The 56768-nt window shown below is 37.5% G+C and carries 64 protein-coding genes, 3 pseudogenes and 1 riboswitch (1 of these 68 running past the window's edge); of the genes and pseudogenes, 14 read left to right on the top strand and 53 right to left on the bottom strand.

From position 1 onward, the window contains the following. The 6 genes and pseudogenes from def to B0186_RS00310 form a co-directional block, all read right to left on the bottom strand. On the bottom strand, positions 1-356 hold the 5' portion of the coding sequence (gene def / locus B0186_RS00335; RefSeq protein WP_078217401.1) for a peptide deformylase. 157 nt of this gene lie to the left of the window's left edge; only the first 356 of its 513 coding nucleotides appear in the window; the start codon lies at positions 354-356; its stop codon lies beyond the left edge, outside the window. Positions 357-717: 361 nt separating this feature from the next. Next, on the bottom strand, positions 718-1047 hold the full coding sequence (locus B0186_RS00330) for a hypothetical protein (RefSeq protein WP_078217400.1): 330 nt from the start codon (positions 1045-1047) through the stop codon (positions 718-720). 125 nt (positions 1048-1172) lie between these two features. Next, a pseudogene (locus B0186_RS00325) lies at positions 1173-2137 on the bottom strand (phage portal protein family protein); the annotation flags it as partial. 229 nt (positions 2138-2366) lie between these two features. Beyond that, complete coding sequence (gene cas1c / locus B0186_RS00320; RefSeq protein ID WP_078217399.1) at positions 2367-3380, bottom strand: type I-C CRISPR-associated endonuclease Cas1c; 1014 nt, start codon at positions 3378-3380, stop codon at positions 2367-2369. Between the two features lie 82 nt (positions 3381-3462). After that, complete coding sequence (locus B0186_RS00315; RefSeq protein ID WP_078217398.1) at positions 3463-4257, bottom strand: SMODS domain-containing nucleotidyltransferase; 795 nt, start codon at positions 4255-4257, stop codon at positions 3463-3465. Between the two features lie 9 nt (positions 4258-4266). Further along, positions 4267-4566, bottom strand: coding sequence for an SLATT domain-containing protein (locus B0186_RS00310; protein WP_115073427.1), 300 nt, complete (start codon positions 4564-4566; stop codon positions 4267-4269). 175 nt (positions 4567-4741) lie between these two features. Between B0186_RS00310 and B0186_RS00305 the strand changes: the two genes are divergently transcribed. From B0186_RS00305 to proS, 4 genes are all read left to right on the top strand, one after another. Further along, on the top strand, positions 4742-6661 hold the full coding sequence (locus B0186_RS00305) for an ABC transporter ATP-binding protein (protein WP_078217396.1): 1920 nt from the start codon (positions 4742-4744) through the stop codon (positions 6659-6661). Between the two features lie 123 nt (positions 6662-6784). Next, the gene (recA, locus tag B0186_RS00300) at positions 6785-7852 is read left to right on the top strand and encodes a recombinase RecA (RefSeq protein WP_078217395.1); all 1068 of its coding nucleotides are present in this window, start codon (positions 6785-6787) and stop codon (positions 7850-7852) included. Positions 7853-7960: 108 nt separating this feature from the next. Continuing rightward, positions 7961-8425, top strand: coding sequence for a recombination regulator RecX (gene recX, locus B0186_RS00295; protein ID WP_078217394.1), 465 nt, complete (start codon positions 7961-7963; stop codon positions 8423-8425). Between the two features lie 100 nt (positions 8426-8525). Then, positions 8526-10241, top strand: a complete 1716-nt coding sequence (gene proS / locus B0186_RS00290) for a proline--tRNA ligase (RefSeq protein WP_078217393.1) — start codon at positions 8526-8528, stop codon at positions 10239-10241. A 56-nt stretch (positions 10242-10297) separates the two neighbouring features. Here proS and B0186_RS00285 read toward each other — a convergent pair whose 3' ends face one another. Both B0186_RS00285 and ribB read right to left on the bottom strand, forming a co-directional pair. Beyond that, the gene (locus tag B0186_RS00285) at positions 10298-11020 is read right to left on the bottom strand and encodes an MgtC/SapB family protein (RefSeq protein ID WP_078217392.1); all 723 of its coding nucleotides are present in this window, start codon (positions 11018-11020) and stop codon (positions 10298-10300) included. 130 nt (positions 11021-11150) lie between these two features. Next, positions 11151-11789, bottom strand: coding sequence for a 3,4-dihydroxy-2-butanone-4-phosphate synthase (gene ribB / locus B0186_RS00280; protein ID WP_078217391.1), 639 nt, complete (start codon positions 11787-11789; stop codon positions 11151-11153). Between the two features lie 109 nt (positions 11790-11898). Beyond that, a riboswitch (FMN riboswitch) is annotated at positions 11899-12041 on the bottom strand. A gap of 96 nt (positions 12042-12137) precedes the next feature. On the opposite strand from ribB, the gene ubiK reads away from it, so the two are divergent. The 3 genes from ubiK to B0186_RS00265 all read left to right on the top strand — a co-directional run bounded on the left by ubiK (position 12138) and on the right by B0186_RS00265 (position 14432). Next, positions 12138-12377, top strand: a complete 240-nt coding sequence (gene ubiK / locus B0186_RS00275; protein WP_078217390.1) for a ubiquinone biosynthesis accessory factor UbiK — start codon at positions 12138-12140, stop codon at positions 12375-12377. Between the two features lie 77 nt (positions 12378-12454). Next, complete coding sequence (gene nadR, locus B0186_RS00270) at positions 12455-13735, top strand: multifunctional transcriptional regulator/nicotinamide-nucleotide adenylyltransferase/ribosylnicotinamide kinase NadR (RefSeq protein WP_078217389.1); 1281 nt, start codon at positions 12455-12457, stop codon at positions 13733-13735. A gap of 4 nt (positions 13736-13739) precedes the next feature. Continuing rightward, on the top strand, positions 13740-14432 hold the full coding sequence (locus B0186_RS00265) for a metallophosphoesterase family protein (protein WP_078217388.1): 693 nt from the start codon (positions 13740-13742) through the stop codon (positions 14430-14432). A gap of 56 nt (positions 14433-14488) precedes the next feature. Here the strand turns inward: B0186_RS00265 and rplQ are convergent, their stop codons facing one another. From rplQ to rplN, 17 genes are all read right to left on the bottom strand, one after another. Beyond that, positions 14489-14875 carry a 50S ribosomal protein L17 gene (gene rplQ, locus B0186_RS00260; RefSeq protein ID WP_078217387.1) on the bottom strand — a complete coding sequence of 129 codons (387 nt, stop codon included), beginning with the start codon at positions 14873-14875 and terminating at the stop codon, positions 14489-14491. 41 nt (positions 14876-14916) lie between these two features. Continuing rightward, on the bottom strand, positions 14917-15906 hold the full coding sequence (locus tag B0186_RS00255; protein ID WP_078217386.1) for a DNA-directed RNA polymerase subunit alpha: 990 nt from the start codon (positions 15904-15906) through the stop codon (positions 14917-14919). A 32-nt stretch (positions 15907-15938) separates the two neighbouring features. Then, positions 15939-16559: a 30S ribosomal protein S4 gene (gene rpsD, locus B0186_RS00250; protein ID WP_078217385.1), complete on the bottom strand. Its 621-nt coding sequence runs from the start codon at positions 16557-16559 to the stop codon at positions 15939-15941. A gap of 29 nt (positions 16560-16588) precedes the next feature. After that, on the bottom strand, positions 16589-16978 hold the full coding sequence (gene rpsK, locus B0186_RS00245; protein ID WP_005701868.1) for a 30S ribosomal protein S11: 390 nt from the start codon (positions 16976-16978) through the stop codon (positions 16589-16591). Between the two features lie 14 nt (positions 16979-16992). Further along, positions 16993-17349, bottom strand: a complete 357-nt coding sequence (rpsM, locus tag B0186_RS00240) for a 30S ribosomal protein S13 (protein ID WP_078217384.1) — start codon at positions 17347-17349, stop codon at positions 16993-16995. Positions 17350-17490: 141 nt separating this feature from the next. Continuing rightward, entirely contained in the window at positions 17491-17604 is a 114-nt protein-coding gene (gene rpmJ / locus B0186_RS00235; RefSeq protein WP_005625868.1) for a 50S ribosomal protein L36, read from the bottom strand. A gap of 29 nt (positions 17605-17633) precedes the next feature. Then, entirely contained in the window at positions 17634-18959 is a 1326-nt protein-coding gene (gene secY, locus B0186_RS00230) for a preprotein translocase subunit SecY (protein ID WP_078217383.1), read from the bottom strand. 7 nt (positions 18960-18966) lie between these two features. After that, complete coding sequence (gene rplO, locus B0186_RS00225) at positions 18967-19401, bottom strand: 50S ribosomal protein L15 (protein WP_078217382.1); 435 nt, start codon at positions 19399-19401, stop codon at positions 18967-18969. A gap of 4 nt (positions 19402-19405) precedes the next feature. Then, on the bottom strand, positions 19406-19585 hold the full coding sequence (gene rpmD, locus B0186_RS00220) for a 50S ribosomal protein L30 (RefSeq protein ID WP_005543631.1): 180 nt from the start codon (positions 19583-19585) through the stop codon (positions 19406-19408). A 6-nt stretch (positions 19586-19591) separates the two neighbouring features. Then, a complete protein-coding gene (rpsE, locus tag B0186_RS00215; RefSeq protein WP_078217381.1) occupies positions 19592-20092 on the bottom strand; it encodes a 30S ribosomal protein S5 in 501 nt (166 codons plus the stop codon). A 15-nt stretch (positions 20093-20107) separates the two neighbouring features. Further along, the gene (rplR, locus tag B0186_RS00210; protein WP_078217380.1) at positions 20108-20461 is read right to left on the bottom strand and encodes a 50S ribosomal protein L18; all 354 of its coding nucleotides are present in this window, start codon (positions 20459-20461) and stop codon (positions 20108-20110) included. A 13-nt stretch (positions 20462-20474) separates the two neighbouring features. Further along, positions 20475-21008 carry a 50S ribosomal protein L6 gene (gene rplF / locus B0186_RS00205; RefSeq protein WP_078217379.1) on the bottom strand — a complete coding sequence of 178 codons (534 nt, stop codon included), beginning with the start codon at positions 21006-21008 and terminating at the stop codon, positions 20475-20477. Between the two features lie 16 nt (positions 21009-21024). Continuing rightward, a complete protein-coding gene (gene rpsH / locus B0186_RS00200) occupies positions 21025-21417 on the bottom strand; it encodes a 30S ribosomal protein S8 (RefSeq protein WP_078217378.1) in 393 nt (130 codons plus the stop codon). A 36-nt stretch (positions 21418-21453) separates the two neighbouring features. Beyond that, complete coding sequence (rpsN, locus tag B0186_RS00195) at positions 21454-21759, bottom strand: 30S ribosomal protein S14 (RefSeq protein ID WP_078217377.1); 306 nt, start codon at positions 21757-21759, stop codon at positions 21454-21456. 12 nt (positions 21760-21771) lie between these two features. Further along, positions 21772-22311, bottom strand: a complete 540-nt coding sequence (gene rplE, locus B0186_RS00190; protein WP_078217376.1) for a 50S ribosomal protein L5 — start codon at positions 22309-22311, stop codon at positions 21772-21774. Between the two features lie 17 nt (positions 22312-22328). Beyond that, a complete protein-coding gene (rplX, locus tag B0186_RS00185) occupies positions 22329-22640 on the bottom strand; it encodes a 50S ribosomal protein L24 (RefSeq protein ID WP_078217375.1) in 312 nt (103 codons plus the stop codon). 13 nt (positions 22641-22653) lie between these two features. Then, on the bottom strand, positions 22654-23025 hold the full coding sequence (rplN, locus tag B0186_RS00180) for a 50S ribosomal protein L14 (RefSeq protein ID WP_078217374.1): 372 nt from the start codon (positions 23023-23025) through the stop codon (positions 22654-22656). Positions 23026-23302: 277 nt separating this feature from the next. On the opposite strand from rplN, the pseudogene B0186_RS00175 reads away from it, so the two are divergent. Further along, positions 23303-24204: pseudogene (locus tag B0186_RS00175) on the top strand (mechanosensitive ion channel family protein). Positions 24205-24362: 158 nt separating this feature from the next. Here B0186_RS00175 and B0186_RS00170 read toward each other — a convergent pair. The 13 genes from B0186_RS00170 to rpsJ all read right to left on the bottom strand — a co-directional run bounded on the left by B0186_RS00170 (position 24363) and on the right by rpsJ (position 31113). Beyond that, entirely contained in the window at positions 24363-25019 is a 657-nt protein-coding gene (locus B0186_RS00170) for a hypothetical protein (protein ID WP_078217373.1), read from the bottom strand. A gap of 13 nt (positions 25020-25032) precedes the next feature. After that, a complete protein-coding gene (locus B0186_RS00165; protein ID WP_078217372.1) occupies positions 25033-25812 on the bottom strand; it encodes a hypothetical protein in 780 nt (259 codons plus the stop codon). A 343-nt stretch (positions 25813-26155) separates the two neighbouring features. Continuing rightward, complete coding sequence (rpsQ, locus tag B0186_RS00160; protein ID WP_078217371.1) at positions 26156-26413, bottom strand: 30S ribosomal protein S17; 258 nt, start codon at positions 26411-26413, stop codon at positions 26156-26158. Then, the gene (rpmC, locus tag B0186_RS00155) at positions 26413-26604 is read right to left on the bottom strand and encodes a 50S ribosomal protein L29 (protein WP_017805230.1); all 192 of its coding nucleotides are present in this window, start codon (positions 26602-26604) and stop codon (positions 26413-26415) included. Before rpmC ends, rpsQ begins: the two co-directional genes overlap by 1 nt. Next, positions 26604-27014: a 50S ribosomal protein L16 gene (gene rplP / locus B0186_RS00150; protein WP_075321004.1), complete on the bottom strand. Its 411-nt coding sequence runs from the start codon at positions 27012-27014 to the stop codon at positions 26604-26606. The genes rpmC and rplP overlap by 1 nt, the downstream gene beginning before the upstream one ends. 13 nt (positions 27015-27027) lie before the next feature. Next, the gene (rpsC, locus tag B0186_RS00145) at positions 27028-27735 is read right to left on the bottom strand and encodes a 30S ribosomal protein S3 (RefSeq protein ID WP_078217370.1); all 708 of its coding nucleotides are present in this window, start codon (positions 27733-27735) and stop codon (positions 27028-27030) included. Between the two features lie 16 nt (positions 27736-27751). Further along, positions 27752-28084: a 50S ribosomal protein L22 gene (gene rplV / locus B0186_RS00140; protein ID WP_005625897.1), complete on the bottom strand. Its 333-nt coding sequence runs from the start codon at positions 28082-28084 to the stop codon at positions 27752-27754. Positions 28085-28094: 10 nt separating this feature from the next. Continuing rightward, positions 28095-28370 (bottom strand): 30S ribosomal protein S19, encoded by a 276-nt coding sequence (gene rpsS / locus B0186_RS00135; RefSeq protein ID WP_005539416.1) that lies wholly within the window; start codon positions 28368-28370, stop codon positions 28095-28097. A 26-nt stretch (positions 28371-28396) separates the two neighbouring features. Continuing rightward, on the bottom strand, positions 28397-29218 hold the full coding sequence (rplB, locus tag B0186_RS00130; protein WP_078217369.1) for a 50S ribosomal protein L2: 822 nt from the start codon (positions 29216-29218) through the stop codon (positions 28397-28399). Between the two features lie 20 nt (positions 29219-29238). Next, complete coding sequence (rplW, locus tag B0186_RS00125; protein ID WP_078217368.1) at positions 29239-29544, bottom strand: 50S ribosomal protein L23; 306 nt, start codon at positions 29542-29544, stop codon at positions 29239-29241. After that, positions 29541-30143: a 50S ribosomal protein L4 gene (gene rplD, locus B0186_RS00120; protein ID WP_078217367.1), complete on the bottom strand. Its 603-nt coding sequence runs from the start codon at positions 30141-30143 to the stop codon at positions 29541-29543. Before rplD ends, rplW begins: the two co-directional genes overlap by 4 nt. 15 nt (positions 30144-30158) lie before the next feature. Beyond that, the gene (gene rplC / locus B0186_RS00115; RefSeq protein WP_078217366.1) at positions 30159-30785 is read right to left on the bottom strand and encodes a 50S ribosomal protein L3; all 627 of its coding nucleotides are present in this window, start codon (positions 30783-30785) and stop codon (positions 30159-30161) included. Positions 30786-30801: 16 nt separating this feature from the next. Then, the gene (gene rpsJ, locus B0186_RS00110) at positions 30802-31113 is read right to left on the bottom strand and encodes a 30S ribosomal protein S10 (protein WP_001181005.1); all 312 of its coding nucleotides are present in this window, start codon (positions 31111-31113) and stop codon (positions 30802-30804) included. A gap of 296 nt (positions 31114-31409) precedes the next feature. On the opposite strand from rpsJ, the gene dusA reads away from it, so the two are divergent. After that, positions 31410-32432, top strand: coding sequence for a tRNA dihydrouridine(20/20a) synthase DusA (dusA, locus tag B0186_RS00105; RefSeq protein ID WP_078217365.1), 1023 nt, complete (start codon positions 31410-31412; stop codon positions 32430-32432). Between the two features lie 61 nt (positions 32433-32493). On the opposite strand, the gene B0186_RS00100 is transcribed toward dusA, so the two are convergent. The 4 genes and pseudogenes from B0186_RS00100 to B0186_RS00085 all read right to left on the bottom strand — a co-directional run. Further along, complete coding sequence (locus B0186_RS00100; protein WP_078217364.1) at positions 32494-33768, bottom strand: heme biosynthesis protein HemY; 1275 nt, start codon at positions 33766-33768, stop codon at positions 32494-32496. Between the two features lie 14 nt (positions 33769-33782). Next, complete coding sequence (locus tag B0186_RS00095) at positions 33783-35180, bottom strand: uroporphyrinogen-III C-methyltransferase (protein WP_078217363.1); 1398 nt, start codon at positions 35178-35180, stop codon at positions 33783-33785. A gap of 28 nt (positions 35181-35208) precedes the next feature. After that, positions 35209-35955 carry a uroporphyrinogen-III synthase gene (locus tag B0186_RS00090; protein ID WP_078217362.1) on the bottom strand — a complete coding sequence of 249 codons (747 nt, stop codon included), beginning with the start codon at positions 35953-35955 and terminating at the stop codon, positions 35209-35211. 160 nt (positions 35956-36115) lie between these two features. Continuing rightward, positions 36116-36307, bottom strand: a pseudogene (locus tag B0186_RS00085) (hydroxymethylbilane synthase); the annotation flags it as partial. A 154-nt stretch (positions 36308-36461) separates the two neighbouring features. On the opposite strand from B0186_RS00085, the gene B0186_RS00080 reads away from it, so the two are divergent. Next, positions 36462-38972, top strand: a complete 2511-nt coding sequence (locus B0186_RS00080) for a class I adenylate cyclase (RefSeq protein WP_078217361.1) — start codon at positions 36462-36464, stop codon at positions 38970-38972. Between the two features lie 16 nt (positions 38973-38988). After that, positions 38989-39618 (top strand): response regulator, encoded by a 630-nt coding sequence (locus B0186_RS00075; RefSeq protein WP_078217360.1) that lies wholly within the window; start codon positions 38989-38991, stop codon positions 39616-39618. Positions 39619-39685: 67 nt separating this feature from the next. Here the strand turns inward: B0186_RS00075 and iolG are convergent, their stop codons facing one another. From iolG to iolD, 3 genes are all read right to left on the bottom strand, one after another. Next, the gene (gene iolG / locus B0186_RS00070) at positions 39686-40696 is read right to left on the bottom strand and encodes an inositol 2-dehydrogenase (RefSeq protein ID WP_078217359.1); all 1011 of its coding nucleotides are present in this window, start codon (positions 40694-40696) and stop codon (positions 39686-39688) included. 1 nt (position 40697) lies between these two features. Then, entirely contained in the window at positions 40698-41594 is an 897-nt protein-coding gene (gene iolE, locus B0186_RS00065) for a myo-inosose-2 dehydratase (RefSeq protein ID WP_078217358.1), read from the bottom strand. A 79-nt stretch (positions 41595-41673) separates the two neighbouring features. Further along, on the bottom strand, positions 41674-43614 hold the full coding sequence (gene iolD / locus B0186_RS00060; RefSeq protein ID WP_078217357.1) for a 3D-(3,5/4)-trihydroxycyclohexane-1,2-dione acylhydrolase (decyclizing): 1941 nt from the start codon (positions 43612-43614) through the stop codon (positions 41674-41676). Between the two features lie 213 nt (positions 43615-43827). On the opposite strand from iolD, the gene B0186_RS00055 reads away from it, so the two are divergent. Next, positions 43828-44592: an SDR family NAD(P)-dependent oxidoreductase gene (locus B0186_RS00055; RefSeq protein WP_078217356.1), complete on the top strand. Its 765-nt coding sequence runs from the start codon at positions 43828-43830 to the stop codon at positions 44590-44592. A 165-nt stretch (positions 44593-44757) separates the two neighbouring features. On the opposite strand, the gene B0186_RS00050 is transcribed toward B0186_RS00055, so the two are convergent. From B0186_RS00050 to B0186_RS00015, 8 genes are all read right to left on the bottom strand, one after another. Continuing rightward, positions 44758-45714 carry an ABC transporter permease gene (locus B0186_RS00050; protein WP_078217355.1) on the bottom strand — a complete coding sequence of 319 codons (957 nt, stop codon included), beginning with the start codon at positions 45712-45714 and terminating at the stop codon, positions 44758-44760. A gap of 38 nt (positions 45715-45752) precedes the next feature. Continuing rightward, positions 45753-47270 (bottom strand): sugar ABC transporter ATP-binding protein, encoded by a 1518-nt coding sequence (locus tag B0186_RS00045; RefSeq protein ID WP_078217354.1) that lies wholly within the window; start codon positions 47268-47270, stop codon positions 45753-45755. Between the two features lie 107 nt (positions 47271-47377). Next, entirely contained in the window at positions 47378-48310 is a 933-nt protein-coding gene (locus tag B0186_RS00040; protein ID WP_078217353.1) for a sugar ABC transporter substrate-binding protein, read from the bottom strand. Positions 48311-48405: 95 nt separating this feature from the next. Next, positions 48406-49341, bottom strand: a complete 936-nt coding sequence (locus B0186_RS00035; RefSeq protein WP_078217352.1) for a substrate-binding domain-containing protein — start codon at positions 49339-49341, stop codon at positions 48406-48408. Between the two features lie 298 nt (positions 49342-49639). After that, on the bottom strand, positions 49640-50776 hold the full coding sequence (locus tag B0186_RS00030) for a Gfo/Idh/MocA family protein (RefSeq protein ID WP_078217351.1): 1137 nt from the start codon (positions 50774-50776) through the stop codon (positions 49640-49642). A gap of 84 nt (positions 50777-50860) precedes the next feature. Beyond that, complete coding sequence (locus B0186_RS00025; RefSeq protein WP_078217350.1) at positions 50861-52369, bottom strand: CoA-acylating methylmalonate-semialdehyde dehydrogenase; 1509 nt, start codon at positions 52367-52369, stop codon at positions 50861-50863. Positions 52370-52529: 160 nt separating this feature from the next. After that, positions 52530-53378 carry a PI-PLC domain-containing protein gene (locus B0186_RS00020; RefSeq protein WP_078217349.1) on the bottom strand — a complete coding sequence of 283 codons (849 nt, stop codon included), beginning with the start codon at positions 53376-53378 and terminating at the stop codon, positions 52530-52532. A 12-nt stretch (positions 53379-53390) separates the two neighbouring features. Then, the gene (locus tag B0186_RS00015; RefSeq protein ID WP_078217348.1) at positions 53391-54770 is read right to left on the bottom strand and encodes an MFS transporter; all 1380 of its coding nucleotides are present in this window, start codon (positions 54768-54770) and stop codon (positions 53391-53393) included. A 242-nt stretch (positions 54771-55012) separates the two neighbouring features. Here B0186_RS00015 and iolB point away from each other — a divergent pair, with 242 nt between their 5' ends. Then, the gene (gene iolB / locus B0186_RS00010) at positions 55013-55843 is read left to right on the top strand and encodes a 5-deoxy-glucuronate isomerase (protein ID WP_078217347.1); all 831 of its coding nucleotides are present in this window, start codon (positions 55013-55015) and stop codon (positions 55841-55843) included. Between the two features lie 284 nt (positions 55844-56127). After that, the gene (locus B0186_RS00005; protein ID WP_078217346.1) at positions 56128-56676 is read left to right on the top strand and encodes an REP-associated tyrosine transposase; all 549 of its coding nucleotides are present in this window, start codon (positions 56128-56130) and stop codon (positions 56674-56676) included. Positions 56677-56768: the final 92 nt, after the last annotated feature.

Here is a 56768-nt window from a genome sequence, read left to right as displayed (position 1 = left end):
AACTCTTCACCTTGGCGATTTAGCGCTTTCACTTTTACCGTTTCTTTACGAGGCACAAAACCACGCAAACCCGGTAAAGATAAACAACCTTCTTCGATACCGGTTTCGCCACAACCTTCAAGGATTTCAGGATTAATCAACACAATTTGATTTTCTTTCGTTCCTTCAATATCGATAGTAATCACACGTTTATGTACATCCACTTGTGTTGCTGCTAAACCAATACCTTCTTCGTGATACATAGTTTCAAACATATTATCAATAAAAGTCTGTAATTCCTCGTCAAAAACGCTTACCGGCTCTGCCACCGTTTTTAAACGCTCATCGGGATAAATTAATACATTTAATAATGCCATAAGTTCCTTTCATCTTTTTTATATAAGTTAAAAAGTGAGCTTATTCTACCCGTTTTTATGGGCTTTTTTAAGGGAATAATGCATAGGGAAGAAAAAAACACAAACGTACTAATTAAGAAACAAAAAATTAAAAGTCAATCTATGTGATAAAAAAACCAGCATCATATATAAGCAGCATAAATCTCAATTCACAGCAGCGCTAAGGCGGCTGCATTTGCATTTGACTTCCTGTAAAAACAAGAGTAGATTTTATTCAGGCAAGTATCGACTAACGGTAAGTCTACGTCATACAAGATTTGTATGGGGGAGCAATAGGTTCGACTCCTGTGGCTTGCGTAGGGGCTTACGCCCCTTTAATTTTTTATGGAGTCCCTTCAATAACCACATAATCGCCTTTCTTAATCTTGCCTAAAATATCCGAATAGTCTTTGATTTTGTAAGTGTTGATAAGCACATCAACATCTTTCTGTGGTTTCAATTTCTGCTGTTTAATAGGCAAATCCACGATCACTTTGATATTTTCCTCTCGGTTAATGTAAATCAGGTTGTGATGTTTATCTGATTTATCAAATAGCAACAAGTGTGGTTCGGCAATAATCATCGGCAGCTTGGCATATTCTTCTTGCGTAAGTGCAATGCCTTTTTGAATATGTTTAGGGCTATTTGCGTGCGTAAAATTACGCTCGCTCATCACTAACAACAATTCTGAACCACGTTTACCTGATAGATTTTTAACAGCCTCTGCAATTTTTGAGGTAATAATCCCCACCGACATATATTTATTATCGTGTTTATTTTTACTAAGCATTTGGCTAATCCAGTTGGCAATGCCTCAACAACAGGCTTTAATATAGGATCAATCACTTCTTGATATTGCTCTGGCGTTGGTTCTAACTCATCAAGCAAGTCATCAGGATCACGAGTGGCACTTAACACCGCTATTTTCTGATGAGGTTTGTGTTGAGCGGATAAAAGTGCAGTCATTTCTGGTGTCGTTTTACGTTCCAAGACAGGCTCATCATCGGCGGCAATTGGCACTTGTAATTTATCATGTGCCCACTGTGTAGGAATTTTAAAACCAATATCCACTAACTTATTTAATCCATCAGCAAAGCTATTAATGTCTTCACTCTCAGATACATCAAATTCTAAGCGAGGAATGCGGCGTGCATCATTAAAAGACTTACAGTTCAATCATACAGCGGATAGATCAAATCACGGGTTAGCGTTGCTTGTAGGCGTTTTAAATCGGCATCACGCAATTCTGACCGCACTTCGTTGTGTACATTGCCTAAAGCATTAGTTGAGGTTGCACCATCTGCTTGTGAGGTTAATGTCCCCCCTAAAATCGCCTTAGACATGGATTTTTCAGCCCATTCAATCATTGCCATAAATGATGAACTGTCACCATCAGCTGCATTCTGAAATTCAATCTCCATTCCTCGTGGAATAATCCCTCCTGCATTATGACCAATGCTCATTACTGCACGTAATAAGGTGTTTTTTTCTGTTGGCGTTGCCCCTTCAGGATATTTACCCAATCGCATAGGTAAGCCATAAATCTCCAAAAACTCAGCAAAATCTCGTGCTGAATAGTTTTTATAAAGAAACGGCCACACGAGAGTGCGAACTAGACCAATGCGAGAAAGATAACCAGTTTTTGCTTTCGCAATATGTGTAATCCAGCCAAATTTCTGTAACTCAATACCTGTAACTGAACCATCACGCAAACGTAAGCTGTTGCGTTGTTCAGTCGGTGTCATAAACCAAGCTGGATCACGCCGCTGTTTCAATTCACAGCCGTGCGAAGGCGGCTGCGTCATCCTTGGCCGACGTAACTAAAATATGATCGGTTTCAATTCACAGCCGCGCGAAGGCGGCTGCACAGGAAAGCGAGGGAGAACCCGAGCTTATCGAACCATCAAAGGAAATATCATAAGTAATTAACATCAGCATAATCTCGTTCCTTACAATAAAGAGCGGTCGGATTTTAGCAATTTTTTGCAAATTTTAACGCATTAAGAATGGTGGATATTCAGCTAAATCTCCCCGCAAATGGCGAGCGAGCAACATGGCTTGAATATAAGGTAACAAGCCGATTTCAACCTCTTCATCAAGAAAAGGATGCTTAATTTTTTCTTGTTTTTTCGCTTGTAAGGTTTGGAATAACAATTTGCGAGCATCAGGCTTGAGAGTCACTGCACCGCTTGCTTCTGTGACAAAATCATCAGGTTTAATTTGCCCGCGATTGATTAGTGACAACACCATTCTATCCACCCACCAAGCTCGAAACTCTTCCAAAATATCTTGTGCTAAGCTATCTCGCCCTGGACGATCGGCATGCAAAAAGCCAATTTGCGGATCTAGACCGACACCTTGCAACGCCCCACTAATATCTTTTCCGACAATGCTATAAAGGAAAGATAGCAAGGCATTCACCCCATCATGCGGTGGACGACGATTGCGTCCATCAAAATGAAAACCGCTATTTTGTTTAATCAAATGGGAAAATACCGCAAAATAACGTGAGGCAGCATCGCCTTCAATTCCTCTAATAAGCTCTAAATTATCTGCCGTTTTCAACTGTTGCAAACTGTAATTTAACGCATTAATTGCTTTTTCCAGCTCCGTATTTTCGCCATGATTACGAATTTGGCGTTGCAATACACGTTTAGAGGCTTGAATTTTGGCTGCGATAATATTGCGAGCTACAGGAATGGGATTTAACTCAGACATTTTATATTGGGCACGACGTAGCAAGACATTCCCACTTTGTCGCCCTTGCAAGCGCCCTAAATAACGTCCATTTTCAGTAAAAAATGTCAAATTGACGTTATTTTCGCCACAAAATCCCATCAAAAATGGCGACACTAGCACATTGCCAAAACAGAAAATATGCCCAATCGAATGAATGGGCAGCTGAGCGACCTTTTTACGATCCTGTTCCACCACCAAGGTTTCACGTTCTTTGTGTAAGTAAGTACCTTGGGTGGTAATGTAGAGAGTGTTTTGGAGTTTGCGCATGGTTAAAATTCCTAAAAATTTGATCGCACTTTTGGGTGAAATAATTAGTTATTCAGACTACCCTGAAAACTATTAGCAAACACTAATCAAAAAACTTTCTTAATTCACTCTCAGCCCAATTAGGATATTCTTTTTCATAACGCTGTATTTCTTTTATTTTAGCAACAAGTTTTTTAACCTCTTCTCGTTGATATTTATAGATCAAATCAGAAATATTCATATTTATGACAAAATCAAAAAAATAATCTTTTAGGCTATTATTCACATAAGAAAAGCCATAATTTACAATTTTTTCTTCTGACTTAAAAGAATCATAAATTTTTGAATATCTAGTATTGGTATTCCATCTTTTTATAACCCTAATCAAAGGCTTGATTTTATAGTCAAATTTTTTGTTTATTTTTATAAGCTCATCATGAAAATCAAATGGAGATGTTAATAACCACTCTTGATAATCACTGGCCTTGGATGGTATTTTATAATTACCATTTTCATACCATGAAGCATCAAGACACGGAACTAATTCAAACTTGATATGATTTAACTCTAAAACAATAGTAGGATTTGATTGATAAATTTCTGAACGTGAATACCAATACTCAGCAAATTCTCTTAGTTTATTTAGATATGTCTGAGGCTTATATAATCTATTCGTAAATTTAACCAATACATCAACATCAGAATTTGGATCATACTCTCTTGGTAATATAGTTTCTCTGTGAGATGAACCAAATGTTCTTACAAAGCCAATATCCTCCCCAAAATAGTTATTTAAACGATACACTAATACATCAAAAGATTTTCTAATAGAGTCTTTCTCATTATCTCTAATCATCAGATTGTCAGCTAAATTATTTAAATATGAACTTACTGTCATTTTGAATCCTTATTTCTTATCAATACTATAATCTGCGAACCCTTCCTCAATCTCAGCTTTTGCTTTCTTATATGCAAAATCAGGAATAGCCAAGCTAATTGAATTTAATTCATCTTTCTGCTCTAAAAGCTCACTTACTAGCCTCTCGTACTCATCATCAGTAATGCACTGGCTTTTTATATCTCTTAAGTACCTAGCTTTATTCTTGATTTTTAAGAAAGAATTACCTGACATTTTATGATTTTCTGCTTTTTTAGAGCATTCCAAAAATGTTGTTAGCCCCGTTATTGATACTTTCTCAAAAGCTATAAAGAATTACTTTTTTCTAACCGAAAAGCAGTAACCCCTTAATACGATTTATCACTAACTCATACTCAAACGTTAAGATCTGAAAAAGTGCAATGATTTTTTTCTCTAATTCAGTAAAATAGCCCATACTTTTGCTGAGATAACATCTAACCTCATTAATAATATTCAAAATCAAATGATCCTTTTTACAAATTTAACCTTAAAACGTGGGCAAACTTTGCTCTTAGAAAACGCCAGCGCAAGCATTAATCCCGGTCAAAAAGTCGGCTTAGTGGGGAAAAACGGCTGTGGTAAATCTTCTTTATTTGCCTTGCTCAAAAAAGAAATGAGTGCGGAGGGGGGAGAAGTTAGCTTTCCAAATAATTGGGCAATGGCTTGGGTAAATCAAGAAACTCCCGCTTTAGAAATCAGCGCTTTGGATTATGTTATCGAGGGCGATCGTGAATATTGTCAATTACAGCAAGCCTTAAAAGAGGCTAACGAAAATAATAATGGCAATGATATTGCACGTATTCATGCTCAATTAGATACTATTGACGCTTGGACAATTCAAGCAAGAGCGGCTTCTCTTTTACATGGTTTAGGTTTTAACCAAGAAGATTTAAGCAAAGCAGTAAAATCTTTCTCTGGTGGTTGGCGTATGCGCCTTAATCTTGCCCAAGCGTTACTTTGCCGTTCCGATTTGCTGTTATTAGATGAGCCAACCAACCATTTGGATTTAGATGCGGTAATTTGGTTAGAACTCTGGTTAGTGCAATATCAAGGCACCTTGATTTTAATTTCTCATGACCGTGATTTTCTTGATCCTATTGTGAATAAGATTATCCACATTGAACAACAGAAATTGCATGAATATAGCGGTGACTATTCTTCTTTTGAGGTGCAACGTGCCACAAAATTAGCACAACAAACCGCACTTTATCGCCAACAGCAACAAAAAATCAGTCATCTACAAAAATATATTGATCGTTTTAAAGCTAAAGCCAGCAAAGCAAAACAAGCGCAAAGTCGAGTGAAGGCATTAGAGCGCATGGAACTTATTGCACCAGCTTATGTGGACAATCCTTTTACTTTTGAATTTCGTGAGCCTTTAGCCTTGCCTAATCCTTTAGTATCTATTGAAAAAGCGAGCGCTGGCTATGGCGAGGGTGAAAGTGCGGTGGAAATTTTGCAAAAAATTAAGCTCAATTTAGTACCGGGCTCTCGTATCGGCTTGCTTGGGAAAAATGGTGCGGGAAAATCTACCTTAATTAAATTATTAGCGGGAGAATTGACCGCACTTTCAGGCAATATTCAATTAGCCAAAGGCGTGCAATTAGGCTATTTTGCTCAACATCAATTAGATACGTTGCGAGCAGAAGAAAGCGCCTTATGGCATATGCAAAAAATTGCCCCACAGCAGACGGAACAACAATTGCGTGATTATTTGGGGAGCTTTGCTTTCCATGGCGATAAAGTCAATCAAGCTGTATCTTCTTTTTCTGGAGGTGAGAAAGCACGTTTAGTGCTCGCCATTATTGTTTGGCAACGCCCAAATTTATTGTTGTTAGATGAACCGACTAACCATTTAGATTTAGATATGCGCCAAGCCTTAACCGAGGCATTAGTGGATTATCAAGGTTCGTTGGTAGTGGTTTCTCATGATCGCCATTTATTGCGCAATACCGTGGAAGAATTTTATTTGGTACATGATAAACAAGTGGAAGAGTTTAAAGGCGATTTGGAAGATTATCAAAAGTGGTTAAATGAAATTAATAGCACAGCAAAGAATAGTGAAAAAAGCACCAATAACAACGAAAACAGCAGTAATCATCGTAAAGAGCAAAAACGTAGAGAAGCGGAGCTACGCCAGCAAAGTGCACCATTGCGCAAAAAAATTGCTAACTTTGAAAGCAAAATGGAAAACTATCAGCAACAGTTACAAGATATTGAAATGCAACTTTCTGACACCGCACTTTATCAAGCAGAAAATAAGGCAAAACTGACCGCACTTTTAAATGAACAAGTGCAGCTTAAAAAAGACTTAGAAGAAGTGGAAATGTCATGGTTCACATTGCAAGAGGAACTAGAAAATTTAATCAATAATATGGAATAATTTTCTGTTTTTATGCATTGGATCGCAAAATTTCTAAAAAGATCAAATTTTAAATTGCACTGTATGTGAATACAGTATAATATTGTATATAAATTCTGATAAATAATTTATTTGAGGTATAAAATGGCAACCCCAGAAGAAAAAGCAAAAGCACTTGAAGCCGCACTTGGACAAATTGAAAAGCAATTTGGTAAAGGTGCAATTATGAAATTAGGGGAAACCCAAAAATTAGATATTGAATCCATTTCCACAGGTTCCCTTAGTCTAGATGTGGCGTTGGGAATTGGCGGTTTACCTATGGGACGTATCGTTGAAATTTTCGGACCTGAATCTTCTGGTAAAACAACATTAACTTTATCTGTTATTGCTCAAGCACAAAAAGCAGGCAAAGTCTGTGCTTTTATTGATGCAGAACATGCCTTAGATCCAATTTATGCCGCCAAGTTAGGCGTGGATGTTAAAGAATTATTAATTTCTCAACCAGATAATGGAGAACAAGCCTTAGAAATTTGTGATGCTTTAGTTCGTTCTGGCGCTGTTGATGTGGTTATCGTTGACTCTGTTGCTGCTTTAACGCCAAAAGCAGAAATTGAAGGGGAAATGGGAGATCCCCATGTGGGCTTACAAGCAAGATTAATGTCACAAGCCTTGCGTAAATTAACAGGTCAAATTAAAAACTCAAATTGTTTAGTAGTATTTATCAATCAAATTCGGATGAAAATAGGTGTATTATTTGGTAACCCAGAAACAACCACGGGAGGTAATGCACTAAAATTCTACGCATCTGTTCGTCTTGATATTCGTCGTGTTGGTAGCGTGAAAAGTGGCGACGAAGTGATTGGTAATGAAACTCGAGTGAAAGTGGTTAAAAACAAAGTTGCACCGCCATTCCGCCAAGTTGACTTCCAAATTTTATATGGCGAAGGCATTTCCAGAAATGGCGAGCTTATTGAACTTGGTGTGAAACACAAATTAGTAAATAAATCTGGTTCTTGGTTCTCTTATGAAGGAGAAAAAATCGGGCAAGGTAAAGCAAATGCAATGAAATGGCTAACTGAACATCCTGAACAAGCTGCTATTTTAGAACAAAAATTGCGTGCAGAATTATTAGCTAACCCAGAAAAAGCCTTATTAGCAGACATTGAGTCAGAAGCAGATCAAGATATTTCCGAAACTGAAAGCGACTTTTAATTAGTACCGAGAGTTTAACTCTCATCATCGAAAGTGCGGTAAAAACTACCGCACTTTTCTTTATCTCAATTTTCTTTATCGACATTTCTAGCTATTAAGGAAAAATATATGTCCTCACTTGCATTAGGCTATGTAATGAGTTTACTCGCACGGCGTGAATATAGCGAATTTGAACTTCGTTGCAAAATGCAGGAAAAAAATTTTACAGAGCAAGAAATTGAACAAACGCTTGCCCATTGCCAACAAAAAAATTGGCAAAATGATAAACGTTTTGCTGAAAACTATTTCTATCATCGTGCACAGCGTGGCTATGGTCTGATTCGCATTAAACAAGAGTTACAGCAATTAAAAGGCATTCAAGCAGAACTTATTTATGAAGTTGAACAGGAAAGCGAAATTGATTGGAGCGAAATCGCATTACAGGTTTTACGCAAAAAATTTCCACAATATCGGGAAAAACAAGACTTAAAAACAAAACAAAAAATCTGGCGCTACATGCTTTCACATGGTTTTAGTCATGATGAATTTACAAATTATATTGGTTGCGGAGATGATGATTATTTTCTTGACTAAAAAATCTTGCTTTCTTGCCCCTTTTACTTTGTTCTAACAGTACTCAGTGATACACTATCGCCAATTTTTTCATTCAAAATTATGAAATATAGGAATAAAAATGCGTACAAGTAAATATTTATTATCAACACTCAAAGAAACCCCAAATGATGCTCAAGTAGTCAGTCATCAATTGATGTTGCGAGCAGGCATTGTGCGCCCTTTGGCATCAGGCCTATATAACTGGTTGCCTACAGGTTTACGAGTGTTAAAGAAAGTTGAAAATATTGTTCGTGAAGAAATGAATAAGAGCGGTGCAATTGAGGTTGAAATGCCCGTTGTTCAACCAGCTGAACTCTGGCAAGAATCTCAACGTTGGGAGCAATACGGACCTGAGTTACTACGTTTCGTAGATCGTGGAAATCGTGATTTTGTATTAGGACCAACCCATGAAGAAGTTATCACTGACTTAGTACGCCGTGAGGTCAGTTCTTATAAACAGTTACCATTAAATTTATATCAAATCCAAACGAAATTCCGTGATGAAGTGCGCCCTCGTTTTGGCGTAATGCGTGGACGTGAGTTTTTAATGAAAGATGCTTATTCTTTCCACACTAGCAAAGAATGTTTACAAGATACTTATGATGTCATGTATCAAACTTACAGTAATATTTTTACTCGTTTAGGATTAGATTTCCGTGCAGTTCAAGCGGATACAGGATCTATCGGCGGTAGTGCATCTCATGAGTTTCAAGTGTTAGCACAAAGTGGCGAAGACGATATTGTATTTTCAACTCAGTCTGACTACGCTGCGAATATTGAATTAGCCGAAGCAATTGCTACTGGCGAGCGCCAAGCAGCAACCGCGACAATGGAATTAGTTGATACACCAAATGCGAAAACAATCAATGAGTTAGTCGAGCAATTTAATTTGCCAGTGGAAAAAACAGTTAAAACATTGATTGTCAAAGGTGCAACTGAGGAACAACCTCTTATTGCCTTGATTATTCGTGGTGACCATGAGCTAAATGAAGTAAAAGCACAGAAATTAGCTGAAGTTGCAGAACCGCTAGAATTTGCTAATGAAGATGAAATTAAAGCAAAAATTGGCGCAGGAGTAGGATCTTTAGGACCAGTAAATTTACCAATTCCTGCCATTATTGATCGCTCAGTGGCATTGATGAATGATTTTAGTACGGGAGCGAATATTGATGGTAAACATTACTTTAATGTTAACTGGGAGCGTGATGTTGCACTGCCTAAAGTGGCTGATTTGCGTAATGTAGTGGAAGGCGATCCAAGTCCAGATGGTCAAGGTACGTTACAAATTAAACGAGGCATCGAAGTTGGGCATATTTTCCAATTAGGTACAAAATATTCAGAAGCAATGAAAGCAACAGTACAAGGTGAAGATGGTCGTCCACAAACGATGATTATGGGTTGCTATGGTATCGGTGTGAGCCGTGTTGTTGCTGCGGCTATCGAACAACATCATGATGAACGTGGTATTATTTGGCCTTCAGATGCAATTGCACCTTTTACTGTCGCTATCGTACCAATGAATATGCATAAATCTGAAACAGTGCAACAATTCTCTGAAGATTTATACCGCACTTTATTGGCAAAAGGTGTGGATGTTATCTTTGATGATCGCAAAGAACGCCCAGGAGTGATGTTTGCTGATATGGAATTAATTGGAGTGCCTCACATGCTTGTGATTGGCGAGAAAAACTTGGAAAAAGGCGAAATTGAATATAAAAATCGTCGCACAGGTGAAAAACAAATGATTGCTAAAGAACAATTATTAGAGTTTCTTGCACAACAAGTAAAAGCATAATCTATTCAGAACATTTAAAAAGCTAGATGAAATTAACCATTTAGCTTTTTTATTGTTTAATGTGCCAAATCAATAGTTACTACACCTTCTTCATCTTTTAACAATAAATATACGCTTTGTACTTTTGATTTATCCGTGATTAACCCTCGAATAGTTAAACGCACTTCGCCATTTTGTAAATCCTTAACGGATAAACTATCAATTCGGTAATTATTATTTACTAAAATGTCCGTAATTCTACTAATCACTGTTGGCGAGCTAAGTTGAATATAAATTTTCGTTTTACGGGTTCTACGTGTGCTACGGCGAATAATTTGCTGTAAAGCAGGACCAACTCGAACAGCGATTAGAATCATAATTGTGGCAATTGATGCATCAAAAAAGAAACCTGCCCCCGTTGCAATACCAATTCCTGCCGCAGCCCAGATAATAGCTGCGGTGGTTAAACCAGAAATCGCATCATTATTTTTGCGTAAAATTACCCCAGCGCCAAGAAAATCGATACCACTGATGACCTGTGCAGCTAAACGCATGGGATCCGTTCTGATATTTTCCGATACTTGTGCATAATGTTCTGCTGCTTTAATCGACACAATAGTAAGAATACAAGTAGTTACTGCAATAATTACGCAAGTTTTTACTCCAACAGGCTTATGTTTTAACTCTCGCTCCAAACCAATTGCACCACCTAATAACATGGCAAAAGACATTTTAATCAAAATAGTAAAGTTCGGCGATTGGAGAAATTGTTCAAATAAAGCAGAAAATGAGTTGTACATAAATAGGATTTTATTGAGAAAAATGGACGACTATTCTATCAAAGAAGATTAGGGATTTAATATAAAAAAGTGCGGTAAATTTTTAGTTAGGTTAATCAGCACTGACTGTGCAGTGCTGATATATTATTAACTATTTTGTTGTAGCATAATGAACAAGATCTTCAATGGTTACCACTGGATAATTAAATTTTTTACCAAACTCTACAATTTCTGGTGTTCTTGCCATCGTGCCATCATCATTTGTTATTTCGCAGATAACTCCTGCAGGCTTATATCCAGACCAAGAAGCTAAATCAACTGCAGCTTCTGTATGCCCTCTACGCTCTAACACTCCACCTTTCTTTGCTCTTAGTGGGAATACATGACCAGGACGGCTAAGATCTTGTGGCTTAGCATTATCAGCTATTGCCGCTCTAATAGTGGTTACACGATCTTGTGCTGACACACCTGTAGATACACCTTGTGCGGCTTCAATCGTCACCGTAAACGCTGTTTGATTGACACTAGTATTATCTTTCACCATTGGTGCTAAATCGAGCTGTTGACAGCGTTCATCGGTAATGCACAAACAAACAATACCACTACCATAGCGGATTAATTTTGCCATTTGTTCAGGCGTGATTGTTTCTGCTGGGAAAATAAGATCGCCTTCATTTTCACGATCTTCATCATCAAGAACGAGCACTCCATTACCTTTCTTGAAGGCTGCAATGGCACGTTCAACACGTTCTTCTGATGTACCAAATTGGGATAATAATGACTGATTCATAGTAAATTCCTTTAAATAAATTAATAGATACCAGAACCAGGGCTGATGATAAAAAGACTATTTTCTATTAGATAAATAGAAAAACAACAACGATAAGCATAGCATTTCGCTCTATTCTCTTTCATCCAGACTATCACTGTCGGCTTTGGATTTTCACCAAATCTGCTGACTTTACTAAAAGTAAACGCTCGTGGGCTTATATTTAAAATACTTACCACCGGTAGGGAATTTCGCCCTGCCCTGAGAATGCCTATATAGTATATCTGAAAGTTTAATGAGAAAAAATGTTTTTATTTGTAGCAAGATTACATACAATAGGGGCAATTTATATCAAAATGGAGCTTAATTATGCTAAATCCAAAGAAAATAGAACAAATCATGCAACAAATTCAAGATGCTTTGCCACAAGGTGTAAAAGAGTTAGGGCAAGATGCAGAAATGAAGCTAAAACAAGTGTTACAAGCACAATTGTCTAAACTCGATATTGTTACAAGAGAAGAATTTGATGTGCAAACACAAGTTTTAATGAGAACGCGTGAAAAACTTGTTGAATTAGAAAAACGTTTAGAACAATTACAAGAAAAATAAAAATTTTCCAATTTATTACCGCACTTTTTAATGTTACTCGTAGCACCATTTTCCCTTAATATAAAAGGAGAGAAATAATGTCGAATTTCAGTTATTTGCAACAAAAACGTAAGCAATTAAATTTAAAAGTGAATGATATTTGCACTCAAGCAAATATCACTCGTGCTTATTTTAACCAATTGGTTAGTGGAAAAATCAAAAATCCAAGTGCAACAAAACTTTCCGCCTTACATAAAGTGTTGCAGATAACCGAGGACGATAACAAAAAAATAGGTGTTATTTTTGGTAAGTTTTACCCTGTGCATACGGGTCATATTAATATGATCTACGAGGCATTTAGTAAAGTAGATGAACTTCATGTGATTGTTTGTAGCGATACAGAGCGAGATTTGAAGTTATTTTACGATAGCAAAATGAAACGAATGCCAACAGTTCAAGATCGTTTACGTTGGATGCAACAGATTTTTAAATATCAGAAAAATCAAATATTTATTCATCACCTTGTAGAAGATGGATTACCAAGTTATCCAAATGGATGGGCTGCATGGGCGGAACAGGTCAAATATCTATTCAAGGAAAAAAATGTCAACCCTAGCATTGTTTTTAGTAGTGAAATTCAAGACAAAGCACCTTATGAGAAATATCTGAATTTGCAGGTTGAATTAGTTGATCCTGAACGACAATTCCTGAATGTGTCAGCAACAAAAATCCGTAACAATCCATTTCATTATTGGAAATTTATTCCTAAAGAAGTGCGTCCATTTTTTGCTAAGACAATTGCTATTTTGGGAGGAGAAAGCAGCGGTAAAACTACGCTTGTTAATAAATTAGCTACTGTATTTAATACAACATCAGCATGGGAATATGGGCGTGAGTTTGTGTTTGAGCAGTTAGGCGGTAATGAACAAGCTATGCAATATTCTGATTATCCACAAATGGCTTTAGGGCATCAGCGTTATATTGATTATGCAGTAAGACATGCGCATAAAATTGCAATTGTAGATACTGACTTCATTACAACTCAAGCATTTTGTATCCAGTATGAAGGAAAAGCGCATCCTTTTTTAGATTCAATGATCAAAGAGTATCCCTTTGATGTCACTATTTTATTAAATAATAATACTCAATGGGTTGACGATGGGCTACGCAGTTTAGGAAACAATAAGCAACGCCAACGGTTCCAGCAACTTTTAAAAAAATTACTAGATAAATATAATGTATCTTATATTGAAATTGACTCTCCAAGTTACTTAGAGCGATACAATCAAGTAAAAGCAATTATTGAGAAAGTACTCAATGATGAAGAAATTTCAGGCTTAACCACGGAAACAGGCAATCATTCAATTTTTGAGGAATAGTATTATGATTTTATTTGCAGGTGACCCACATGGTAGCTACTCTCACCTTTATCCTTTTGTACAAGAAAATGAAAATGTATCCTTGATCATTCTAGGTGATCTGCAATTAACCACAGCAGAGGAATTAGATAAATTAGCGAAATTTTGTGATATTTGGTTTATTCATGGAAATCATGATAGTAAAACAGTAGCTGCATTTGAATCTTTATGGGGAACAGAATGGAAATCCCGTAACCTACATGGAAAAGTTACTGATGTTCAAGGAGTTAAAATTGCAGGATTAGGAGGAGTTTTTCGTGGACAAATTTGGATGCCGCCAAATAAACCGCTCTTTTTTGATCCCATCCATTATTGCCAGTATGCTTTGCCAGAAAAAATCTGGAGAGGTGAAATTCCTTTACGTCATCGAACATCAATATTTCCTTCTGATATTGAAGAATTAGAAAAACAACATGCAGACATATTAATCTGCCACGAAGCACCAAAACCTCACCCCTCTGGCTTTGCTGTAATTAACCAATTAGCAAAATCTATGCAAGTCAAGCATATCTTCCATGGACATCATCATGATAATTTTGACTATAAGCAACAACATAGTCGAAATACATTTCAAATTACTAATGTTGGCTTTAGAAGTTTGTGTGATATAGAAGGAAATTATTTATTGATTGGTGTTGATGATAGAGATAAAAAATAGCAAATTCTTTTCATAAAAAAGCCCACAATCATGTGGGCTTTTCAATAAGTTATGAATTACTCTGCTTTAGCTTCTTCAGCTACTGCTGGACGATCTACTAACTCAATGTATGCCATTGGAGCGTTATCACCAGCACGGAAACCACATTTTAAAATACGAGTATAACCACCCGCACGTTGTGCAAAACGTGGACCTAATTCATTAAATAATTTTGCAACTGTTTCGATGTTGCGTGTACGAGCGAAAGCTAAGCGGCGATTTGCAACGCTATCTACTTTTGCTAATGTAATTAACGGTTCAACTACACGACGTAATTCTTTTGCTTTAGGCAAAGTAGTTTTGATAATTTCGTGACTAACTAATGCGCTAGCTAAATTACGGAATAGAGCCTGACGATGGCTGCTATTACGGTTTAGTTGACGTCCACTCTTACGATGGCGCATGACCTTATCCTTCTCAGAAAAATCTTTAACCTATGACCAAACTAGTCTTCAGCAATACTTGCTGGTGGCCAATTTTCAAGGCGCATACCAAGTGATAGACCGCGTGAAGCAAGCACGTCTTTAATCTCTGTAAGAGATTTTTTACCCAAGTTAGGGGTTTTCAATAACTCAACTTCTGTACGCTGTACTAAATCACCGATATAGTGAATTGTTTCTGCTTTCAAACAGTTAGCAGAACGAACTGTCAACTCTAAGTCATCAACAGGACGTAATAAAATCGGATCAAATTCCGGTTTTTCTTCCTTAACTTCTGGTTGACGAACATCTCGCAAATCAACGAATGCATCTAGTTGCTCTGCTAAAATTGTTGCTGCGCGACGAATCGCTTCTTCTGGCTCAATTGTACCATTTGTTTCTAGTTCAATAACTAACTTATCTAAGTCAGTACGTTGCTCAACACGTGCTGCTTGTACATTATAAGCAATACGATCAACTGGACTATAACATGCATCAACTAATAAACGACCAATTGGGCGCTCTTCATCTACGGAATGAACTCTAGACGATGCTGGTACATATCCTCTGCCACGTTGTACACGAATGCGCATATTAATTGATGCATTTTCGTCTGTTAAGTGACAGATGACGTGGTCAGGATTTACGATTTCAACATCACCATCATGTGTGATGTCAGCTGCAACAACAGGGCCAATTCCAGATTTGCTTAGAGTCAGAAAAACATTATCTTTATTCTGTACTTTAACCGCTAGACCTTTTAAGTTCAGAAGCACTTCGATAATGTCTTCTTGAACACCTTCTTTACTACTATACTCATGCAAAACGCCGTCTATTTCTACTTCTGTAACTGCACAACCTGGCATTGAAGATAGAAGAATTCGACGTAATGCATTACCTAGAGTATGACCAAAGCCACGCTCTAACGGTTCTAAGATCACTTTAGCATGAGTAGAACTAATTTGTTCAATATCAACTAAACGTGGTTTTAAAAATTCTGTAACAGAACCCTGCATTTTATCCTCTCTTTGCTACGAAGCTTTAACTATTATTTAGAGTAAAGCTCTACGATCAGATGTTCGTTAATGTCTGCTGATAAATCAGAACGTTCAGGAACACGTTTGAACACACCTTCCATTTTAGCTGCATCGATTTCTAACCAAGTTGGTTTTTCTCTTTGCTCTGCTAATTCTAATGATGCTTTAATACGTGCTTGTTTTTTAGATTTTTCACGAACAGCAATAACATCATCTACTGAAACTTGGAAAGATGGGATATTAACTACACGACCATTTACAACAATCGCTTTGTGACTCACTAATTGACGAGCCTCAGCACGAGTTGCAGCAAAGCCCATGCGATAAACAACGTTATCCAATCGACCTTCTAATAATACTAGTAAATTTTCCCCAGTATTACCTTTTAAGCGGTTTGCTTCTTTATAGTAGTTACGGAATTGACGCTCTAAAATACCGTAAATACGGCGAACTTTTTGTTTCTCACGTAATTGACTACCATAGTCTGACAAACGCAGTTTACGAGCACCATGTTGACCAGGCGCTGTATCAATTTTACATTTTGTATCAATCGCACGCACACCTGACTTAAGGAATAAGTCAGTGCCTTCACGACGGCTTAGCTTGAGTTTAGGACCCAAATATCTTGCCATTTTCTTTCTCCAACTATCCTATGACGCCATTAAACACGACGTTTTTTCGGTGGACGACAACCGTTATGTGGAATCGGAGTCACATCAGTAATATTCGTGATACGGAATCCTGCTGCATTTAATGCACGGATTGTAGATTCACGACCAGGACCCGGCCCTTTAACCATAACTTCCAAGTTCTTTAAGCCGAATTCTTTTACAACTTCAGCACAACGTTCTGCTGCAACTTGCGCAGCAAACGGGGTAGATTTACGAGAACCACGGAAACCTGAACCACCAGCGGTTGCCCACGCTAGAGCATTACCTTGACGGTCAGTAATTGTAACGATTGTATTATTGAAAGATGCGTGAATATGAGCTACGCCATCTACAACTTGTTTTTTTACACGTTTACGTGCACGAACTGGTGTTTTAGCCATTTAACTTACCCCGACTATTTTTTGATCGGCTTACGAGGACCCTTCCGGGTACGCGCATTAGTTTTAGTACGTTGACCACGTACCGGTAAACTACGACGATGACGCAAACCACGATAACAACCTAAATCTAATAGGCGTTTAATGTTAAGTGTTACTTCACGGCGTAAGTCACCTTCAACGGTAAATTTACCAACTTCGTCACGCAGTTTATCAATCTGCTCTTCAGACAATTCTCTGATCTTTACATCCTCAGCAATTCCCGTAGCAGCACAAATTGCTTTAGCTCGAGTTTTACCGATACCGTAAATTGCTGTTAAAGCGATTACAGTGTGTTTTTGATCAGGAATGTTAATGCCTGCAATACGGGCCACTATGCACTCCTATTTTATTGATTAAATTTGATATACTGATCTTGAAAAGCCCGTTTCAGGATACTCAAACAGCATATCAAGGACATAAATGAGCTGAGCATTATATATGCCCAGCCGGTTCTTTGCAAGAAAAAATATCAACTAACCTTGACGTTGTTTATGCTTAGGATCGCTACATAATACACGAACAACCCCTTCACGTTTAACAATTTTACAGTTACGACACATTTTCTTAACTGAAGCACGAACTTTCATTGCTTATCCCTTTCTACTATATGGACAACTTACTGTCCAAAACCTTTAAGGTTTGCTTTTTTCAGCGCAGATTCATATTTAGTTGACATTAAATGACTTTGAACCTGTACGATGAAATCCATAATTACCACTACAACAATCAGCAAGGAAGTTCCACCAAAATAAAACTGAACATTCCAAGCAGAAGTCATAATATAAGGAACCAAACATACAAACGTAATATATAAACCACCAATTAGTGTAAGGCGGGTCATAATTTTATCAATATAACGCGATGTTTGTTCACCTGGTCTAATTCCGGGTATAAATGCGCCAGATTTTTTCAAATTATCTGCTGTATCACGCGGATTATATTGCATTGCAGTATAAAAGAAACTAAAGAATATAATAGCCACTGCATAAACAATCAAATATAAAGGCTGCCCTGGATGTAATAATAGCGATAAATCAGTTAACCACTCCAAGCTAGAACTTTGACCAAACCAAGATGTTAATGTGGCCGGGAAAAGAATAATACTTGAAGCAAAAATTGCTGGGATAACACCCGCCATATTTACTTTCAATGGTAGATGAGTTGAATGACCACCTACTATTTGACGACCTTGTTGACGTTTTGCGTATTCAACTTTAATTCTTCTTTGACCTCTTTCAAAGAAAACAACAAAATAAGTTACTGCAAAAACAATTACTGCGATCAATAAAAGAACTAATAGATGCATTTGCCCTTGACGAGCCTGCTCAATAGTTTGACCTATTGCCGAAGGTAAACCTGCAACAATACCGGCAAAGATAATTAAAGAAATACCATTACCTATTCCACGCTCTGTAATTTGTTCTCCTAACCACATTAAGAACATTGTCCCTGTTACTAAGCTAATAACAGCTGTAAAGTAGAAACCAAAGCCTAAATTAGGGACTAAACCTGGTAGCATATTAGGCAATCCGGTAGAAATACCAATCGCCTGAATAGTTGCTAATACAAGGGTAGAATAACGCGTATATTTACTAATTTTACGACGTCCTGCCTCACCCTCTTTCTTTAACTCTGCCAAAGCAGGATGAACCGTGGTCAACAGTTGGATGATAATCGATGCCGAAATATAAGGCATAATACCTAATGCAAAAATTGACGCACGACTCAATGCACCACCAGAGAACATATTAAACATATCAATGATGGTACCTTTTTGCTGTTCAAGCAATTGAGCTAATACGGCCGCATCAATACCAGGAACCGGAATGAAAGAACCAATACGGAAAACAATCAGTGCACCTAGCACAAATAATAATCTGCTTTTTAGTTCACCAGTACCGCTTTGAGTACTTCTACTTTGATAACCTGGTTGCTTAGCCATTTGTTAATTATTCCTCAACTGAACCGCCAGCAGCTTCAATTGCTGCTTTTGCACCTTTAGTTACACGTAGACCACGAACAGTCACTGCTGCTTTAACTTCACCAGCAAGAATTACTTTTGCAAATTGGATATCTTTTGTTAAAACATTCGCAGCTTTCAATGTATCTAAAGTGATAACATTACCTTCTACTTTGGTTAAGTCATTTAAACGAACTTCTGCTGTTACAGCTGATTTCATTGAAGTAAAACCAAATTTTGGTAAACGACGATATAAAGGCATTTGACCACCCTCGAAACCACGACGAACACCGCCACCTGTACGAGATTTTTGACCTTTATGACCACGACCACCAGTTTTACCTAAACCAGAACCAATACCACGACCTAGGCGTTTTGCACTGTGCTTAGCACCTTCAGCCGGAGATAGAGTATTTAAACGCATTCTCTTACTCCTCCACTTTAACCATATATGAAACTTGGTTAATCATACCGCGTACAGCTGGAGTATCAATTAACTCAACAGTATGGTGCATATGGCGAAGACCAAGACCACGTAGTGTAGCTTTGTGTTTTGGTAAACGAGCAATAGAGCTACGCACTTGTGTTACTTTAATAGTTTTTGCCATTGTCAATTACCCCAAAATTTCATCAACGGTTTTGCCACGTTTAGCAGCAACCATTTCTGGTGATTTCATATTTGCTAATGCATCAATAGTTGCACGAACAACGTTAATTGGGTTAGTTGAACCGTATGCTTTAGAAAGAACGTTATGAACACCCGCAACTTCTAATACTGCACGCATAGCACCACCAGCGATGATACCCGTACCTTCACTTGCCGGTTGCATAAATACACGAGAACCAGTGTGAGAACCTTTGATCGGATGTTGTAATGTGCCTTCATTTAAAGCCACAGTAATCATATTGCGACGTGCTTTTTCCATCGCTTTTTGGATCGCTGCCGGAACTTCGCGCGCTTTACCATAACCAAAACCTACTCGGCCGTTACCATCACCTACTACGGTTAACGCAGTAAAGCTCATTATACGACCACCTTTTACAGTTTTTGATACACGGTTTACCGCGATTAGCTTCTCTTGCAGTTCACCAGCTTGTTTTTCGATGTTTGCCATCTAAAATTACCTCTATTAGAACTGTAGACCAGCTTCACGTGCAGCATCCGCTAAAGACTGGACACGACCATGATATTTAAAACCGGAACGATCGAAAGCAACGCTTTTAACGCCTTTCTCTAACGCACGCTCAGCAACAATTTTACCAACTACTGCTGCTGCATCTTTATTTCCGGTATATTTAACTTGCTCGCTGATAGCTTTCTCAACTGTGGAAGCTGCAGCAAGCACTTCTGAACCGTTTGGCGCAATAACTTGTGCATAAATATGACGTGGAGTGCGGTGAATAACTAAACGAGTTACACCTTGCTCTTTCATCATATGACGTGCACGAGCTGCACGACGGATACGAGCTGATTTCTTATCCATAGTGTTACCTTAATTATTTCTTCTTAGCCTCTTTCATACGTACAACTTCATCAGCATAACGTACACCTTTACCTTTGTAAGGTTCAGGACGGCGATAAGCACGAATATCAGCTGCAACTTGACCGATTAATTGCTTGTCCGCACTTTTCAGAACGATTTCTGTTTGTGATGGACATTCAGCAGTGACACCAGCTGGTAATACATGCTCAACAGGGTGTGAAAAACCTAAACTTAGTGCAACTGCATTGCCTTTCATTTGTGCTCTATAACCAACACCCACCAATTGTAACTTCTTAGTGAAGCCTTCAGTAACACCGATAACCATCGCATTAACTAATGCGCGTGCTGTACCTGCTTGTGCATCAGCACCAACAATACCCTCACGAGGAGAGAATGTTAATTCATTATTATCTTGTTTAACTTCAACTGAGTTATGAATGGTGCGAGATAACTCACCATTTTTACCTTTTACTGTTAGTAGCTGACCGTCAAGTTTAACCTCAACGCCGGCAGGAATACTAACAGGTGCTTTTGCAACACGAGACATTTTCCTACCTCTCTTATTAAGCTACGTAACAAATGATCTCACCGCCTAAACCCGCTTGGCGAGCTTTACGGTCAGTCATGATACCTTTAGATGTAGAGATAACAGCAACACCTAAACCACCCATTACTTTAGGTAATTCGTCTTTACGTTTATAAATACGAAGACCAGGACGGCTTACACGTTGGATACTTTCTACAACTGGTTTTTCTTGGAAATACTTTAATGTGATTTCCAATTCAGGCTTAGCGCCTTCTGAAACTTTAACGCTAGCAATATAACCTTCTTCCGCTAATACATTGGCAATAGCCACTTTTAGCTTGGATGAAGGCATACTGATCACAACTTTGTTCGCAGCTTGACCGTTACGAATACGAGTCAACATATCTGCGATTGGATCTTGCATACTCATTGTGCTTTTACTCCGATTCCAAAATAAAGTGGTAAATTACCAACTTGCTTTCTTAAGACCTGGGATTTCGCCACGCATTGCTGCTTCGCGAACCTTAATACGGCTTAAGCCAAACTTACTTAAAACGCCATGTGGACGACCAGTTTGACGGCAACGGTTACGTTGACGGCTTGGGCTTGAATCACGTGGCAAAGTTTGTAACTTTAACACAGCATTCCAGCGTTCTTCATCAGATGAATTCACATCAGAAATGATCTTTTTCAACTCTACGCGTTTTGCATAGAATTTTTCAGCCAATTTAATGCGTTTTACATCGCGTACTTTCATTGATTGTTTAGCCATTTGTAACCTGCCTTACTTACGGAATGGGAAATTAAAGGCAGCTAATAGTGCTTGACCTTCTTCATCACTCTTTGCCGTAGTTGTGATAGTAATATCTAAACCACGTACACGATCTACTTTATCGTAGTCGATTTCAGGGAAGATGATTTGCTCACGCACACCCATGCTGTAGTTACCACGACCATCAAATGACTTCGCACTTAAACCACGGAAGTCACGGATACGTGGAACAGCAATTGTAATTAAACGTTCAAAGAACTCCCACATACGCTCACCGCGTAGTGTTACTTTACAACCGATTGGATATCCCTGACGGATTTTAAAGCCTGCAACAGATTTGCGAGCTTTAGTAATTAAAGGTTTTTGACCGCTAATCGCTGCTAGATCTGCAACTGCATTGTCTAGCAATTTCTTATCGGTCAATGCTTCACCCACCCCCATATTCAGGGTAATCTTTTCGATTCGTGGGACTTGCATGACAGATGTGTAGTTGAATTTAGATTTTAATTCATTCACTACTTGATCTCTGTAGTAATCATGCAGTTTCGCCATCGCATTACTCCAGTTTGTTAGATAATTTCATTATTAGACTTGAAGAAACGTACTTTTTTACCGTCTTCAAATCTAAAACCTACACGGTCAGCTTTGTTTGTTTTAGCGTTGTAAATAGCAACATTTGAAACATCAATTGCCGCTTCTTTCTTCACTAAACCACCTTCTTTGCCTAAAGCAGGAACAGGTTTTTCATGTTTAGTGATGATATTTACACCTTCAACAAAAACTTTACCATTTGGTAACACTTTAGTTACCTTACCACGTTTGCCCTTGTCTTTACCAGCAAGAACAATCACTTCATCATTTTGACGAATTTTTGCAGCCATATCTCACTTCTCCTTACAGTACTTCTGGTGCCAAAGAAATGATCTTCATAAACTTCTCTGAACGAAGTTCACGAGTCACTGAACCAAAAATACGAGTACCGATTGGTTGCTCTGAGTTATTGTTTAACATAACACAAGCGTTACCATCGAAACGAATGACTGATCCGTCTGGGCGACGAACACCCTTCTTGGTGCGCACAACAACTGCTTTTAAAACATCACCTTTTTTTACTTTACCGCGAGGAATTGCTTCTTTCACAGTAACTTTGATGATATCACCAATAGCAGCGTAACGACGGTGCGATCCACCTAGAACCTTGATACACATTACACTGCGAGCGCCTGAGTTATCAGCTACGTCGAGCATAGTCTGTTCTTGGATCATCTTAGTACTCCGCTAAAATTAATAACACCCTTTCGGGACGAACCTATTTACCCAATGTAAATAGGGCGCAGAGTGTATCATTATTCATCGATATAAGGCAACATTTTTATGCAGAATATTGCTTGAAAATATGGGGCTATTTAATTAATCTTCTTAAAAGGATATGTGCCATAAATAATTCTTAAATTACCACCGCTCTTTTCCCTTATCTTTATCTAGCACCAGTGTAATTATGCTAGAATATTTCCCTTTTCTATAAATATCAGGAGAACCAACAATGACAACAGAAAATACAACAATTGTACCAAGCTTAGATATTAAAGAAGCGACACAGGTAATAAAAGAAGTGGGTTCAATGAACTTTCAAGATATTCTAGAGCAATGGATCATTCCTTACGGAACAAAAATCCTTCTTGCTGTAGCGATTTATATATTTGGCAAACTTTTAGCCAGAATATTAAGTAATCTTCTCGGAAAAATCGTACTTACTTCAAGTAAAGATGAGATGCTACAAAGTTTCGTATCTTCTATTAGTTATTTCCTCTTTTTACTCATTGTTGTCATTGCTTCACTCTCACAACTCGGAATAAACACAAGCTCTCTTGTGGCATTAATCGGGGCTGCGGGTTTAGCTGTTGGTTTAGCATTACAAAACTCATTACAAAACTTCGCAGCTGGCGTGATGATCTTAATTTTCAAACCCTTTAAAAAAGGCGATTTTATTGAGGCCGGTGGCACCAGTGGTAAAGTTGAACAAATGGGATTGCTGATGTTAGAGCTACGAACAGGCGATAACAAAACTATCTTAGTACCAAATGGCAAAGTCTTTGCTGACAGTATTACAAACTATTCTCGCAATGAAACTCGCCGCATTGATCTTATTTTAGATATTAGTTACGAATCAGATATTGAAAAGGCTAAGCCGTAGTTGCACAAGTACTCGCCAATGAAGCAAATGTATTAAAAAATCCAGAACCTGTTATTGGTGTAGGGAACCTTGCTGCAAGTAGCGTACAACTATTTGTCCGCCCTTGGGTTCAAACTTCTAACTATTTCTCCACTCAAATTGCATTATTGGAAAAAATTAAAATTGAATTTGATAACGCTGAAATTAGTATCCCATATAACCAATTAGATATTCACTTACCTGAACAAGCTCAAATTACTTTGAATAAATAAGTCCAAAAAAATAACCGCACTTTAAGTTAAAGTGCGGTGTAATTTAAGTTGAAATTTAGGTTTAATAAATGAGAAATGACTAAATTATCAACAAAAATTTGTCAAGTGATATTATGAGGAAAAATAAAAGCCTTGCGTTTTTAGCAAGGCTTGTGATGTTATTCTTGGCTAAATCGAAAACCGTACATATCAACAATTTTAACTTTTGAATAATGGTATTTGGTTATTTTTCCGTTAAAATCGATCACTTTACGTTCTTCGCTTAACTTATCTATTTCTTCTTTATTTTCCATATAAAATTGATAAATAATCGCCAAAGATTTTTTATTTGGAATACTAAAACCACAAAGATCGCCAGCAATTCCACTAAACGTTTGTTTAAAGAAACAATCATAGGCTGGAGTGATCGCAAAAACACCTAACAAAACTTTTGTTGTTAATGTAACAGCTTGATGTTTCTGACCTTTTAATAAATGCTCTTTTACCTGAGCATATAAATTCAAAATAGTCTGGGCTTCGATATCATAATGCTCTATATCCATTTCCCAATTGCTTATTGGCTGTTGATAGATCCATTCAACCAAATCCCTTAAATAAGTAGGATTTTTCTTCAATAAGAAACTTGAACCACGCAACATTCCCCAACTTGCCAAATAACTCCATAAAACTTGGCAACTTTTTTCAATATCAATATTGCCCGTCTCTTTTGAAGAACGAAAATGGGAATAACAAAGATCAAAGCTGTAATAGCGATGTGTTTGTTCTTCTGCTTCACTATTAAATGAATCAATAATTTTAGTGATATTTCTTTTCATAAATTGTACCTAATTAATGTTTCCCTTCATATAAATCAATATTCTCTATATCGACTTCTGGAGGATAAGGTGTAAGCATAGCTAATGGTTTACTGCAAATTAAAGTTAATACCCAACTAATAATAGCAATACAAATAGATAATATAAATAGCTCTACTTTATCTATAAGTGCAATATTAAACCAGTTAATTCTAAGCATAGATGTTATAATAATATTTATAGTGTCGATATCGAATCCCATTTCCCTCCAACTGATTCCTGCTTGGTGAGTTAATTGTAAATAAGTATATCCGATACCATAGCCAATTATTCCAATGAAAGAAGCCCAGCTATTTTTCAGATATTTATTGCATTCTTCCCAACGCGTCTGTGGAATATACTGTAGGTCGTAAATACGATTAGAAGCATTTTCTTCTTTTAATTTTGCTTTATCAAAATCTGCTTTTAACTTTTTACCTGCCTTACTTCTTGTACTGATTGCGCCATCATTATTTCTAGAAATACCTTGTTCCTCAACAGCACTATCAATATCCTCGAGCAACTTATAATTTTTAATCCAAACATCATTATAATATTTATATTCATCTTTATCTTCCTTATTAAGCCAAAAATCATCATACGTTTTCTTAAATGGATGATAATAACGAGTAATTGAGAAATACTTAAATAATGAATAAATAAAAATACTTAGTAAGGCGACAGGCGTAATAAATACAATCAAAACAGGAATAATAATAATTGCTAAACAACCACCACAACCACCATTATCAGATGATCTTTTTCTCTTTGCCATTTTAATCCTCTTATAATTAATTATAAATTTGCAATGATCTAAACTAAAAAAACTTTTTGTCTACGCTACGCATTCAATAAAATAATGAGGTATTCATAAACTACTAGTCTCTTAATTTCTGTTTTAGACATAAGTGACTCTTTAAATAATTCTAGGGGGTTCTACACGATATTTACTTGTTATGTCAATAACAAGTAAAAGGAGTATACTCCTTTGAAAAATAAGCTACTGTAGAATGGAATTGATTTAAAAATGTTAAAAGTGCGGTCAAATTTAAAAAAGTTTTGCTTAAAACAAAAGCCCTAACATTTCTGCTAGGGCTTTTCTTTTTATCTTTTGTTAATTAAGCAACGATTGCTTTTTCAACAACACGAACTAAAGTCCAAGATTTAGTTTTAGAGATTGGACGACATTCGCGAACCTCTACAACATCACCTAATTTAGCTTCGTTATTTTCATCGTGCACATGTAGTTTAGTTGTGCGACGGATAAACTTACCATAAAGAGGGTGTTTAACCTTGCGTTCGATAGCAACGACAAATGATTTGTCCATTTTGTCGCTAACAACTTTACCTTGCACGCTACGAATTTTATCAGTCATTACTCACCCGCCTTTTCGGTTAATACAGTTTTTACTTGTGCAATACTGCGACGCACTTGTTTTAACTGATGGGTTTGTTGAAGCTGACCGGTGGCTGCTTGCATACGCAATTTGAATTGCTCACCTAACAAGTTAACCAATTCAGCATTCAGCTCTTCAACAGTTTTTGTACGTAGTTCTTGAGCTTTCATTACATCACCGTTTTAGTTACGAATGTGGTCTTGATTGGAAGTTTTGCTGCTGCCAATGCAAATGCGTGACGAGCAACTTCTTCAGACACACCATCCATTTCATACATTACTTTACCCGGCTGGATTAAAGCTACCCAGTACTCAACGTTACCTTTACCTTTACCCATACGGACTTCTAATGGTTTTTCAGTAATTGGTTTGTCTGGGAATACACGAATCCAGATTTTACCTTGACGTTTAACTGCACGAGTCATTGCACGACGTGCTGCCTCGATTTGACGAGCTGTTAAACGGCCACGACCAACTGCTTTTAAACCGAAGGTACCGAAGCTAACTTCTGTACCACCTGCAATACCACGGTTACGACCTTTGTGGACTTTACGGAATTTTGTACGTTTTGGTTGCAACATTTAGCAAATCTCCTTACTTACGACCTTTACCGCGTGGTGCCTTTTTAGGCGCGGCAGGTTGTTGTTCTGGTTGTTGTGCAATTGCAGCCATTCCACCAAGAATTTCACCTTTGAAGATCCATACTTTAACGCCGATTACGCCGTATGTAGTATGAGCTTCTGAGGTGTTATAATCGATGTCCGCACGTAATGTATGTAATGGTACGCGACCTTCACGATACCACTCAGAACGTGCAATCTCTGCACCACCTAAACGACCGCTTACTTCAACTTTGATACCTTTAGCACCTAAACGCATTGCGTTTTGTACCGCTTTTTTCATAGCACGGCGGAACATTACACGACGTTCAAGTTGAGAAGCAATGCTGTCTGCAACTAATTTTGCATCTAATTCAGGTTTTTTCACTTCAGCAATGTTGATTTGTGCTGGAACGCCTGCGATAGCCGCTACTGCGTTACGTAATTTTTCAACATCTTCACCTTTTTTACCGATTACGATACCAGGACGAGCTGTGTGAATAGTTACACGGATGCTTTTCGCTGGACGCTCAATAGTGATGCGTGAAACTGAAGCATTCGCTAATTCTTTGTTTAAGAATTTACGTACTTTGAAATCGCCGTCTAAATTATCAGCGAAGTCTTGTGTATTCGCGAACCAAGTAGAGCTCCAAGGCTTAACAATACCTAGGCGAATACCATGTGGATGTACTTTTTGACCCATTGTTATTCCTCTACGATTAACGATCTGACACAACCACTGTGATGTGGCTTGTACGTTTTAAAATACGATCTGCACGACCTTTAGCACGTGGCATAACACGTTTCATGCTTGGACCTTCATCAACGAAAATCTTCGCAACTTTAAGATCATCGATATCTGCACCGTCATTGTGCTCTGCGTTAGCGATTGCAGACTCAAGCACTTTTTTCACTAAAGCAGCTGCTTTTTTGTTTGTGAAAGTTAAAATTTCTAATGCTTGTGCAACTTTCTTACCACGGATTAAATCCGCAACTAAGCGAGCTTTTTGCGCTGAAGTGCGAGCGTAACGATGTTTAGCAATAGTTTCCATCTTTTACCCCTTACTTCTTAGCTTTCTTATCCGCAGCGTGACCGCGGTATGTACGAGTCGGTGCAAATTCACCTAATTTATGGCCGATCATTTCATCAGAAACATAAACAGGAACGTGCTGACGACCATTATGGACTGCGATGGTCAATCCGATCATTGAAGGAATGATCATTGAACGACGGGACCAAGTTTTGATTGGTTTTTTATCCCCGCTTTCCACCGCCTTCTCTACCTTCTTCAACAAGTGTAGGTCAAGGAAAGGACCCTTCTTGAGAGAACGTGGCATGGCTTATCCTCTTAATTTAATTAATATTATTTGCCACGACGACGTACGATATATTTATCAGTACGTTTGTTGTGACGAGTTTTCTTACCTTTGGTTTGAACGCCCCAAGGTGTAACAGGATGTTTACCGAAGTTACGACCTTCACCACCACCGTGTGGGTGATCTACTGGGTTCATTGCTGTACCACGAACTGTAGGGCGAACGCCTCTCCAGCGGTTAGCACCAGCTTTACCAAGTACGCGAAGCATATGTTCTGAGTTACCAACTTCACCAATAGTAGCTGTACATTCAGATAATACTTTACGTATTTCGCCTGAACGAAGACGTAAAGTTACATAGTTACCTTCACGAGCGATAATTTGTACATAAGCACCAGCAGAACGAGCGATTTGTCCGCCTTTACCTGGTTTTAATTCAACGTTATGTACTGTTGAACCAACTGGGATGTTACGCATTGGTAATGAGTTACCAACTTTAATTGGCGCATTAACACCAGATTGGATTTGATCGCCTGCTGCTAAACCTTTAGGTGCTAAGATGTAGCGACGCTCACCATCTTTATAAAGCACTAAAGCGATGTTTGCAGAACGATTTGGATCATATTCAAGACGCTCAACAACCGCTGGGATATCTAACTTGTTACGTTTGAAATCGATTAAACGGTAATGTTGTTTATGACCACCACCAATATGACGAGTAGTGATACGTCCTAAATTATTACGACCACCAGTTTTAGATTTAGTATCTAGTAATGGTGCGTAAGGTTTGCCCTTGTGTAATTCAGGGTTTACGATTTTAACAACGTGACGACGACCAGCGGAGGTCGGCTTACATTTAACGATAGCCATTTATATCTTCTCCTCCGAAATTACTCAGCCGCACCTTCAACGAAGTCAAGTGATTGACCTTCTTGAAGAGTAACATAAGCTTTTTTCCAGTCACTACGCTGACCCATTTTAGTACCACGGCGTTTAGTTTTACCTTTAACAACCACTGTACGAACTGAGTCCACTTTCACTTCAAATAATTGCTCAACAGCATTTGCAATTTCGACTTTATTTGCGTCTAAAGCAACTTTGAAAACAATTGTATTTGATTTTTCAGCGTTATTTGTTGCTTTTTCTGATACGTGAGGTGCTCTTAACACTTTTAACAAACGTTCTTGTTGAATCATGCGAACATCTCCTCAATTTGTTTCACAGCATCTACAGTTACAACAACTTTATCGAATGCGATTAAGCTCACTGGATCGATAGCTTGAACATCACGCACATCTACTTTGTAAAGGTTACGTGCTGCTAAGAATAGATTTTCATCTAAGCTTGCTGTGATAATTAACACATCTTCAAGTGCTAATTCTTTTAATTTTTGTACTAAAACTTTAGTTTTTGGTGCATCGATTTCAAATTTCTCAACAACCACTAAACGGTCTTGACGAACTAATTCAGAAAGAATGCTTTTGATTGCACCACGGTACATTTTCTTGTTCACTTTTTGGCTGTGATCTTGTGGTTTAGCTGCGAAAGTCACACCACCAGAACGCCAGATTGGTGATTTAACATCACCTGAACGAGCACGGCCAGTACCTTTTTGACGCCAAGGTTTTTTACCTGAACCAGACACTTCAGCACGAGTTTTTTGTGCACGAGAACCTTGACGAGCACCTGCTGCATAAGCAACAACTACTTGGTGGATTAACGCTTCATTAAACTCACGTCCGAAGGTAGTTTCAGAAACAGCTAGTGCGTTTGCACCTACAACTTGTAATTCCATCTCTATCTCCTAGACTTATGCTTTAACTGCTGGTTTAACGATAACATCACTATTAGTTGCACCAGGTACAGAACCTTTAACTAATAATAATTTACGCTCAGCATCTACACGAACAACTTCAAGTGATTGAACAGTTACACGCTCAGCACCTAAGTGTCCAGCCATTTTTTTACCTTTAAACACACGACCTGGAGTTTGGTTTTGACCAATAGAACCAAGAACACGGTGTGATAAAGAGTTACCATGAGTAGCATCTTGAGTACGGAAGTTCCAACGTTTAACACCACCTTGGAAACCTTTACCTTTTGATGTACCAGTAACATCTACTTTTTTAACATCAGTGAAGATGTCTACGTTGATTTCTTGACCTAAAGTGAATTCTTCACCTTCAGTACGAAATTCCCATAAACCGCGACCAGCTTCAACACCTGCTTTAACGAAATGACCTGCTTCAGGCTTAGTTACACGACTAGCTTTTTTAGTACCAGTAGTAACTTGAATTGCAGTATAGCCATCGTTTTCAAGAGTTTTAACTTGAGTCACACGGTTGGCTTCGATTTCGATTACGGTAACTGGAACTGACACGCCATCTTCATTGAAGATACGGGTCATACCAACTTTACGACCGACTAAACCAATCATTGTAATAACCTCTTAATTAACCTAGGCTGATCTGCACGTCAACGCCGGCAGCCAAATCTAAACGCATTAATGCATCAACAGTTTTTTCTGTTGGCTCTACGATATCTACTAAACGTTTGTGTGTACGAATTTCGTATTGGTCACGTGCGTCTTTGTTTACGTGTGGAGAAATCAACACGGTAAAACGCTCTTTACGAGTTGGTAAAGGTATTGGACCACGAACTTGTGCACCAGTACGTTTAGCTGTTTCTACGATCTCCGCTGTAGATTGATCGATTAAACGATGATCAAATGCTTTTAAGCGGATACGGATTCTTTGGTTCTGCATTAGACCAGAGCTCCATTAAAAATTAGCTAATAAAAAAACCGAACCACCGCTCGATAAACTACATCAAGGGGGCACAGTCATACCTTATTTAGTCCTCAAATCGAGAACATTGTTATGCATTACATATCGTAATACTCGTTTAATAAATGATTACATTAAACGGCTCTCATATCGAAAGCTCGTGGATTATACTGGGATCGTGCCTATCTTGCAAATGTTTTTTCAAAAAATAAGCAATTCAAGCTATAATTTCTGCCACTGTGATATTTATCTCAACTTAACCTAGAAAATACTTAATGAAACAAGAAAAAAATCTACCGCACTTTTCTGCATCTTCTACCTCATCCAATCATTTTTATCGAGGTCGTTTTTCTGTTGCCCCCATGTTAGATTGGACAACCCGTCATTGCCGTTATTTTCATCGCCAATTTACCCAACACACTTTGCTCTATACGGAAATGGTCACAACGGGAGCCATCATTCATGCCAAATATGATCATCTTGATTATGATGTTGCTGAAAACCCGGTCGCATTACAACTTGGCGGTAGCGATCCTGGACAGTTGCAATATTGTGCAAAAAAAGCTGAAGAACGTGGCTATCAAGAAATCAATTTAAATGTTGGTTGTCCTTCTGATCGAGTACAAAATGGCATGTTTGGTGCTTGTCTTATGGGGAAAGCAGATTTAGTTGCACAATGTGTAACGCAAATGCAAAGTGCGGTCAATATTCCTGTTACGGTAAAAACTCGTATTGGTATTGATGAATTTGATAGCTATGAATTTTTGTGTGATTTCGTACAAAAAGTACATAGCGCTGGTTGCCAAGAGTTCATTGTTCACGCTAGAAAAGCTTGGTTATCTGGATTGAGTCCAAAGGAAAATCGCGAAATTCCACCGCTCAACTATGAACGAGTCTATCAATTGAAAAAAGACTTTCCTCATTTGTTGATTAGCATTAACGGTGGGATTAAAACCATTGAGGAAATTCAACAACATCTTCATCATGTGGATGGTATAATGGTTGGGCGTGAGGCTTATCAAAACCCCGCTTTATTAGGTTATATTGACCAAGCCTTATTTGATCCAACTTGCGCAATTGTTACACCAAGACAAGCGGTCGAAAAAATGTTCCCTTATATAGAGCAGCAGCTTAGCCAAGGTGTTTATCTTAACCATATTGCTCGACACATGTTAGGGGCTTTCCAGCAATGTAAAGGCGCTCGACAATGGCGTCGTTATATTAGCGAAAATGCGCATAAAGCTCATGCTGGTGTAGAAGTGATTGAAAAAGCGCTCTCTTTCGTTGAAGAAAAATAACGCATAAAAAATGCCCTTAATTATTCATAACTAAGGGCATTCATTTATCTTTATTTTAGGATTATTTTTCTAAAAGAGCGGTTGGATTTTCCGCTATTTTTTCAGCGACCTCAACTTCCTGCTCCTTGATTGACATCGCAGATCTTAAACCTTCAGCTCGAACTTTTTGGGCTAATTCAAGTTCACCTGCTTGCTCAAACACATAACCTGCCATTGTAATGTCATTTCCCTGTAAGCTCGCTTTATTCTCCAACACTTTCTTAAAGACATCCGCGGCTTTAGCAAAATTATCATTGCGCACATACAGATAACCTAAAGCACGATTGACACAGCAACAATCTTTATCATTTGCTTGTTTTACTCGTTTTTCTAGAAGTTTTAATAATTTACTATTATCTTCTGGCTGTAAACGTGTGATTTGAGCACAAAGTGCGGTATTAATTTCACTACCAGTTTCCGCTTTTTTCAATGCTTCAATCGCTAATGCATAAGCACTTTCGTGATCGTCACTATCAAGTAAGCGGCGAATTAAGCCCACTTTCACATATAAATCATTGCGACGTTTACGAGGTTGCTCATCCCACCAACGTAATAGACCATCAACACCTTCTTCATTCATCTTCTCATCTAATAAACCATCTTCGACTTTGCGTTGAAGTGCGGTAAATTCTTCGGAAGAGTAAAGACCTGCTTTTTCAATTTGATCTAAAATTTTATCTAATGCATGGAACGCATTGGATTTTAAGTAAATTTTTACTGCAAGTTTTAATACTTCCTTATTACGAGAAGTCATCTCCAATAAACTATCTACAGAACTGCGTGCGGCTGGAAGTTTATTTTGTTGCAATAAAATTCGGGTACGAGCAATTTCAACAATTAAACTATCTGTACCAGCTAAGTCTGTTGCTTCAATTAAATAACGGTTTGCAGCAAAATCATCACCTCGATTTTGTGCAGCCTCTGCTGCTTTAATTAAATTCAATACAGGCTCATCTGAATGTTTTGCATTTTTACCAATCAATTTTTCTGCTTTAGAATAATCGCCTTCGTTCATCTTCACCAAACCCTCTAAAGTTTGACGTTGTGCTTTGAGGCGTTTACGGCGAGAGAACCAACCGTATGTATTGCTGCTCAAACGGAAGAAACGTGTAATTACCCATTCAATGAGATAAACCACCGCCATTAAAATAACGAAGAAAACTACTAACATCGTAATTGACATTTCGATGTTATAACCTGCTGTTTGAATTAACACATAACCTTGTTTACCAGATAAATAAGGTCCACCAATCAATCCACCTAGCAAGACCAGCATTAAAAATAGCGCTCTAAACATACCCTATTCTCCTCTTACTGTGCTTGCTCTTGAGCTGGTTGCTCATCAGTTTTTGGCTCAGAACTTGTTTCCTGAGCATCTTTGCTTTCTTCACTTACCTTACTTTCTTTAGTTTCAGGAGTCCCCACTAAATCCTTATCCACTGCAATTTCAATTTTCTGTACTGGCAATGGTTGTTTATTGAGTAACTTATCTAACACAACAAGACTAGTTAATTGATTTGGCACATCCACATAAATAGACTGCTCAGCCAACTCATCAATCTCTTTTAAGAAGTTTTGCGCCACTTCAGTATTCGTATCAAAATAACTTCTTACCCAAGAACTCACCATTTCAAGTGATTGCTTGTATAAATCATTTTGCTGACGAGGAACTGCCATAATCGCAATTTGTAAACGTAAACGAATATTTTCACGCAAATAAATATCTTGATTTGGCGCAAGCAATTCTTTTGAATTCACATTGCGAGGTTTTACGCGAATAAAATGATTCAAAAAAGAGAGTGCACTTTTTTCTGCATTTGCTTTCCAATCTTCTACAGAGTCACTTAATTGCACATTCTCTTGCTCATCAAAATTCACATTTAATACAACCAATTCATCAACACCATTAGCTAATTGTGATAAATGCTGCATGATGGCATTTTGATCAACGTTATTGACGGATAACAGTTGTTTTAAATCTGCATTAATTGCCTGACGGGCACTGATGACTTTTGGATCATTCACTTTCGCAAGAGTTTCATCTGCAACTTTTAATAATGAAATAGCAGTATCCACATCATTATCCAATACAAGTTTACGCAAGGCATTATTTAGCAAGAAATCTGTTTCAGATAATAACCAATCAGTTGGTTGCTCAACCTTACCTACAGCATCTAATTTATTTACTTGAGCCTGTAAGCCTTGGATTGAATGATCTTTTCTAGCAATTTCATTCTCTAACAGATCAATCTTCTGAGTGACAGAATTTTTATATTCCTCAAAGGCTGCCTGCAACTTCTCATGATTTTCTGTTTGGACAGAGCTTTCTGGCTGACCAAGTGCGGTCAGTTTTTGTTGAATTTCGTCTACTTTTTGTTGACCAAAATAATAGCCTGTACCACCAATCCCCAAGGCAACCAACAAGGCTAACAGTGCAATTGCAGTCCCACCTTTTTTCACTACCACAGTTTCTACTCTAGGTTCAACTTTAGTTTCAACTGCCTTTTCTACAACCTGTTCATCTTCTCTTTCCATCACATGCTCCTTATTTAAGAAAGTTTCCCGTTGAGCTTGATTTTCTTGCTCAGAAATATTATTTGCAGGCACTTCCTCATGTTGTAATTCAGCCTCTAAAACTGGCTCTTGTATTAATACATTATCCTTTTTTTCTTCACTTAACTTTGAAGAAGATGAATGTTTTTTAGCCATAATTTTTATTCCTTAATCAAATGAATTTTTAGCCATTATTTTGTAATGCTTTGAAAATACTCGAATTATCTGCCTTCTCAGATACAACAATATGGGTCCAGCCAATACTTTTGGCCAATGCTGCAATACGTTGACTTACTGTCACTAAACGACAATTTAATAACCAACTTGCCTCCGCATTTGGCACAAGCGCCACTAAATAATTTAAAATCTCTAAGCTTGTTACAACAATTGTATCTACACCAATACGCTGACATAGACTAATCTGTTCTAAATTATTATATTCAACAGGTGTTCGTTGATAGCATTCTAACATTTCAACTTTAGCGCCTCGCAAAACGACTTGTTCAGCAACGAATTCGCGACCACCATTACCACGCAAAATCAGCACATTTTTACCTTGTAAATCCTGCATTTGTGGCAAATCCAACAAACCTTCACTATTTTCTTGCTCAATAGGATAATGCACTGAATTTCCCGTTTGACTCGCAAAATATTCTGCAGTTCGTTGTCCAACGGTAAAGTAATGTAAATCTGCACGCCAATAGAAACCTGCTGAACTTAAAGTTCGCTGTGCATATTCCACAGCGTGTTGAGATACGACAAAGACATAATCACCAGCGTTCAATTGTTGTAATTTATTGGGTAGTTGATTTAATTCTTGTCCTGCGACGATAGAAATAAGTGGTAAGTGGATTGCCATAGCCCCTGTTTTATTAAGCATATCAACAAGCTGTTTTCCTCGCTCACCGGGACGCGTAATTAAAACTGCCATTGACTCTCCTTTCTATCTTTCTCTCAACTATGATTGACAAATAGCTTGTAAAATCTTATCTGCACCCTGTTGTAATAATTGCTCTGCAATATTAATGCCTAATTCTTCCGCTTTTTGTACCGCACTTTGAGATAATTCAAGCTCTGAAGATAATGTAATTTACAAATAATCCCTTTCCACCAATTTTGGCTAATGGAGTATCTAAAATGACATCCCCCTTTGTGACGATAGGAATGAGCTCTACGCTTAAAAGAGGATAAAATCGTTGCAAGCAATCTTTGACATAAGTTGCTTACCATAATGCTAATGGACTTTGTCGAGTAGCAATTTTTACGGTCTTTTTAATATTCATCGCATAGAAATTTAGATTAGACTTGTAACCGCAATATCCTATCACTGTTGCTATTAAATGTCAGTGTAGATTTAAATTTTTGCTCGAATTTTTTGCTTTCACACAAGGGGAGTGATAGAGTAAGCGCGATTAATTTATCCAAGTAGGGAATAACTTGAAATACGATCTCCAAACAGCGAAGAAACAAGTTGAATTTATTGATCAATTACGTTTAGAAAGAGCATTGGCCTCAACTTCAGTAAATTTCCAACAAGTATTACAACTCATTACCTTATTACTACATATTAATCATCCATCAATGGCTGGTTACATCCCAGAGGCACCACATGGTATCGCTGACTTTGAGTTGTCAGACTATCAGCAAAAATTTCTAGCAACTCATCTTACCCATAGCGATTTTGAGCACCTGAGCGATCATTTAGCACAATTAGAAAACCTAACTTATACGCCTATTTTAGGTGTTTATGTTATGGGGAGTATCGGCTCTATCAGCCAAACACCAAATTCAGACTTAGATATTTGGATCTGCCACAGAGAAGATCTTAGCCTAGAAGAAAAAGAACAACTCACGCAAAAAAACAATAAACTACAACAATGGGCAAAAAATCTTGGCGTGGAAATTAATCTCTACTTAATGGATCAACAACGCTTTCGTAGTTTTCGTTATGCCGATGCGCTAACCTCAGAAAACAGTGGCTCTGCACAATATATGCTCTTACTAGAGGAGTTTTATCGCTCCGTTATTCGCCTTGCTGGTAAACCACTTCTTTGGTTACATCTAAAAGTAGAAAATGAACAAGATTATGGTTCCGAAGTCAATCGCTTAATAAAAACCAAACAGATAAATATAGAAGACTGGGTAGACTTTGGTTGCCTTAGTGCTTTTTCGGCAAACGAATATTTCGGTGCAAGTTTATGGCAATTATACAAAGGTATCGACTCGCCTTATAAGTCTGTTCTCAAAATCTTGCTGCTAGAAAGCTATTCTTATGAATATCCAAATACGCACTTAATTGCACAAGAATTCAAGCGCCGCTTACTCAATAATGATCTTAACTATCATTATGACCCTTATTTAGCCATGCTAGACCGTGTGAGTGCATTTTTAACTCATTTAAAAGAATTCAAAAGACTAGATTTTGTCAGACGTTGCTTTTATATGAAAGCCAGTGAATACAGCTCTCAAAAACAAGAAAACAATTGGCGTGTAGAAAAACTGAATCAACTCATACAGCAGTGGAACTGGTCTGACAGACTTATTCAGAACTTAAACCAACGCAAAACATGGAAAATAAAAAAAGTTAAGGAAAGTCATAACGACCTGATGCAATACCTTATGTTTAGCTACCGAAATCTCATCAATTTCGGGCGCAAATATAATGTGAATGCGAGCATCATGCCGCAAGATATTTCGATATTGACCAGAAAACTTTATACAGCATTTGAAGAGCTGCCAGGAAAAATAACTTTGCTAAATCAGGCCATTTCCTTGGATTTATCAGAACCCCACTTAACTTTTATTGAAGTAAAACAAAGTAAATTCTTTAAAGCTGGGTGGTATCTAGTAACACAAAAACCAGATGTGCAAGGATTTTGTCAAAAACGTTATATGGAGTATGGCGAAAATCTAAATAAACTTGTCGCATGGGCTTATTTCAATGGTCTACTTACACCAACCACTTCATTGTATATTCATAGCAATAGCGTATCAGTAGAAACTCTGCGCCATTTTGTTGCAGATTTACGCTTATCTTTTCCTGCCACAAGGGCTACAAAGGCGACTAACGAAGAATTAACACAACAATGCGAAATTAAAAATCTCTTTGTCACTGTTAATTTAACTAACGACCCAACAAGGCATTTACTACAAAGTAAATCCACGATTTTACCAAGTGATTTATTCAGTTTCGGACCTTCAGAGGAAAGTCTTGTAGGAAGTATTGATCTCACTTATAGAAATATCTGGAATGAGATCCGCACTTTACATTTTGAAGGTGCAAATGCCATTTTATTAGCCCTAAAAGTGCTATCAAATAAAATTTATCCTGGATCGACACCACCTCAGTCAATTAACGTTTTTTGTTATAGCCAACATTACCAAAAAACGCTACGCAATATTGTCCAAGTATTGTTCAAAAAATGCATTGAAATACGTATTGGTGATGCTGATGCACCAAAAAACAACATGCTACGAGTAGCTGGTAAAAACTGGCAATTCTTCTTTGAGGAGCGTGGTTTAAGTTTACAAGAAATGCACAATGCCTCAATTAATAATAGCGTCTTTGATAATGAGCTACGCAATACAATTGAAGAAAAAGAAACCGCACTTTTATCAGAGCAAAAACATTATCCTTATGAGATGGATGCTTTTGCAAGTGAAGGTTTCCTACAATTTTTCTTTGAAGATAACGAGGATAAAAGTTTTAACGTGTATATTTTAGATGAACAAAACCATATTGAAATTTATCGACGTTGTGAGGGTTCTAAAGAACAGAAAATTCATGAGATAAATCAAATTTATCAATCAGCAAGCTTGGATCAACACAACAATCCATATAAAATCGTGCAACATAATTTTAACTATCCACAATTTTATCAATTATTACCAGATTGCAATGGTGGAACAAAAATCGTGCCTTTCCACAGTCGCCTTGCACTCTCATAATAAGGGGGGATAATCAATGTCTGACAAAACAAAAGTGATATTAATTGACGATCATCCTTTGATGCGTCGAGGTATCAAACAACTACTTGAGCTAGATGAGTCTTTTGAAGTGATAGGTGACGCAGGAAGTGGAAGTGAAGGTGTAAATTTGGCATTGCAACTTGAGCCAGATTTAATCATTTTAGATTTAAATATGAAAGGATTATCAGGACTAGATACATTAAAAGCGCTACGCACAGAAGGAATTGATGCAAGAATTTTAATATTGACAGTATCTGATGCGAAAAATGATATTTTTAATTTAATTGATGCTGGAGCTGATGGCTATTTACTAAAAGATACTGAACCAGATACCTTACTCTCACAAATCAAACGTATTTCGCAAGGTGAAGTCATCCTCAGTGACTCTATAAAAAATTTATTATTAGAACGCAAAAATGATGAGGACCCAATTTATTCTCTTACCGACCGAGAAATGAATGTCTTAGAACTCATCGCTACAGGATTATCAAACAAGCAAATTGCAGGTCAATTATTTATTTCTGAAGAGACAGTAAAAGTACATATTCGCAACTTATTGCGTAAACTCAATGTACATTCCCGAGTTGCTGCAACAGTTTTATATTTCCAATATAAAGGAATGTAAATTTAACATCTTCACAAAGCAAAAGAGCGGTAAAAAAACACCGCTCTTTTTGTTGTTACTTAATCAACTAAGCTACTTCACTTAATTTCACTGGACGACCTTCATCCAAGGATTTTTTCGCTGCAATAGCGATTAATACTGGTTGTAAACCATCGTTTCCGTTAACTAAAGTTGGTTTGTCATTTACCACTGAGTCAACGAAACACGCCATTTCATCTGCAAAAGATTGCATATAGCGTTCTAAGAAGAAGTATTTAGGTTTTTCTGCAATCACACCATTTACATTGGATAAAATCGCTGTTGACGGGGTATCGTTAGCAGTTTGGATAGCACCTTTAGAACCAAATACTTCAGCACGTTGATCATAACCATAAACAGCTTTACGGCTATTGTCGATCACTGCGATTGCACCATTTGCTAGTTTTAAAGTAATCACTGCGGTATCAATATCGCCTGCTTTACCAATTTCTGGATTAACAAGCACACCACCAGCGGCATAAACTTCTGTTACTTCGCTGCCTGATAAATAACGCACCATGTCAAAATCATGGATAGTCATATCAAAGAACATACCGCCAGACACTTTCACATATTCAATTGGTGGCGCATCTGGGTCACGAGAAGTAACACGAATAACATGAGGTTCGCCAATATCACCATTCACTACCGCATCTTTAATCGCTTTGAAGTTGTGATCAAAACGGCGGTTAAAACCAACTTGGAATTTAACGCCAGCTTTTTCAACTTCTGCTAATACTTGTTGAATACGACCTACATCTGCATCAATTGGTTTTTCACAGAAAATATGTTTGCCCGCTTGTGCTGCTTCAATAGAAATTGGCGCATGAGTATTGGTTGAAGAACAGACTAAAACCGCATCAATTTCTGGATCTTGTAGAATTAATTTGTAATCTTCATAGACATTTGGAATTCCCATTCCTTTTGCCCATTCTTTTAATTCTTCTGTTACACGAACATCAGAAATTGCTTTGATTTCAGCACCTTTTACGTATTTTGTAATACTTTCTGAATGTACACGACCGATACGGCCAGCACCAATAATACCTACTTTAATCATGTTAAACTCCTGCCACTTCTTTAATATATTTACGACCTTTAATTGCATACTCTAATGGGTTTGCAATTGCTGGATCTTGTTCAGCTTCAACAACCATCCAACCTTTGTAATCATGTTTTTCTAAAATATCAAAGATTGGTTTGAAATCGATAACGCCGTCGCCCGGAACAGTAAATGTACCTTTTACAACACCTTCTAAGAAACTGAGATCATTTGCTTTTACTTCTGCCACAACTTCATCACGTACGTCTTTTAAGTGAACATGTACAACACGATCAATGTATTTTTCTAATACATCTAACATCACTTGTTGTGAGCCTTCTGAATAATAAAGGTGACCAGAATCGAATAATAAATACACATCATCATTAGTGATTTCCATATATTTATCAATTTCTGCTGGAGTTTGAATACCAGTACCCATGTGGTGATGTAAGCATACTTTCATGCCTTTTTCTGCAGCTAATTTCGCAAGTTCATTATAGCCTTCTGCAAGTAATTGCCATTCAGCTTCAGTGAATACTGTTTTCTCTTTGAAAATCGCTTTTTTCTGACCTTGAATACTGCGGCTTTGCTCAGAACAACCAATCACTTTCGCACCCATTGCGTGCAAGAAATCACGGTGTTCAATAAAACCTTTGATAGTTTCCTCTTTTTTACCGTCAACAAAGAAGGTACTAAACCAAGCATTACAAATTTGGATACCACGTAAATCTAATTTACGTTTTAATACTTCAATATCACGCGGATATTTACTTCCTACTTCACTGCCAGTGAAACCAGCTAATGCCATTTCACTTACACATTGTTCAAATGTATTCTCTTTACCAATTTCTGGTAAATCGTCATTTGTCCAACCAATTGGTGCAATACCCAATTTTACATTTTCAGCTTTCATATTGTTGTCCTTCTTAAAAAGAATGAATAAATCTCGGATTATTTGGGAAGATAGGCTCTATTGAGCCCATCAGGTTAAATTAGTAACGTCTTGCCGCATCAATATGCTCAACTGCATCTTCATAAGCAGCTTTGATTTCCTCTTTGTTTGACACTTCCGCCACACCAACGTGCCACCAACTGTCATAGCCTTTTGCCATCGTTTTCGGCAATACTTTAATATCAATTAAAGTAGAAACTTGTTGTTGTTTTGCATCGGCTAAAGCTGCACGCAATTCTTCTTCAGTAGTGACTTGATAAGTTTTACAGCCATAAGATGCTGCGTTCATGGCAAAGTTAACTGGAACAAAGCCACCATCTAATTTATTAGTTTTCTCGTTTCTGAAACGGAACTCCGTAGCAAAGCTATCCATACCATGACCAATTTGTAGATTATTGATACAGCCATTTGTCATGTTATCAAATAACACTACGTTAATTTTTCTGTTTTCTTGAATGGAAGTCACTAACTCAGAATGTAGCATCATGTAAGAGCCATCGCCTAATAAGGTATAAACTTCACGATGTGGTTCTGCAATTTTAACCCCAAGCGCTGCGTTTACCTCATAGCCCATACAAGAATAGCCATATTCTAAGTGGTAAGTATTTTCGCCTTTAGATTGCCAAATACGTTGTAAATCGCCTGGTAAACTACCTGCTGCTGCAACGATCACGTCATCGTTACCTAAAGTTTCATTTAAAATACCAAGCACTCTTGTTTGTGCTAAACAAGAATTTGTCATATCCATAAACTCAGCATAAACCGCATCACGATCTAAACGGTCGTCAATTTCAGGCACGAAATCTTTACCGGTATAAGTCACGTTATGAACACGTGCTAATTCAGTAGCTAATGCTTGTTTTGCTTGAGCAATTTTATCGCCCCATTGAGATTGATAGCCTGTTGTAGCTAAAAGTGCGGTCAATTTCTCTAATGTTTCTTTCGCATCAGCTGTTACTTGAACGCCATCTAATTTATAAGCATCAAAACGCGCTATGTTGATATTTAAGAATTTTGCTTCGTCAGTATTGAAAATCCATTTAGAGCCCGTAGTGAAGTCTGTATATCTTGTACCTATACCAATGACTAAATCTGCTTCTGGTGCTAATAAGTTAGCTGCCACACAACCAGTTACACCAACGCCGCCCATATTCAAATAATGCTCAGAAACCACCGCACTTTTACCTGCTTGTGTTTCTGCAAATGGAATATTATAGATTTCCGCAAAGGCTTTTAATTGTTCTGCTGCCTCAGAATAACGCACACCACCACCACAAATAATCAATGGTTTTTTCGCATTTTGAATTAAGGTTAAGGCATCTTGTAACATTGCCTCTGTTGGTGGCGTACGCTCAATACGATGAATACGTTTTTGTAAGAAATGCTCAGGGAAGTCATAAGCCTCAGCTTGTACATCTTGTGGTAAAGCAATTGTAACCGCCCCTGTTTCCGCTGGGTCAGTTAATACACGCATTGCATTGATACAAGCTGTCATTAATTGCTCTGGACGACTCACACGATCCCAGTATTTGCTCACTGCACGGAAAGCGTCATTGGTGCTAATACTTAAATCATAAGTTTGCTCAATTTGTTGTAGCACAGGATCTGGCTGACGCGTTGCAAAAACGTCACCAGGTAAAAGAAGAAGTGGAATACGGTTTGCTGTCGCTGTTGCTGCTGCGGTAATCATATTTGCTGCACCTGGTCCAACAGAAGAAGTACAAGCATAGATTTGTTTACGTAATTTTTGTTTTGCAAATCCCATCGCAACGTGAGCCATGCCTTGCTCATTACGTCCTTGACGCACAATTAACTCGCCACTATCTTGTTCAAGGGCTTGTCCTAAACCGAGCACATTACCATGACCAAAAATCCCGAAAATACCTTCAACGAATTTTGTTACTTTGCCATCAAACTCGATATATTGGTTATCAAGGAATTTTACTAAGGCTTGTGCAACCGTTAATCTCACAGTCTTCATCTTCATCTCCTAATCAGGTTATTGAAATTTTTTGACTATATAATCACATTTCCATTTCAAATAAAATAAAAATGAAAAATAAATTTCATTTTTGTGGAGCCGATCAAATTTTTGAAATTTAAATGAGGATTTAAAGGTAAAATACCTAACATATAAATGCACTTTAGCACACCATAAATACGGCATACTATTAATGAAAAGAAGGAAAAAGAAATGCAATATACATTAATTACAGGGGCAAGCTCTGGTATTGGTTATGAAATGGCGAAACATTATGCAAAGCAAGGCGAGCCATTGATTTTAGTTGCTCGCCGTGAAGACATTTTGCAAGAACTACAACAGCAATATCCTCACACCAAGATTGAAATTATTAAAATGGATCTCTCAATGCCTGAGAATGCAAAACTCATTTTTAAACAAACGGAAGAAAAAGCATTATTTGTACATCGACTAATCAATAATGCAGGCTTTGGCGAATTTGGCGAGTTTTGTCATAGCGATTTAGAGAGAGAAATTGCAATGGTAAATCTTAATATTCAAGCATTGATGATTTTGACAAAATGCTATTTGCAACCAATGAAAGCAAGAAATCGAGGGGAAATTCTTAATGTATCTTCCATTGCTGGTTTTATGCCCGGACCACAAATGGCGGTATATTATGCAACAAAGGCATTCGTAACTTCTTTTTCAAAAGCTTTAAGCTACGAGCTAAAAGACACCAATATTCGCCTATCAATTTTGGCTCCCGGCCCAACAGATACGGAATTTGTTAAATCCGCAAATTTAGCTAACTCAAATTTATTTGAGCGCTTAAAGGCTCAAACAGCCAAAGAAGTAGCTGATTATGCTATTCAGCACTTAGGAAAAAAACTCGTCATCATTCCAAAATTCTTCAATAAGCTGTTAGCTTTTAGCGCACATTTGACACCTGATTGGCTATTATTGAAAATTGTGTCCTATATTCAAAACAAAAAATAGCTATGCTAATGACGCTGCTTTGTAACAAGTGCAAATTATTTTTAAATTGGTACCGCTCTTTCAATTAACTATAAAGCACTTGTGTGGTCACGAGTATTAGCATGACAATTCTTAGACAAAAAAATAGCAACTACGGAAGTTGCTATTTTTTCTCTAGATGATTGATTAACTCGCTTTTCTACGACGTTTTAAGGTATCAATTAATACCGCAACAACGATAATCAAACCTTTGATAATTTGTTGCCAGTATGGGTCAACACCAAGCATATTTAAGCCTTTGTTTGTTGTACCGATAATTAACGCACCGATTACACACATTGGGATTGTACCAATACCACCACTTAAAGATACGCCACCGATAACTGCCGCCGCAATCGCATCAAGCTCCCAAGCCAAACCATAAGAAGGGTTACCCGCGTAAGTACGAGCTGCTAATAATGCGCCCACTAAACCAGATAATGCGCCTGCGAAAACATAAACCCAGATTAATGTTTTAGTAGTGTTGATACCACAAATTTTCGCTGCATTTAAGTTTCCACCAACCGCATAAACATGACGTCCGAAAGTTGAGCGGCTAAGTAAGATATGTGAGCCAATAACAATCACAATATAAACTAACACTAAGCCCGGTAAACCAAAGAAATCCACATCAGAAATCCAAGTAAATGCTTCTGAAGAGGCATCAATTGGACGACCTGATGAGTAAAGTTGAGCACCACCACGGGCAATAATCATCATACCTAAGGTTGCGATAAATGGAGGAATAGAACCGAACGCAGTTAAACCACCGTTAATTGCTCCCAATAGTGCACCTAACGCAATTGAAATCGCGAAAGCAAGTAAGGCTGAACTTACTGCATCGCCCCCAGTTACGATTGACGCCGCCACAACAGAAGTCATCGCCACCATAGAACCAGAAGATAAATCGATACCTGTTGTGATAATGGCGAAAGTTACCCCGATTGCAATGATCCCGAACATTGAAACTTGTTCAATAATGCTCCAAACAGTACGAGCAGAGAAGAAACCATCAATAGATGCAGATAATGCTAAAAATAAAGCAATTAAAATAAACACCATTCCATAGGCGTTCAATATTTTTTTAAGAGTAGCATTTGACATAATAAATACCTCAATTTGTTATTCTAAGAGAAATCTTGTTACGCTTGACCTAAACCAGACGCTAATTCAAGCACACGTTCTTGGGTTAATTCTTGTTGTGGAATAATTCCTGCAATATGACCCTCATGCATTACCATCACTCTGTCACTCATTGAAAGAAGTTCTAGCATATCTGAAGTAATCATAATGATAGTCTTACCTTGTTTTGCTAATTCCACCATTAATTTATAAAGCTCAGCTTTTGCCCCAACATCAATACCTTTTGTTGGTTCATCTAAAATTAAAATATCTGGCTCAAGTAGTAACCAACGAGCCAATAACACTTTTTGTTGATTTCCCCCAGATAAATTATTGGTAATCACTTCAACATTTGGCGCTTTGATTTTTAATTTCTCTTTCTGATCGTTTGCTGATTTTTGTGCTTTTATAACTGACACCAAAAAGTTTTCCAAATAAGGTGACATTTTCGGCATGATCATGTTGTCAGTAATACTTAAATTTAAGAATAATCCTGTTAGCTTACGGTCTTCTGTTACAAAACCAATCTTATAATCCATTGCATCTAGTGGGGTTTTAATATTGGCTTTTTTGCCATGAATATAAATTTCTCCGCTATCTGCTGGTTTATATCCAAATAAGCCTTCTACAATTTCAGAACGCCCTGCACCTACAAGCCCAGCAATACCAAAGATCTCCCCTTTTCGTACTTGGAAATTAACATCATAATATTTACCTTCTCGAGTAAAGTTTTTAATTTCAAGTACAACTTCATCAGAAATATCAATACGCTCACGTTTGAACATTTCTGACATATCACGCCCAACCATCATAGAGATTAATTCATCTTTGGTAACTTCTGATGCAGGTTTAGTGCCTACATATTGACCATCACGAATAACGGTTATTTCATCAGAAACACGGAACACTTCATCTAACTTATGAGAAATAAAGATGATAGCAATTCCACGTCGTTTTACGGTTTCAATAATTTTATAAAGTTGCTCAACTTCAACTTCTGTTAATGCCGTTGTTGGCTCGTCCATAATAATGACTTTGGCATCATTAGAGACAGCAGTCGCAATCGCAACTAATTGTGCTTTTGCCACAGAAACATCTGACATTTTTGCGGTAACATCCATCGGAATTCCTAATTCGTTTAAGATTTCCTCTGCTTTACGATCCATTTCCTTTTGGTTTAAAAAGAACTTACCGCTTGTGATTTCTCGTCCAAGATAGAAGTTATCTGCGATAGTTAAATTACCCGCTGGAGAAATTTCTTGTGGCACCATTGTCAAACCAGTACGAATAGCATCAATAGGTGCACTTGGTTTAAAAGGTTTATCATCTAAAATAAGTTCTCCACCGGCATCTGGGATATAAATACCGTAGAGAATTTTCATTAGAGTTGATTTACCTGCGCCATTTTCGCCCATTAACGCATGGATTGTCCCACGTTTAACTTTTAAGTTAATGCCATCTAATGCCTTAACCCCAGGGAATGTTTTAGATACATTCCGCATTTCTAGAATGTACGGAGAACGACTCAAATCATTCATTTATAACTCCTTATCTTACAACTCAAAATCAGTTTATTTTTATTGTCGTATCAATAATTGAGGTGAGTGATGTAGAAAAGTGCGGTGTCTTTTCTTACTGTTTTAAACTATTTATATTTATCAATATATTGAGCTTTTTTATCAGGTGTAACTAATTCAAAAGGAATAAAATTAAATTTAGGTACTGCCTCACCTTTCGCCGCTTTATATGCCATTTCTGCACTAGCATACCCTTGACCTGATGCCGATTGGTAAATGGTTGCATCTAAACCTTTACCTAAATACTCTAAAGCATCAGGAGTAGCATCTAACCCAACAATCAACATATCCTTATCTGCAATGCCTTTTTTACGAGCAGCAAGCAACGCACCAATTGCCATTTCATCATTATTGCTAATTACTACATCAATTTTTTGACTACCAGATAATAAATTCTCTGTAATATCAATGGCTTTTGCTCTATCCCACTTACCTTCTTGCTTACTAAGCACTCGAATTTCAGGATGGTTCTTCAGAATATTTTCATTTCCCTCGGTACGCTTGATTTGTGCATCCCAACCCAAAGGTCCCATTAAAATAATGGCATTTGCTGGCTTACCCTTTAACTGCTCAACAATAAATTTTGCTTGCATTTCTCCACCAGTAATTTCTTCTGAGCCGACATAGCTAGCAATATATTTCATATCTTCATCTTTAGGTTTATTAGTTACCACCACTAACGGAATCTTCGCCTTTCTAGCTTTAACACCAATAGCTTTAATAATATCGCTATCTGTCGGCATAACTAATAACGCATCAACGCCTGAATCAATGAAGGTTTCAATATCACTTAGCATTCTTGCTGGATCTGAATTTGCATCTGCATAACGGAAATTAACATCAGCTTTTTCCTGATCAAATTTCTTCATGGAGTCTTGTAAATAAGTAGGATATTTATCTGATAGGCTATACATAGCAACGCCAATGGTTAAATGCTTAGCCGCAGCAATTGGAGAAAATAAAGTCACACCTAATAAAAAAGGTAATAATTTTTTTAACATCGCCTTGTCCTCTAAATAATAGCTATCAATACTGCATTATTTGATTAAGATAAAAGGGTAGGTACTGCTCTACCCTTTATATTTGTTAAAAAAGATTATTTATATTTCGCTTGATATTCTTCTTTTTTATCTGGAGTCACTAGCTCAAATGGAACCCATTTAACATTTGGCACTTTTTCGCCTTTAGCAGCTAAATAAGCCATTTCTGCACCAGTGTAGCCTTGACCTTGAGCAGATTGGAATACTGTTGCATCTAAACCTTTACCTAAATACTCTAAAGCATCAGGAGTAGCATCTAAACCAACAATAGTGATGTCTTCATCTTTGATACCTAACTTACGAGTTGCAAGGATTGCACCAATAGCCATTTCATCGTTGTTACTTACAACAACATTAATGTCTTTGTGTCCAGCTAATACGTTTTCTGCAATAGCTAACCCACGGTCACGCTCCCATTTACCTTCTTGTTCACTCGCCACTTTAATATTTTTGTGTTGTGCAAAAATTTCTTTGTTACCTTGAGTACGTTTAGTTACTGCATCTTGTCCCAATGGTCCAAGTAAAATAAGACTTTCTGCATTTTTGCCCGCTAAGGTATCAACGACGAAGTTGCCTTGAATACGACCACCTTCAATTTCATCAGAACCAACGAAACTGGTGACATACTGCATATGTTCATCATTTGGTTTACGGTTTACCACGATTAAAGGAATACCTGCTTTTTTCGCTAATACACCAATACGTTTTACTACGGTTGGATCTGTTGGAACAATAAGTAAAGCATCAACATTTTGATCAATAAAGTTCTGAACTAAATTTACTTGGATGTTTGGGTCGCTATTTGAGTCCGCTAATTTGATTTCTACATCATCATGTTTTTTATCAAAATCACGAACCGCATCTTGAAGATAGGTTTGCCATTTATCAGCAAAAGAATTCATTGGGGCACCAATAACATAATTTTTTGCTGTTACAGCTTGAGAGGTTAATAAGAGACCGCCACATAACATAGCTAATAGTGTTTTCTTCATAATAATGCTACTCCTAGAAAGTTGAGTTAATCACTACATTCTGAAATACAACTATATTCCAATTGAAGAAATATAAATTCCAAAATTAAAACAATTTGAAATAAATTGTTTAAAACAATATGTAACATTTTTCAATATATTGAGCAATGATGAAGTTAAAATTTTGTGAACAAGATCGCCTTTTTGAGCAATTTTTTTTGAAAATTAGAGCTAGATAACATTTTGAATTTATACAACAAAAAAGGTCGAGTTCTTAAACTCGACCCTTCTTAAACCATCACAAAAGTGCGGTATAAAATTACGCAATTTCTTCTACATTAATCCAGCGTTTTTCTTCGCAAGATTGTGCTATAGCATCAAGTACACGAGAAACTTTGAAGCCTTCTTCAAAGTCAGGATACATATTGCGATTATTCGCTAGACCATTGACTAAATCACGGATTTCAACGGTTTTTTGATCATTAAAACCAATACCATGACCAGCACTTACACAGAAGTTTTTATAATCTGGATGTAGTGGCCCAGTTAAAATAGTTTTAAAGCCTTGGCGAGCTGGATCTTCATCATGAATGTAAAGTTTTAACTCCGCCATACGTTCTTGTGTATAAGTAATGGTGCCTTTTGTTCCTGTAATGACATAGCTCAAGCCCATTTTGCGTCCACACGCAATACGAGAGGTTTCGATTGTACCCATACAGCCATTAGCAAAACGAACCATAGCAGTGGCTTGGTCTTCATTTTCTACTGGTAAACGTTCAGCAAGATTTTTGGGATTTGGACGATCTTTAATCACTGTTTCCATATCGCCAATCACTTTTTCAATATCACTGCCTACCAAGTATTGTGACATTTGCACAATATGTGCAGCTAAATCGCCTAATGCTCCCAATCCTGCTTTTTCACGCACACAATGCCAATCTAATGGCGTTTTATCTGATGCTAAGTAGTCTTCGTTATGGGTTCCATAGAAATGGATTACTTCACCAATTTCGCCACGTTCAATAATTTCACGAGCAAGTTGGGTGGTTGGGTTTTTGATGTAATTAAAGCCGACAAGGGTTTTTACGCCTGCTTTTTCTGCTGCTTCATACATGACTTTTGCATCAGCTGCTGTAAGTGCAAGTGGTTTTTCAGAATAAACGTGTTTACCATTCGCAATAGCAGCTAAAGCGATTTCTTTATGTAAGAAGTTTGGTGTGCAAATATCAACTACATCAACATTTGGATCTGAAACCACATCTCGCCAGTCCCCTGTTGAACGATTAAAGCCAAATTCTTGTGCCTTTTGTTGTGCAAGTTCTGGGGTTATTTCAGCTAGATACTCTAAAACTAATTCCGCTTCAAGCGGAAAAACAGTTGGTGCTTGAGCATAAGCAATAGCATGACAACGCCCAATATAACCTGTTCCAATTAAACCCACTCTGACTTTTTTCATATTAAATTTCCTTCTATTACAAAAGAAGATAGTTAAAAAACTATCTTCTTTTACATTAACTCAACTTTTTATCCTGTAACCTAATTATAGGGTTGGCATACTAAATGCAGCTTTTGATTCAATTTCTTTTTCTGGCCAACGAGTTGTCACAGTTTTCATCTTCGTATAGAAACGAACACCGTCTGGACCATAAGCATTTAATGCGCCATAAGCAGAGTCTTTCCAACCACCGAAGCAATGGAATGCCATCGGAACTGGAATTGGAACGTTCACGCCCACCATACCTGCTTGTACTTGATATGTAAATTCACGAGCCGCCGCACCATTGTTAGTAAAGATTGCCGCACCATTACCGAATTGATGTTCGTTAATAAGTTTCATTGCTTCTTGGAAGCTTTTCGCACGGACAATACCTAACACAGGACCAAAGATTTCTTCTTTGTAAATGGTCATTTCAGGGGTTACATGATCGAATAAGCAACCACCGATGAAGAAACCATTTTCATAGCCAGCAGGGAATTTATCACGACCATCAACAACTAAGGTTGCGCCTTCTTCCACACCAATATCCACATAACGTTTAACGTTATCACGATGTTGACGAGTAATTAATGGACCAAAGTCATTTTCTTTTTCGCCTTCTTTAGTTAAGCCTGAACCATAACGTAATGCTTCTACTTTTGGTTTTAACGCTGCAACTAATTTATCTGCAGTTTCATCATCAATAGTTACTGCTAAAGGTAATGCCATGCAACGTTCGCCCGCTGCACCGAATGCTGCACCTAATAATGCGTTAGCTGTTGCTTCAATATCTACATCTGGCATAACTAAGCCATGGTTTTTCGCCGCACCTAATGCTTGAACACGTTTACCATGTGCAGAACCAATCGCATGAACGTGTGCTGCTGCTGTAGTTGAACCTACGAAACTGACTGCTTTCACACGTGGATCACGTAATAAAATTTCATTATCTTGACGGTCGCCATGCACAACGTTAAATACACCGTCTGGAAGTCCAGCTTCTTTTAATAACTCAGCTAAACGAATTGATAAAGATGGGTCAGCTTTCGCTGGTTTTAAAATAAATGTGTTACCGCAAGCAAGTGCAATTGGGAACATCCACATTGGCACCATTGCTGGGAAGTTAAATGGTGTAATACCAACACAAACACCAAGAGGTTGCATTGCTGAGTGAATATCAATACCACGACCAGCTTGCTCAGAGAACTCACCTTTTACTAAGTGTGGAATACCGCAAGCAAACTCGACAACTTCTAAACCACGAGTTAATTCGCCTTGTGCATCAGAGAAAACTTTACCATGTTCTTCGGTAATTAAACGTGCTAAATCATCCCAATCACGCTCTAATAATTGTTTAAATTTAAACATTACACGAGCACGACGAAGTGGAGATGTTGACGCCCAAGCTGGAAATGCTTTTTGTGCAACTTCAACTGCTTCATTCACTTCTTCAGCAGTACTCATCATTACTTGACGAATTTGCTCACCAGTTGCTGGGTTATAAATAGGCCAAGCTTTAGTACCTTTACTTGCTACTTGTTTACCATTAATAAAGTTTAAAACCGTTTCCATTATTTTCTCCTTATGTATTTTGGATCAATTACAAAGCATTTTTGCTATGTGTCTAGGGTAGATCAATGAAATAAAATTTTCAATTCATTTCAATAAAAACGAAACATTTATTTCATTTTTGTGATCTAGATTGGATTTTTTGTTAAATCTATCTACTTAACTAAGCAAAATTTAATCGTAGCAACTCTTGGCAAATAGAAGGATTAATAAAATCGTAAATTTGTATCCCTCTAAAACTACGTTTTGCTAATTGCTGCCATAATTGGCTCGCATATTTATTTAACTGTTCTGCATAAGCATCGGGATACTGTAATTCCCCATTGGTTGCACTAATATGATTTAGCAATAACTTGTCTAAATCCACTATTCCACTTTGTTCAACTAGACTTTTAATTGCAAGGGATTTTTCTTCCAATGTCGGTCCATTCCATAAATCCTGCAACAAAATTTGGGCATTTTCATGCCAATTAGCTGCCCATAGATCTCCATTGATTTTATTTACCAACATATTTGGTGGGGCACATTCAATAGGAATAATCTTTCCAGCCGCTTGTGCAATCCTTGGCCATATTGGATTACCATCTTGTGCAATTTGTGATTTATCCCAAGCATAAAACAACGATTTATATTGCTGTACCTTGGATAATAAAGCTTCTGCATATTCAGGAAAATCATCTTTCTGCTCATTGGCATTTTGAATACGCATTAACACAAACTCTTGCGGATTTTTTTGTAAAAACTCACCGCACTTTTCAAAAATTTCCTCTGCACTAATATCGCTAATCCATTCTCGATGTGCTGCCACCATTTCCCTACGTAAACGAATATCTAAAAATCGCACGCCACAATCCAATTGCTCCGCAAGAGATAGATCTTGCGTTCGATAATAGCGCTCATAACAAGTTGATGTGGCAGAATCATGAGTACCTGGAATCATTAACTCAGTGATGCGAAGATCGGGATCACATTCTGTGATCCACCGACTTCCAACTATATTTTGGCTATTCATCACAACCACCTATTAATTCTTAGTTTCTGCTTGTTTCTGTTTCATTTTGATTAAAGTATGAGACATGAAAACAGAAATTAATGCTAGAACAGCAAGACCAAAGAAAGCACAGGCTAACACTTGTGTATCAGTTAAATAAGAGCGAATAATTTGTCCTGTTGCATCTTTTGCAGGCGATTTGACCAAGCCACCCAATACGATTGGTGCCAATAAAGCAGGGATATAACCGATAGTAATCGCGAATGACATAGCTGCTGATGAATGTTTTTTATCCACGCCCATTTCACCAATTGGCGCATAATAAACACCTCGAATCATAAAAATACAAGCAGATGCACATAACATAAGAACGACAAGCGTCCAGAACATACCAGAAGAAATTAAGCCGACTGGTGTATTATCTGGAACATAACCATCAGCATATAAAGAAATATCTGGGTGATTTGTAAAGAAGATAATGCCAATCACAGTCAAAATAACCACTAAGATAATTTGCATTACTCGCATAAAATGTGCGGTTGAAGAAAACACTTTTTCCACTAGCACAGAAGAAACTAAAGGTAACATTCTCAAGGCAATGACTACTGTGGCAAAAACCGCAGCCGCCACCGCACTTGTACCGTATCCACCTTGTAAGAAACGCGCAAAATAGGTTCCTGCTGCAACAAAGGCACCATAAATACAGAACACATTAATTCCAGCAATCCATACAACAGGTAACTTAGCCACACGAGCAACACCTTGAATAGCCTCTTTAGTGGTATTCACTTGAGTATCTTCATCTCCCACTTTTTGATCTTTAGGCACGATAAAGAATACGGCAATACCAGTAATAATCACGATAATACAGCTGGTCATCATCATCGCTTTTGGACCTACTTTATAATAGAGCATCACTGTCCATAGCAATGAAATAAGGAAGGCAAGTAAACCACGACCGAATTCAAATAAACCAAATACCATACCTTGATGTTTTTCTGTGGTAGAAATTCTTAGGGCTTTGAAGTTGGCTGGTTTAAACAACACCTCACTAAAAAATAACATGGAGAAGAAACAGGCAAGTAACACTGGCATACTTAAACCCGGAGATGAAAGTGTCAGGAATAACGAAATTCCACCAACACCAACAGTAGATAACAACATAATGGAGCGAATAGAAAAACGATCACCAACCCAGCCTAAAGCAATAGTTCCTAAAATAATAACTAGCCCTTGCATAGAGTATAAATAACCCGCTTGTTGATCGGTAACACCTAAAGCAGCAGGGAAACCACCAGGCACACTATTACGAATATCCCAGAAGGCATAAATTAATTGTGCATTGACGGTAATCAAAATGAGTTGGAAAAATGAGGCGGGGGTAAAACCATATTTTTGCAAAAAGTTGTTCATACAAAACTCCTTATTTTGGTTGATAGGATGTCTATACCACTAAATTCTGTAAAACGCCTTGTTATGTACAGCAAAAATCACATAATAAAATCAGAAATGAAAAATATTTATCAAATTCTACAAAAAATAAAATAATTATTTTGTGATCTACATTTGATTTTTATATATTTCTCATAGCGAAATTTACTAAGTGCGGTATGATTTCGGCTAAATTTTTTGAACATGATCACATAGGGGGAAAGATGAGTTATTTATTATCTAAATCACGCAAAAATAATCCAGCCGCTAATGGCGAAGTACAAAAAGTGACACCAGAAAGCGCTGGTTGGGAATATGTTGGCTTTGAAACCTACCATTTACAAGAAGGCCAAACATTAAGTTTTAACACTGAAACAACCGAAGCTTGTTTTGTTCTACTTGGTGGTAAAGCAACTATCGTAGCTGGTGGTGAAACATATAACAACATTGGTAATCGAGCAACACCATTTGAAAAAATTCCACCATATTCAGTTTATGTACCTCATCATCAACAAGTAGAAATTAAAGCTGAAACTTATTTAGAACTGGCAGTTTGTCGTGCGCCAAGTAATGGCAACTTGCCTGTCCGTTTAATTACACCAGAACAAGTTGGTGTGGAACAACGTGGTTTCGGCAACAACAAACGACTAGTGCATAATATTCTGCCAGAAACAGAAACCGCAGATGCGTTATTGGTTGTTGAGGTATTTACTGACGAGGGAAACACCAGCTCTTATCCAAGTCATAAACATGATCAAAAAGATAGCCCAAATGAAACTTACTTAGAGGAAACTTATTATCATCGTTTCGATCCACCACAAGGATTTGCGATGCAACGTGTTTATACGGACGACCGCACTTTAGACGAATGTATGGCGGTATATGATGGTGATGTGGTACAAGTACCAAGAGGCTATCACCCAGTTGCAACTATCGCGGGCTATAATAACTATTATCTGAATGTAATGGCAGGTCCTGTGCGTAAATGGAAATTCACTTGGGAACAGGATCACCAATGGGTTAACAGCCCTGCTTACGCAGATAAATTCAAATAAAATAAACAGTTAAACAAAAAGCGGAAATTGTTATCTTCAATTTCTTTTGATAGCGCCCGTGTCCACACGGGTGCTGTTATTTATCTACTTCATCTTCACATTCACAAACAGAACAAAACATCACGATAGGGCAACGCAAGCCCCTTTCACAAATAATTGATCGCATGAAAAACAATATATAATCATGATATTTTTGCGATCTCTATCGAAAAATAAGCACAAATAACTATCCAATTCAGCATATTCCACTAAAGTGCATTTAGTTTTAGCAGAGGTGTGAAAATATGAGTAGAAAATACAAAATGAAAAATCCTGATGGTGCTTACTTCGTTAGTTTTGCAACTGTATATTGGATAGATGTTTTTATTCGAGAAATATATTTTGAAGCAATTATTCAATCTCTGGAATTTTGTCGAAAAGAAAAGGGGATGATTTTATATAGTTACTGTATCATGCCAAGCCATGTCCATTTGCTATTCCAAACTAAAAATCAAAATCCGACAGAATTATTACAAAGTTTCAAACAGGTAACAGCTAAAACTATATTGAAACTAATTAAAGATAATCCACAAGAAAGTCGCAAAGAATGGCTTTTATGGATGTTTGAACGAGCAGGAAAGAAACAAGCAAATATCCAAAAATATCAATTTTGGCAACATCATAATCAACCAATAGAAATTTATTCACAAAAGTTCTTTGAAGAAAAATTAAACTATATTCATCAAAATCCTGTTACAAGTGGATTTGTTTCTGAAAGCTGGGAATGGAAATATAGCAGTGCAAGAAATTATTGTGACTTGATAGCTGTATTAGATGTTGATATAGCATATTGATTACCATGCTAGAACTCAATTTATACGAGCGATAATATTCTTACAGCTCTTATAAAAACTGGGGCACCCGTGTGGACACCACACCTGTTCGA

The sequence above is a fragment of the Canicola haemoglobinophilus genome, from assembly GCF_002015075.1.
GTDB classification, from domain to species: Bacteria; Pseudomonadota; Gammaproteobacteria; order Enterobacterales; family Pasteurellaceae; genus Canicola; species Canicola haemoglobinophilus.
The sequence above is the reverse complement of the archived record's forward strand: the minus strand, read 5'-3'. Positions and strand labels throughout refer to the sequence as shown.

What these genes read in the sequence shown, in the direction of transcription:
- B0186_RS00330 (WP_078217400.1), bottom strand. Translation starts at nt 1,047, where the DNA reads ATGAGCGAGCGTAATTTTACGCACGCAAATAGCCCTAAACATATTCAA.
- cas1c (WP_078217399.1), bottom strand. Translation starts at nt 3,380, where the DNA reads ATGCGCAAACTCCAAAACACTCTCTACATTACCACCCAAGGTACTTAC.
- B0186_RS00315 (WP_078217398.1), bottom strand. Translation starts at nt 4,257, where the DNA reads ATGACAGTAAGTTCATATTTAAATAATTTAGCTGACAATCTGATGATT.
- B0186_RS00305 (WP_078217396.1), top strand. Translation starts at nt 4,742, where the DNA reads ATGATCCTTTTTACAAATTTAACCTTAAAACGTGGGCAAACTTTGCTC.
- recA (WP_078217395.1), top strand. Translation starts at nt 6,785, where the DNA reads ATGGCAACCCCAGAAGAAAAAGCAAAAGCACTTGAAGCCGCACTTGGA.
- recX (WP_078217394.1), top strand. Translation starts at nt 7,961, where the DNA reads ATGTCCTCACTTGCATTAGGCTATGTAATGAGTTTACTCGCACGGCGT.
- proS (WP_078217393.1), top strand. Translation starts at nt 8,526, where the DNA reads ATGCGTACAAGTAAATATTTATTATCAACACTCAAAGAAACCCCAAAT.
- B0186_RS00285 (WP_078217392.1), bottom strand. Translation starts at nt 11,020, where the DNA reads ATGTACAACTCATTTTCTGCTTTATTTGAACAATTTCTCCAATCGCCG.
- ribB (WP_078217391.1), bottom strand. Translation starts at nt 11,789, where the DNA reads ATGAATCAGTCATTATTATCCCAATTTGGTACATCAGAAGAACGTGTT.
- ubiK (WP_078217390.1), top strand. Translation starts at nt 12,138, where the DNA reads ATGCTAAATCCAAAGAAAATAGAACAAATCATGCAACAAATTCAAGAT.
- nadR (WP_078217389.1), top strand. Translation starts at nt 12,455, where the DNA reads ATGTCGAATTTCAGTTATTTGCAACAAAAACGTAAGCAATTAAATTTA.
- B0186_RS00265 (WP_078217388.1), top strand. Translation starts at nt 13,740, where the DNA reads ATGATTTTATTTGCAGGTGACCCACATGGTAGCTACTCTCACCTTTAT.
- rplQ (WP_078217387.1), bottom strand. Translation starts at nt 14,875, where the DNA reads ATGCGCCATCGTAAGAGTGGACGTCAACTAAACCGTAATAGCAGCCAT.
- B0186_RS00255 (WP_078217386.1), bottom strand. Translation starts at nt 15,906, where the DNA reads ATGCAGGGTTCTGTTACAGAATTTTTAAAACCACGTTTAGTTGATATT.
- rpsD (WP_078217385.1), bottom strand. Translation starts at nt 16,559, where the DNA reads ATGGCAAGATATTTGGGTCCTAAACTCAAGCTAAGCCGTCGTGAAGGC.
- rpsK (WP_005701868.1), bottom strand. Translation starts at nt 16,978, where the DNA reads ATGGCTAAAACACCAGTTCGTGCACGTAAACGTGTAAAAAAACAAGTT.
- rpmJ (WP_005625868.1), bottom strand. Translation starts at nt 17,604, where the DNA reads ATGAAAGTTCGTGCTTCAGTTAAGAAAATGTGTCGTAACTGTAAAATT.
- secY (WP_078217383.1), bottom strand. Translation starts at nt 18,959, where the DNA reads ATGGCTAAGCAACCAGGTTATCAAAGTAGAAGTACTCAAAGCGGTACT.
- rplO (WP_078217382.1), bottom strand. Translation starts at nt 19,401, where the DNA reads ATGCGTTTAAATACTCTATCTCCGGCTGAAGGTGCTAAGCACAGTGCA.
- rpmD (WP_005543631.1), bottom strand. Translation starts at nt 19,585, where the DNA reads ATGGCAAAAACTATTAAAGTAACACAAGTGCGTAGCTCTATTGCTCGT.
- rpsE (WP_078217381.1), bottom strand. Translation starts at nt 20,092, where the DNA reads ATGGCAAACATCGAAAAACAAGCTGGTGAACTGCAAGAGAAGCTAATC.
- rplR (WP_078217380.1), bottom strand. Translation starts at nt 20,461, where the DNA reads ATGGATAAGAAATCAGCTCGTATCCGTCGTGCAGCTCGTGCACGTCAT.
- rplF (WP_078217379.1), bottom strand. Translation starts at nt 21,008, where the DNA reads ATGTCTCGTGTTGCAAAAGCACCTGTTAGTATTCCTGCCGGCGTTGAG.
- rpsH (WP_078217378.1), bottom strand. Translation starts at nt 21,417, where the DNA reads ATGAGTATGCAAGATCCAATCGCAGATATGTTGACTCGTATTCGTAAC.
- rpsN (WP_078217377.1), bottom strand. Translation starts at nt 21,759, where the DNA reads ATGGCTAAACAATCAATGAAAGTACGCGATGTAAAACGCATTAAATTG.
- rplE (WP_078217376.1), bottom strand. Translation starts at nt 22,311, where the DNA reads ATGGCGAAACTGCATGATTACTACAGAGATCAAGTAGTGAATGAATTA.
- rplX (WP_078217375.1), bottom strand. Translation starts at nt 22,640, where the DNA reads ATGGCTGCAAAAATTCGTCAAAATGATGAAGTGATTGTTCTTGCTGGT.
- rplN (WP_078217374.1), bottom strand. Translation starts at nt 23,025, where the DNA reads ATGATCCAAGAACAGACTATGCTCGACGTAGCTGATAACTCAGGCGCT.
- B0186_RS00170 (WP_078217373.1), bottom strand. Translation starts at nt 25,019, where the DNA reads ATGAAAAGAAATATCACTAAAATTATTGATTCATTTAATAGTGAAGCA.
- B0186_RS00165 (WP_078217372.1), bottom strand. Translation starts at nt 25,812, where the DNA reads ATGGCAAAGAGAAAAAGATCATCTGATAATGGTGGTTGTGGTGGTTGT.
- rpsQ (WP_078217371.1), bottom strand. Translation starts at nt 26,413, where the DNA reads ATGACTGATAAAATTCGTAGCGTGCAAGGTAAAGTTGTTAGCGACAAA.
- rpmC (WP_017805230.1), bottom strand. Translation starts at nt 26,604, where the DNA reads ATGAAAGCTCAAGAACTACGTACAAAAACTGTTGAAGAGCTGAATGCT.
- rplP (WP_075321004.1), bottom strand. Translation starts at nt 27,014, where the DNA reads ATGTTGCAACCAAAACGTACAAAATTCCGTAAAGTCCACAAAGGTCGT.
- rpsC (WP_078217370.1), bottom strand. Translation starts at nt 27,735, where the DNA reads ATGGGTCAAAAAGTACATCCACATGGTATTCGCCTAGGTATTGTTAAG.
- rplV (WP_005625897.1), bottom strand. Translation starts at nt 28,084, where the DNA reads ATGGAAACTATTGCTAAACATCGTTACGCTCGCACTTCAGCGCAAAAA.
- rpsS (WP_005539416.1), bottom strand. Translation starts at nt 28,370, where the DNA reads ATGCCACGTTCTCTCAAGAAGGGTCCTTTCCTTGACCTACACTTGTTG.
- rplB (WP_078217369.1), bottom strand. Translation starts at nt 29,218, where the DNA reads ATGGCTATCGTTAAATGTAAGCCGACCTCCGCTGGTCGTCGTCACGTT.
- rplW (WP_078217368.1), bottom strand. Translation starts at nt 29,544, where the DNA reads ATGATTCAACAAGAACGTTTGTTAAAAGTGTTAAGAGCACCTCACGTA.
- rplD (WP_078217367.1), bottom strand. Translation starts at nt 30,143, where the DNA reads ATGGAATTACAAGTTGTAGGTGCAAACGCACTAGCTGTTTCTGAAACT.
- rplC (WP_078217366.1), bottom strand. Translation starts at nt 30,785, where the DNA reads ATGATTGGTTTAGTCGGTCGTAAAGTTGGTATGACCCGTATCTTCAAT.
- rpsJ (WP_001181005.1), bottom strand. Translation starts at nt 31,113, where the DNA reads ATGCAGAACCAAAGAATCCGTATCCGCTTAAAAGCATTTGATCATCGT.
- dusA (WP_078217365.1), top strand. Translation starts at nt 31,410, where the DNA reads ATGAAACAAGAAAAAAATCTACCGCACTTTTCTGCATCTTCTACCTCA.
- B0186_RS00100 (WP_078217364.1), bottom strand. Translation starts at nt 33,768, where the DNA reads ATGTTTAGAGCGCTATTTTTAATGCTGGTCTTGCTAGGTGGATTGATT.
- B0186_RS00095 (WP_078217363.1), bottom strand. Translation starts at nt 35,180, where the DNA reads ATGGCTAAAAAACATTCATCTTCTTCAAAGTTAAGTGAAGAAAAAAAG.
- B0186_RS00090 (WP_078217362.1), bottom strand. Translation starts at nt 35,955, where the DNA reads ATGGCAGTTTTAATTACGCGTCCCGGTGAGCGAGGAAAACAGCTTGTT.
- B0186_RS00075 (WP_078217360.1), top strand. Translation starts at nt 38,989, where the DNA reads ATGTCTGACAAAACAAAAGTGATATTAATTGACGATCATCCTTTGATG.
- iolG (WP_078217359.1), bottom strand. Translation starts at nt 40,696, where the DNA reads ATGATTAAAGTAGGTATTATTGGTGCTGGCCGTATCGGTCGTGTACAT.
- iolE (WP_078217358.1), bottom strand. Translation starts at nt 41,594, where the DNA reads ATGAAAGCTGAAAATGTAAAATTGGGTATTGCACCAATTGGTTGGACA.
- iolD (WP_078217357.1), bottom strand. Translation starts at nt 43,614, where the DNA reads ATGAAGACTGTGAGATTAACGGTTGCACAAGCCTTAGTAAAATTCCTT.
- B0186_RS00055 (WP_078217356.1), top strand. Translation starts at nt 43,828, where the DNA reads ATGCAATATACATTAATTACAGGGGCAAGCTCTGGTATTGGTTATGAA.
- B0186_RS00050 (WP_078217355.1), bottom strand. Translation starts at nt 45,714, where the DNA reads ATGTCAAATGCTACTCTTAAAAAAATATTGAACGCCTATGGAATGGTG.
- B0186_RS00045 (WP_078217354.1), bottom strand. Translation starts at nt 47,270, where the DNA reads ATGAATGATTTGAGTCGTTCTCCGTACATTCTAGAAATGCGGAATGTA.
- B0186_RS00040 (WP_078217353.1), bottom strand. Translation starts at nt 48,310, where the DNA reads ATGTTAAAAAAATTATTACCTTTTTTATTAGGTGTGACTTTATTTTCT.
- B0186_RS00035 (WP_078217352.1), bottom strand. Translation starts at nt 49,341, where the DNA reads ATGAAGAAAACACTATTAGCTATGTTATGTGGCGGTCTCTTATTAACC.
- B0186_RS00030 (WP_078217351.1), bottom strand. Translation starts at nt 50,776, where the DNA reads ATGAAAAAAGTCAGAGTGGGTTTAATTGGAACAGGTTATATTGGGCGT.
- B0186_RS00025 (WP_078217350.1), bottom strand. Translation starts at nt 52,369, where the DNA reads ATGGAAACGGTTTTAAACTTTATTAATGGTAAACAAGTAGCAAGTAAA.
- B0186_RS00020 (WP_078217349.1), bottom strand. Translation starts at nt 53,378, where the DNA reads ATGAATAGCCAAAATATAGTTGGAAGTCGGTGGATCACAGAATGTGAT.
- B0186_RS00015 (WP_078217348.1), bottom strand. Translation starts at nt 54,770, where the DNA reads ATGAACAACTTTTTGCAAAAATATGGTTTTACCCCCGCCTCATTTTTC.
- iolB (WP_078217347.1), top strand. Translation starts at nt 55,013, where the DNA reads ATGAGTTATTTATTATCTAAATCACGCAAAAATAATCCAGCCGCTAAT.
- B0186_RS00005 (WP_078217346.1), top strand. Translation starts at nt 56,128, where the DNA reads ATGAGTAGAAAATACAAAATGAAAAATCCTGATGGTGCTTACTTCGTT.